Source organism: Paraburkholderia sp. BR10141, assembly GCF_056155635.1.
In genome coordinates this window covers 1-57671 of record NZ_JBMIQH010000003.1, presented here as the reverse complement: position 1 = coordinate 57671, position 57671 = coordinate 1, and the positions used below count along the sequence as shown (strand labels likewise).

48 protein-coding genes, 1 rRNA gene and 2 pseudogenes (1 of these 51 running past the window's edge) are annotated in these 57671 nt (G+C 61.7%); 22 read left to right on the top strand and 29 right to left on the bottom strand.

Annotated elements, in window-relative coordinates; translation table 11 throughout:
- The 7 genes and pseudogenes from ACOJB8_RS05020 to ACOJB8_RS04990 form a co-directional block, all read right to left on the bottom strand.
- Positions 1 to 472, bottom strand: the start of a protein-coding gene (locus ACOJB8_RS05020; protein ID WP_475011284.1) for an alpha/beta fold hydrolase. The gene continues 1103 nt to the left of window position 1, outside the view; only the first 472 of its 1575 coding nucleotides appear in the window; the start codon lies at positions 470 to 472; its stop codon lies beyond the left edge, outside the window.
- Entirely contained in the window at positions 469 to 1716 is a 1248-nt protein-coding gene (locus tag ACOJB8_RS05015; RefSeq protein WP_475011283.1) for a CaiB/BaiF CoA transferase family protein, read from the bottom strand. The genes ACOJB8_RS05020 and ACOJB8_RS05015 overlap by 4 nt, the downstream gene beginning before the upstream one ends.
- 4 nt (positions 1717 to 1720) lie before the next feature.
- Entirely contained in the window at positions 1721 to 4408 is a 2688-nt protein-coding gene (locus ACOJB8_RS05010; RefSeq protein WP_475011639.1) for a molybdopterin cofactor-binding domain-containing protein, read from the bottom strand.
- 75 nt (positions 4409 to 4483) lie between these two features.
- Positions 4484 to 4666: pseudogene (locus tag ACOJB8_RS05005) on the bottom strand (2Fe-2S iron-sulfur cluster-binding protein); the annotation flags it as partial.
- 7 nt (positions 4667 to 4673) lie between these two features.
- Complete coding sequence (locus ACOJB8_RS05000; RefSeq protein ID WP_475011282.1) at positions 4674 to 5540, bottom strand: FAD binding domain-containing protein; 867 nt, start codon at positions 5538 to 5540, stop codon at positions 4674 to 4676.
- A gap of 3 nt (positions 5541 to 5543) precedes the next feature.
- The gene (locus ACOJB8_RS04995) at positions 5544 to 6716 is read right to left on the bottom strand and encodes a thiolase family protein (protein WP_083245486.1); all 1173 of its coding nucleotides are present in this window, start codon (positions 6714 to 6716) and stop codon (positions 5544 to 5546) included.
- Positions 6713 to 7123, bottom strand: a complete 411-nt coding sequence (locus ACOJB8_RS04990; protein WP_176732962.1) for a Zn-ribbon domain-containing OB-fold protein — start codon at positions 7121 to 7123, stop codon at positions 6713 to 6715. The genes ACOJB8_RS04995 and ACOJB8_RS04990 overlap by 4 nt, the downstream gene beginning before the upstream one ends.
- Before the next feature lie 198 nt (positions 7124 to 7321).
- On the opposite strand from ACOJB8_RS04990, the gene ACOJB8_RS04985 reads away from it, so the two are divergent.
- The 5 genes from ACOJB8_RS04985 (at position 7322) to ACOJB8_RS04965 (ending at position 11321) form a co-directional block, all read left to right on the top strand.
- Complete coding sequence (locus tag ACOJB8_RS04985) at positions 7322 to 7999, top strand: TetR/AcrR family transcriptional regulator (protein ID WP_342949997.1); 678 nt, start codon at positions 7322 to 7324, stop codon at positions 7997 to 7999.
- Positions 8000 to 8084: 85 nt separating this feature from the next.
- Positions 8085 to 8990, top strand: a complete 906-nt coding sequence (locus ACOJB8_RS04980; protein ID WP_475011278.1) for a LysR family transcriptional regulator — start codon at positions 8085 to 8087, stop codon at positions 8988 to 8990.
- Positions 8991 to 9108: 118 nt separating this feature from the next.
- Positions 9109 to 9786 carry an HAD-IA family hydrolase gene (locus ACOJB8_RS04975; protein ID WP_406954088.1) on the top strand — a complete coding sequence of 226 codons (678 nt, stop codon included), beginning with the start codon at positions 9109 to 9111 and terminating at the stop codon, positions 9784 to 9786.
- A 4-nt stretch (positions 9787 to 9790) separates the two neighbouring features.
- Positions 9791 to 10927, top strand: coding sequence for a DSD1 family PLP-dependent enzyme (locus ACOJB8_RS04970; protein ID WP_475011276.1), 1137 nt, complete (start codon positions 9791 to 9793; stop codon positions 10925 to 10927).
- Entirely contained in the window at positions 10917 to 11321 is a 405-nt protein-coding gene (locus tag ACOJB8_RS04965) for a RidA family protein (protein ID WP_069267273.1), read from the top strand. Before ACOJB8_RS04970 ends, ACOJB8_RS04965 begins: the two co-directional genes overlap by 11 nt.
- Positions 11322 to 11344: 23 nt before the next feature.
- On the opposite strand, the gene ACOJB8_RS04960 is transcribed toward ACOJB8_RS04965, so the two are convergent.
- From ACOJB8_RS04960 to ACOJB8_RS04935, 6 genes are all read right to left on the bottom strand, one after another.
- Positions 11345 to 12901, bottom strand: a complete 1557-nt coding sequence (locus tag ACOJB8_RS04960; protein ID WP_475011275.1) for a methyl-accepting chemotaxis protein — start codon at positions 12899 to 12901, stop codon at positions 11345 to 11347.
- A gap of 96 nt (positions 12902 to 12997) precedes the next feature.
- Positions 12998 to 13615, bottom strand: coding sequence for an aldose epimerase family protein (locus tag ACOJB8_RS04955; RefSeq protein ID WP_475011274.1), 618 nt, complete (start codon positions 13613 to 13615; stop codon positions 12998 to 13000).
- 417 nt (positions 13616 to 14032) lie between these two features.
- Entirely contained in the window at positions 14033 to 15112 is a 1080-nt protein-coding gene (yjfF, locus tag ACOJB8_RS04950) for a galactofuranose ABC transporter, permease protein YjfF (protein WP_475011272.1), read from the bottom strand.
- Complete coding sequence (locus ACOJB8_RS04945; protein WP_368606101.1) at positions 15109 to 16149, bottom strand: ABC transporter permease; 1041 nt, start codon at positions 16147 to 16149, stop codon at positions 15109 to 15111. Before ACOJB8_RS04945 ends, yjfF begins: the two co-directional genes overlap by 4 nt.
- A complete protein-coding gene (locus ACOJB8_RS04940; protein WP_368606100.1) occupies positions 16146 to 17660 on the bottom strand; it encodes a sugar ABC transporter ATP-binding protein in 1515 nt (504 codons plus the stop codon). The genes ACOJB8_RS04945 and ACOJB8_RS04940 overlap by 4 nt, the downstream gene beginning before the upstream one ends.
- A 111-nt stretch (positions 17661 to 17771) precedes the next feature.
- A complete protein-coding gene (locus tag ACOJB8_RS04935) occupies positions 17772 to 18740 on the bottom strand; it encodes an ABC transporter substrate-binding protein (protein ID WP_342949989.1) in 969 nt (322 codons plus the stop codon).
- A gap of 675 nt (positions 18741 to 19415) precedes the next feature.
- Between ACOJB8_RS04935 and ACOJB8_RS04930 the strand changes: the two genes are divergently transcribed.
- From ACOJB8_RS04930 to xylB, 7 genes and pseudogenes are all read left to right on the top strand, one after another.
- Positions 19416 to 20687, top strand: coding sequence for an ABC transporter substrate-binding protein (locus tag ACOJB8_RS04930; RefSeq protein ID WP_475011270.1), 1272 nt, complete (start codon positions 19416 to 19418; stop codon positions 20685 to 20687).
- Between the two features lie 94 nt (positions 20688 to 20781).
- Positions 20782 to 21660, top strand: coding sequence for a carbohydrate ABC transporter permease (locus ACOJB8_RS04925; protein ID WP_069267281.1), 879 nt, complete (start codon positions 20782 to 20784; stop codon positions 21658 to 21660).
- Entirely contained in the window at positions 21648 to 22460 is an 813-nt protein-coding gene (locus ACOJB8_RS04920) for a carbohydrate ABC transporter permease (protein ID WP_069267282.1), read from the top strand. The genes ACOJB8_RS04925 and ACOJB8_RS04920 overlap by 13 nt, the downstream gene beginning before the upstream one ends.
- Before the next feature lie 10 nt (positions 22461 to 22470).
- A complete protein-coding gene (locus ACOJB8_RS04915) occupies positions 22471 to 23505 on the top strand; it encodes an NAD(P)-dependent alcohol dehydrogenase (RefSeq protein ID WP_069267283.1) in 1035 nt (344 codons plus the stop codon).
- Between the two features lie 3 nt (positions 23506 to 23508).
- Positions 23509 to 24680: pseudogene (locus ACOJB8_RS04910) on the top strand (ABC transporter ATP-binding protein).
- A gap of 54 nt (positions 24681 to 24734) precedes the next feature.
- Positions 24735 to 25625, top strand: a complete 891-nt coding sequence (locus ACOJB8_RS04905) for an AraC family transcriptional regulator (protein WP_342949984.1) — start codon at positions 24735 to 24737, stop codon at positions 25623 to 25625.
- Positions 25626 to 25673: 48 nt separating this feature from the next.
- Positions 25674 to 27134 carry a xylulokinase gene (xylB, locus tag ACOJB8_RS04900; RefSeq protein ID WP_342949983.1) on the top strand — a complete coding sequence of 487 codons (1461 nt, stop codon included), beginning with the start codon at positions 25674 to 25676 and terminating at the stop codon, positions 27132 to 27134.
- A gap of 110 nt (positions 27135 to 27244) precedes the next feature.
- On the opposite strand, the gene ACOJB8_RS04895 is transcribed toward xylB, so the two are convergent.
- From ACOJB8_RS04895 to ACOJB8_RS04875, 5 genes are all read right to left on the bottom strand, one after another.
- Positions 27245 to 28387 (bottom strand): porin, encoded by a 1143-nt coding sequence (locus ACOJB8_RS04895; protein ID WP_368729445.1) that lies wholly within the window; start codon positions 28385 to 28387, stop codon positions 27245 to 27247.
- 75 nt (positions 28388 to 28462) lie between these two features.
- Positions 28463 to 29665: an ADP-ribosylglycohydrolase family protein gene (locus tag ACOJB8_RS04890; RefSeq protein ID WP_342949981.1), complete on the bottom strand. Its 1203-nt coding sequence runs from the start codon at positions 29663 to 29665 to the stop codon at positions 28463 to 28465.
- Positions 29662 to 31020: a sugar MFS transporter gene (locus ACOJB8_RS04885; protein ID WP_342949980.1), complete on the bottom strand. Its 1359-nt coding sequence runs from the start codon at positions 31018 to 31020 to the stop codon at positions 29662 to 29664. The genes ACOJB8_RS04890 and ACOJB8_RS04885 overlap by 4 nt, the downstream gene beginning before the upstream one ends.
- A 90-nt stretch (positions 31021 to 31110) precedes the next feature.
- Positions 31111 to 32169 carry a LacI family DNA-binding transcriptional regulator gene (locus ACOJB8_RS04880; protein WP_475011262.1) on the bottom strand — a complete coding sequence of 353 codons (1059 nt, stop codon included), beginning with the start codon at positions 32167 to 32169 and terminating at the stop codon, positions 31111 to 31113.
- A 62-nt stretch (positions 32170 to 32231) separates the two neighbouring features.
- On the bottom strand, positions 32232 to 33281 hold the full coding sequence (locus ACOJB8_RS04875; protein ID WP_342949978.1) for a LysR family transcriptional regulator: 1050 nt from the start codon (positions 33279 to 33281) through the stop codon (positions 32232 to 32234).
- A gap of 5 nt (positions 33282 to 33286) precedes the next feature.
- Here ACOJB8_RS04875 and speB point away from each other — a divergent pair, with 5 nt between their 5' ends.
- The 3 genes from speB (at position 33287) to ACOJB8_RS04860 (ending at position 37199) form a co-directional block, all read left to right on the top strand.
- Positions 33287 to 34300 (top strand): agmatinase, encoded by a 1014-nt coding sequence (gene speB, locus ACOJB8_RS04870; protein ID WP_368606089.1) that lies wholly within the window; start codon positions 33287 to 33289, stop codon positions 34298 to 34300.
- A gap of 45 nt (positions 34301 to 34345) precedes the next feature.
- Positions 34346 to 35446 carry a polyamine ABC transporter substrate-binding protein gene (locus ACOJB8_RS04865; RefSeq protein WP_410860231.1) on the top strand — a complete coding sequence of 367 codons (1101 nt, stop codon included), beginning with the start codon at positions 34346 to 34348 and terminating at the stop codon, positions 35444 to 35446.
- 205 nt (positions 35447 to 35651) lie between these two features.
- A complete protein-coding gene (locus ACOJB8_RS04860; RefSeq protein ID WP_368729444.1) occupies positions 35652 to 37199 on the top strand; it encodes a DUF3138 family protein in 1548 nt (515 codons plus the stop codon).
- Positions 37200 to 37238: 39 nt separating this feature from the next.
- On the opposite strand, the gene ACOJB8_RS04855 is transcribed toward ACOJB8_RS04860, so the two are convergent.
- From ACOJB8_RS04855 to ACOJB8_RS04830, 6 genes are all read right to left on the bottom strand, one after another.
- Positions 37239 to 38006, bottom strand: coding sequence for an MBL fold metallo-hydrolase (locus ACOJB8_RS04855; protein ID WP_368729424.1), 768 nt, complete (start codon positions 38004 to 38006; stop codon positions 37239 to 37241).
- Between the two features lie 190 nt (positions 38007 to 38196).
- Positions 38197 to 38697 (bottom strand): aromatic-ring-hydroxylating dioxygenase subunit beta, encoded by a 501-nt coding sequence (locus ACOJB8_RS04850; RefSeq protein ID WP_342949974.1) that lies wholly within the window; start codon positions 38695 to 38697, stop codon positions 38197 to 38199.
- Positions 38694 to 40031, bottom strand: a complete 1338-nt coding sequence (locus ACOJB8_RS04845) for an aromatic ring-hydroxylating dioxygenase subunit alpha (RefSeq protein ID WP_368729443.1) — start codon at positions 40029 to 40031, stop codon at positions 38694 to 38696. The genes ACOJB8_RS04850 and ACOJB8_RS04845 overlap by 4 nt, the downstream gene beginning before the upstream one ends.
- A 17-nt stretch (positions 40032 to 40048) precedes the next feature.
- Entirely contained in the window at positions 40049 to 41032 is a 984-nt protein-coding gene (locus ACOJB8_RS04840; RefSeq protein ID WP_368729423.1) for a PDR/VanB family oxidoreductase, read from the bottom strand.
- On the bottom strand, positions 41029 to 41544 hold the full coding sequence (locus ACOJB8_RS04835; RefSeq protein WP_475011255.1) for an SRPBCC family protein: 516 nt from the start codon (positions 41542 to 41544) through the stop codon (positions 41029 to 41031). Before ACOJB8_RS04835 ends, ACOJB8_RS04840 begins: the two co-directional genes overlap by 4 nt.
- A gap of 8 nt (positions 41545 to 41552) precedes the next feature.
- The gene (locus ACOJB8_RS04830) at positions 41553 to 41756 is read right to left on the bottom strand and encodes a hypothetical protein (RefSeq protein WP_475011253.1); all 204 of its coding nucleotides are present in this window, start codon (positions 41754 to 41756) and stop codon (positions 41553 to 41555) included.
- A 25-nt stretch (positions 41757 to 41781) separates the two neighbouring features.
- Between ACOJB8_RS04830 and ACOJB8_RS04825 the strand changes: the two genes are divergently transcribed.
- Complete coding sequence (locus ACOJB8_RS04825) at positions 41782 to 42345, top strand: SDR family NAD(P)-dependent oxidoreductase (protein ID WP_475011251.1); 564 nt, start codon at positions 41782 to 41784, stop codon at positions 42343 to 42345.
- A 54-nt stretch (positions 42346 to 42399) separates the two neighbouring features.
- Complete coding sequence (locus ACOJB8_RS04820; RefSeq protein WP_475011249.1) at positions 42400 to 42723, top strand: cupin domain-containing protein; 324 nt, start codon at positions 42400 to 42402, stop codon at positions 42721 to 42723.
- Between the two features lie 234 nt (positions 42724 to 42957).
- Here ACOJB8_RS04820 and ACOJB8_RS04815 read toward each other — a convergent pair whose 3' ends face one another.
- Together ACOJB8_RS04815 and ACOJB8_RS04810 are read right to left on the bottom strand one after the other, a co-directional pair.
- Entirely contained in the window at positions 42958 to 44130 is a 1173-nt protein-coding gene (locus ACOJB8_RS04815) for a thiolase family protein (RefSeq protein WP_475011248.1), read from the bottom strand.
- 19 nt (positions 44131 to 44149) lie between these two features.
- Positions 44150 to 45850: an AMP-binding protein gene (locus ACOJB8_RS04810; RefSeq protein WP_475011633.1), complete on the bottom strand. Its 1701-nt coding sequence runs from the start codon at positions 45848 to 45850 to the stop codon at positions 44150 to 44152.
- Positions 45851 to 45992: 142 nt separating this feature from the next.
- Here ACOJB8_RS04810 and ACOJB8_RS04805 point away from each other — a divergent pair, with 142 nt between their 5' ends.
- The 3 genes from ACOJB8_RS04805 (at position 45993) to ACOJB8_RS04795 (ending at position 50481) form a co-directional block, all read left to right on the top strand.
- Complete coding sequence (locus tag ACOJB8_RS04805; protein WP_342949964.1) at positions 45993 to 46502, top strand: MarR family winged helix-turn-helix transcriptional regulator; 510 nt, start codon at positions 45993 to 45995, stop codon at positions 46500 to 46502.
- Positions 46503 to 46941: 439 nt separating this feature from the next.
- On the top strand, positions 46942 to 48240 hold the full coding sequence (locus ACOJB8_RS04800; protein WP_069267300.1) for a TAXI family TRAP transporter solute-binding subunit: 1299 nt from the start codon (positions 46942 to 46944) through the stop codon (positions 48238 to 48240).
- Positions 48241 to 48564: 324 nt separating this feature from the next.
- Positions 48565 to 50481: an AAA family ATPase gene (locus ACOJB8_RS04795; RefSeq protein WP_475011246.1), complete on the top strand. Its 1917-nt coding sequence runs from the start codon at positions 48565 to 48567 to the stop codon at positions 50479 to 50481.
- Between the two features lie 31 nt (positions 50482 to 50512).
- On the opposite strand, the gene ACOJB8_RS04790 is transcribed toward ACOJB8_RS04795, so the two are convergent.
- A complete protein-coding gene (locus ACOJB8_RS04790) occupies positions 50513 to 55354 on the bottom strand; it encodes an NAD-glutamate dehydrogenase (RefSeq protein WP_475011244.1) in 4842 nt (1613 codons plus the stop codon).
- 48 nt (positions 55355 to 55402) lie between these two features.
- Positions 55403 to 56017, bottom strand: a complete 615-nt coding sequence (locus ACOJB8_RS04785) for a LysR substrate-binding domain-containing protein (RefSeq protein WP_475011243.1) — start codon at positions 56015 to 56017, stop codon at positions 55403 to 55405.
- On the opposite strand from ACOJB8_RS04785, the gene ACOJB8_RS04780 reads away from it, so the two are divergent.
- Together ACOJB8_RS04780 and ACOJB8_RS04775 are read left to right on the top strand one after the other, a co-directional pair.
- Positions 55996 to 56700 (top strand): SDR family oxidoreductase, encoded by a 705-nt coding sequence (locus tag ACOJB8_RS04780; RefSeq protein WP_475011241.1) that lies wholly within the window; start codon positions 55996 to 55998, stop codon positions 56698 to 56700. The genes ACOJB8_RS04785 and ACOJB8_RS04780 overlap by 22 nt on opposite strands.
- Positions 56701 to 56710: 10 nt before the next feature.
- Positions 56711 to 57289, top strand: coding sequence for a pyridoxamine 5'-phosphate oxidase family protein (locus ACOJB8_RS04775; protein WP_069267305.1), 579 nt, complete (start codon positions 56711 to 56713; stop codon positions 57287 to 57289).
- Positions 57290 to 57379: 90 nt separating this feature from the next.
- Here the strand turns inward: ACOJB8_RS04775 and rrf are convergent.
- Positions 57380 to 57493 (bottom strand): 5S ribosomal RNA (gene rrf / locus ACOJB8_RS04770).
- Positions 57494 to 57671: the final 178 nt, after the last annotated feature.

Here is a 57671-nt window from a genome sequence, read left to right as displayed (position 1 = left end):
AGATGAGCACGGACATCAGCAGTGCAGGAGCAAACTGCTTCTCCAGTTCGTTGGCTTCGAACTGGCTGCGCACGTCGGCGACTGCGTAGTCGCTCGCTGCAACGATTGCGCAACCCATACCCGAAGCGAGCCCTTTGACGAAACACGCAACCGGCACCGCACTCGAACGGATTGCCTCATAGAGTGCGAGAATGGGCACCGCGCCCCGTTCCTTGATTGCAGGGCGTGGATCTTCCATTGGGGAAAGTGCCGGCGGTGGCGAAGAGGCCCGGCCTGCGCAGAAGTTCTCGCCTTCGCCGGACAACACGATTGCCACGGTGCTCTCGGGAGGGTCACTGATCACCTCTGTGAGCGCTCGAGTCATTGCGTCATCCAGCTCGTTCCTGCCGTCAGCACTGTTCAGGGCAATGTGCAAAACATGACCCTTCATCGTCAGCAAAAGATTTTCATGCATTCCGATCTCCACGTTCATCGCGATTTCACGCCGGGTGATGGCATGCCGGGTACAAACTGCCGAACAACCCCCTGGTTCTGAAGTGTCCTCAGTTCGTCAGTATCCAGCCCGACGTACTCTCCGAGCACGACGTTCGTATGCTCCCCCAGATGCGGTGGGTAACTCGCATCGACAGGCCCCGAGGTATCGAGCTTGATTGGATTGCCGGGCACGCGCACATGAGATCCGGCTCCGCTGCGAAGCTCGACGAGCATGTCTCTGTGCGCGACCTGGGAGGCGTTCAGTGCTTTATCCACCGTCTTGACCAGAGCGGCCGGAATCGAGGCCGAATTCAGCAGATCGAGCCAACTCTGCGCGGATTCGGACCGAAAGCGCGCCTCCAGTATTTCCCATAGCGCCGCCTTGTTTGCCAGGCGTTCGTCCGGATCCCTGAATCTCGGGTCGTGGACGAGGTGTGGCAAACCGACTACCTTGCACAGGTCCGCCCACATACGTTCGGTGTTGGCGGTCACAACCAGTGAAACGCCGTCGCCACATTCGAACGAGCGGTAAGTCGGTATCGAATCGTGGCCTCGTCCCTGGGGTTCCGGCACTTCACCCGATAGCAGGTAATAGGCGCCTTGATAACAAAGCATCGCGATTTGCGCATCGAGCATCGACACATCGACGAACCGTCCTTCGCCGGTAGTCTGGCGCTCGACCAGCGCAGCGAGTACGCCCATTACGCCGTACATGCCGGCCGCCAGATCGCCGATCGGAATGCCAGCGCGAACGGGCGCTCGCCCAGGCTCCCCGGTCAGACTCATGCCCCCTGACATCGCCTGCACGATCATGTCGTAAGCGGGAAGATCCCTGTCCGGGCCGGTCTGTCCGAAGCCGCTGATACTGCAATAGACGAGCCGCGGACTGCGCGCGCGAAGCGCCGCTTGACCGAGCCCGAGCCGCTCCATCACACCGGGCCGATTGTTTTCGACAAGGACATCTGAATGTGCCGCCAGCTCCCGAACGAGTTCGGCTCCCCGCTCCGTCTTGAGGTCAATGACCACGCTCTTCTTGTTGCGATTGACCGCAAGATAATAGGCGCTGTCGCCCTCTACGAAATGCGGTGGCACGCCGCGTGAAAGTTCGCCCGCCGGCGGCTCGACCTTGATGATCTCAGCGCCGAGGTCACCGAGAATTTGCGTTCCGAAAGGGCCCGACAGGAACTGCGTGAGATCCAGAACCCTCACGCCGCTCAGCGGACCCGTTTTTCCAGATTCCATAGCGTTATCCTGCAAGTTCTTCGTTCGAGGTGTGTTGGGGAGCGGCGTCGCTGTAGGCGCCTGCGGCATGCAGCCGATCAGAGATCATTTCAGGCAGCACGGGGGTTTCGTCAAATCGGATAGACCAACGGCTCAGCGCATCCTCGATGGCACTGACGATCGCCGCGGAGGCAGGAATCGTCCCGCCCTCCCCGGCGCCTTTGACGCCAAGCGGGTTGTTCGGCGAGGGGGAAACGAGATGCGCCATCGAGATGTGGGATGGCATGTCGAGAGCGGTCGGCAGCAGAAACTCCGCGAAATTCGTCGCAAGCGGCTGGGCATTCTCGTCGTAGGCATGCCGCTCGAGCAGCGTATTTCCGATCCCATGGGAAATCGCGCCAATCACCTGCCCTTCGACGAGCATTGGATTGATCACATTCCCGCAATCGTGCGCAACGCCATAACGCAAGGCCTTTACGTAGCCAGTCCCGAGATCCACCTCGACTTCCGCGAACGCCGTTCCGTTGGCGTAGACACTGGCTTTCGGGGAGAAATAATGCGTGACGGTCATGCCTGCATCCAGCCCGTCGGGAAGCGTGAACCCAGGTATCCCATAGGACATCTGAGCGATTTTCCCGAGCGGCAACGCCCTTTCCGGCTGACCTCGCGCGCATACGACGCCACGCGCGATCTCGATCTGATCCAGCGGAACTCGAAGGGCGTTCGCAGCCAGCGCCCTGATTTTTCCCGCGAGCTTGCCGCATGCAATGTGGACTGCATTTCCGGCGTTGACGGTGATCCGGCTCGCGAATGTCCCGACACCCATTGCAAGCTTGCCCGTATCGCCGACGACTACCGTGATGGCATCCATCTCGACACCGATCTGATCGGCTGCGATCTGGGCAAAGATGGTTTTCATGCCTTGCCCCTGCGCGCCGGCGCCACCGACGTCCAGGTGTATGCGTCCGTCGTTTTGCAACGTGACTTCCGCCCCTTCATAAGGACCTAGTCCACAGCCTTCCACATAATTGGCAAAGCCAATGCCGAGATATCGTTGCCGCGTGCGCGCGTCCTCCTGGCGGGCGCGAAACGCGTCCAGACCGGCAAGCTCCTCTGCCTTTTTCTGGGTCTCCGGATAGTTGCCGGAGTCATACACCATCTGCGAACCGTCGCGGAATATCAGGCCAGTTTTGTACGGTAGCTGTTCCGGCTGCACGAAATTGCGACGTCGAATTTCCAGACGAGTGAGGCCGAGCTGGTCGGCTGCGGCATCGAGCATCCGCTCCATCGCGAATACCGCTTTAGGCCGCCCCGCACCACGCACCGGCGTGGTGGGTACCATGTTCGTGCACGCGACTTTCAGCTTCACCTGGAATGCCGGGACGACGTACGGACCCAGCGACGAGGTCACCGCGATGATCGGCACGACTATGCCCCAAGGCACGTACGCACCGTTATCGTGGACCACGGAACCGCGCACGCCGAGGATTTTTCCGTCCTGGTCGAGCGCCATCTCGAGATCCCACAGTTGATCGCGCTCCTGGGTAATACTCAGGAAGTGCTCGCGACGATCTTCGGTCCATTTGACCGGCACACCCAGCCTGAGTGCAGCCGAGGCCACGACGAACTCTTCCGGATAGGCGATACCCTTCGGACCGAACGCCCCCCCAACGTCCGGCATGATGACCCGGATCTTCGCTTCGTCGTAGCCGAGCGCTTGCGCGAGGAGACGTCTTTCGAGATGCGGCGCCTGGCCTGAATTCCAGACGGTCAGATCACCGGTGCCGCCATCGAGCCGCGCGAGGGTTGCGCGGCACTCCATCGGGTGCGCAGTTGCGCGATGATGGAATATCTCGCGCTTGACCACGTGCGCTGCGCTTGCAAAGGCCGAGTCGACTTCGCCGAAAGCAAACGGCATGTCGAGCAGGAGGTTTGTCGGAACGTCGCTGTGAGCCCGTGGCGCATCCGGGTCGAATATCTTCCTGATGTCGCCGGCAACAGGCAGTACCTCGTAGTCGATCTGCACCAGGTTCGCGGCGTCTTCCGCGATGTACCGGCTTTCGGCAAGGACAACGGCAACCGCCTCGCCGACGTAGCACACCTCGTCCGCAGCCAGCGGCGACCACATGCGCGGCTCAGTGAGCATGTGCGTGGGCGCCAGGACAGGCAATGGCCGCCGCAGCGCTTCGTCCAGGTCGGCGAACGTCCAGACATGGTGGACGCCCGGTATGGCCTTTGCCGCTTGCGTATCGACGTGCCTGATGCGGGCGTGCGCGTGCGACGATCGCACGAAACAGCAATGCAATGTTCCGTGAAGGTGGATATCGTCGACGAATTGCCCCTCGCCTTTGAGCAGCGCTGGGTCTTCGGTGCGCTTGACGGGTTTGCCGACATATCGCGCGCCCACGGCCGACTCCGAAGGGGCATCGCTGCTCTTCGAGTGTGCGGTAACCAGACCGAAAACTGGATCGGGCTCGCCGCGCATTCTCGCTGCGGCGAGCAGCGCGGCTTCGACTATGGCCTGGTAGCCCGTGCAGCGGCAGATATTGCCGCTGATCGCATCACGAACTTGCGCCTCGGACGGGTCGGGGTGGGCCCGCAGAAACTCCGTGAGTGTGGTCAACATGCCCGGGGTGCAGTATCCGCACTGCAACGCATGGCGATCCTGAAACGCCTGCTGCAGGATGCCTAGCGAGCCGTCGGCATTCGCCAGCCCCTCTACGGTTGTGACCTTCCGCCCGTCGACCTGGCCACAGAGCTGAAGGCACGAGCGCATGGAACGTCCATCCACCAGCACCGTGCATGCCCCGCAAACACCATGCTCGCAGCCATAATGCGTGCCGGTCTTGCCAAGCTGGTGACGAAGAAAATCGCCGAGCGTCACTCTGGGGTCGATGTCGCAGGTCACAGCCTGTCCGTTCAGTTCGAAGGCAATCCTTGCCTGTTCCACGAATTCGATTCTCTGATCCATGATTCCCTCAGCTTGCGTTCAATGCGCGAGCGAACGCACGCCCAAGCGCACGCTCGGTTACGGTGCTCGCGAGGCGTTGCCGATAGGCGGCACTGGCACTCGTGTCGCCAAGGGCATCGATCGAGCTTGCTCTGCCGGCTGCTGCCTTTGCGAGACCGTCGCTGGGCTGCTGTCCCTGGAGGACGTCGTCGAGCTGCAGACGGCAAGGTTTGCTGCCCATGCCGCACAGGACCACGTCGGCACGGCCGATAGCGCGATTGGCGTCGACGGACACCATGGCCGCGGCCCCGACGATTGCGAAGTCCCCATGCCTGCGCGCGAATTCCTCGAACGCATAGCCGTGCGGCTCGTTCCAGATGCGCAGGCGAATTTGCGTCACCATTTCGTCCGGTTCGATCGAAGTCGTCATGAAGCCGCACGCGAACTCATGAAACGGGATGCGCCGCTCTCCGCGGGGTCCCACGGCGACGATGGTCGCATTGAAGATTTCGGCGAGTGCGGGCTGCTCCGAGGCCGGGTCGAGATTGCAAACGCTTCCGACAAAAGTGCCCCGATTTCGCGTCTGAATATGACCGACCAATCGATACGCCTCGACCATCAGCGGTGCGTATCGATGAATCAAGGGAGATTGTTCGACATCTCGCTGGCGAACCAGTGCGCCGATGCAGACCTCGCCGCCTTCCAACGCTATCCCGTCGAGGCCGGGTATCGCGTTCACGTCGATCAGATGGTCCACATACGCGTAACGCATGGCCAGCAGCGGCATCAGCGTCTGCCCGCCAGCGATGAGGCGTGCGTTGTCCAGCGTGGCAAGCAGCTCGACGGCACGCGCCACGCTTTCCGGGCGGTGCCAGGTAAAGGGTGCTGATTTCACTTCTCACCTTCCAAGAATGTGTATTGCGCAGGCACCGTGATCGAAGCCGTAGGTGCCTCCACCGGTGATGTGCGCCAGCCCGATTCGCGGACCGCGCGGCTTGTCTTTCGCGACCTGCCGTGCGCCGCAGCGGCCCTGCAACTGGCGGGTTATTTCGACGATCTGCGCGATTCCCGACGCGCCAAGCGGATGGCCCCTGCAGAGCAGACCGCCGGACGGGTTGAACGGAATCCGTCCGTTCAGCGACGTTTGACCTTCCCTGATCAAAGCCGCCCCTTCTCCGTGGCGGGCAAAACCCAGTGCTTCGTAGTACAGCAATTCGGCGATGGTGAAGGCGTCGTGACACTCGACGAGATCGATGTCGGAAGGGCCGATGCCGCAGGATTCGTAGGTCTCGTTCGCACAACGCATCGTGACCTCGGGAGTCGTCATATCCCTGCCTCCCTGCATGTAACGGCCCGACGTCAGATGCGACGCAAGAATCTTCACGGCGCCTTGCCGATTCGCAATGGGAAAGTCGGAGGCCGCAAGCACGACCGCCGATGCGCCATCGCCCAGCGGGCAGCACTGATGCAACGTCAGCGGCGAGGCCACCTGCCGACTAGCGAGCACCTCATCCACCGACATGGTGCTGCGGATCTGTGCATACGCGTTGAGCGCGCCATTCGCCCTGGCCTTGACCGCGATCTGCGCGAGATCGCGAGGCGACAAATCGAATTCGTGCATGTACCGCTGTGCGCGCATTGCGTACAGCGCCGGCATCGTCAAACCGTTCGCCGCCTCGACATCCTCATCGCCCAGATCAAGTGGGCCGCTGCCGAGACGGGTCAATTGCTCCGCTCCGACCACCACGGCACAATCCACCGCCCCCGCGGCAATCGCGAGCCAGGCGTGCCGGAATGCGCTCGCCGACGACGAGCAGGCATTTTCGAAATTCGCCGCTTCGATGCCGGTCAGCCCCGTCTCCCGTGCGATACGTTGAGCAGCCAATGGACCACCGGATACCGTTCCGCAATAAATAGCGCCGATGCGCGGTCGATCGATTCCAGCTTCATCAAGTGCCTCGATGACCGCAGGCGCGGCGAGCTGCGCAAGACTCACTTCCGGGAAACGCCCAAAGCGAACCATACCTGTGCCAGCGACGCTCACGCTCCTCAAACCGTTCGTCGCGCTCATGAACTTACCTGCCGGGGAACTTCGCCGGGTGCGGCAAAGAAGTAGATGAACTGGCTCGCTCGTTTGTTTGCTGCTTTCACTCGCAATTCGAGTTGTTGCCCCGTCTGGACAGCGCCAGCCTCCATTTCGATGCGCCCGAAGACCCTCAGACCCTCACTAAAGTCCACGTAGCCGACGGTATAGGGCGTGTCGACGCCCCTTGGTCCCATATGCACCACGCTGTGGCAGTAGAGGGTGCCGATTGTCGGCAGCGGCAACGCAACGAAGTCGCGGCCGCCGCAGTGCGGGCATACGGTGAGGACTGGATAGATGGGCGCTTCACAGCCGGAGCACCTCGCCCCGAGTAATGACCAGCCTTTCCCGCCTCTGATAACCGAGGCTGTGCTTAATCGTCTGAAACCGTTCACGCTGGCTCCCATTTCTGTTCGAGCTTCATGGTGTAGTGTGTATTACACTATAGTACTAAACGGCAGCGAGAAAGGTAGGGAAAACCCGGCATTACCGATGCGTCCGATTTCGAAGGACCGTCCGCAGTCTCGCTTGCTGGCGATTTTTGCCAACGGGGGGCAGAATGCCTTCCAGACCGATAGTTTTGGAGCTTGTGAGTGGAAATAGCGAAGGCAGGAAGGAAGAAGCCCATCTCGCGCGGAGAGACTTCCTCGACGAACGGCGTAGAGGGATATCAGCAGCGTGTTAGCAGGGAAAAGCGCGCGCTGATCCTGGAGGTTGCAATTGCAACGTTCCTGGAAAGCGGATACGACGCGGCCACGATGGATTCCATTGGCGATCGCGCGACAGTGTCATACGCGACCCTGTACAAACATTTTCCCAGCAAGGAAACGCTGTTCGTCGAAGCGGTGGACCATCTGATCCATCAGCTATTCTCGAGCTGGAAAGATCACGTCGTGCCCAACGACGTCGAACCGGGCCTGCGCGAAATTGGACGCGCATTCTGCGAGCTCGTTTCAGACGCGCGGTTGATTTCCGCGATGCGCCTGATTATTGGGCAAGCGCGAAACTTTCCCGCGGTGGGCGCCCGCTTTCAACTTGCGAAGCATTTATTCAGCGATATTACGGATGCCTGGTTGCAAAGGCGCGTTGACGAAGGCGAGCTGCGTGTTGCCGACGTGCAGCTCGCGCGCGCAGAATTCATTGGCATGCTGGGCGAGACCGTTTTTTATCCTCGCCTCATGCAAACAGACTACGCCCTGTCCGACGATCAGGTAGAACGCGTCGTCGAGAGCGCCGTTTGCACTTTCCTGGCGCGATATCGAGTCCAATGAATCGCATCGCGGCGATCCCCGCTGCGTCCCTCCCGGCGCGGGCCCACCGAACAACAATTGCAGCCGCAACCGCGATGAGACCAACATGAGCGATTCAAATGACATTCGCTTCCTGCTGACCATACAGGAAACCGGCAGCCTCGTTGCGGCAGCGAGAAAGCTTGGGCTGTCGCCGCCGGCGGTCACGCAGCGGTTGCAGCAGATCGAAAGAAAACTCGATATCCGCCTCGTCGACCGCAGCGCTCGCCGCTTACGGTTCACGGAAGAAGGAATGTTGCTGTGCCAACGCGGCGCACACCTGGTGACACAGTTCGACACGCTGCTCGAGGATTTGCGCGCACGCCGCGGTGGGCTCGTCGGCACCGTGAGAGTTCGCGCGCCACTGGGTTTCGGGCGGCGCTATCTCGCTTCCGTCGTGTCCCGCTTCCAGCAGGACAACCCCGACGTCGACATCGAGTTGACGCTCACCGATCAACCATTGACCGAGGCCGCCGACCGCTATGACATCGTGGTTCATATCGGCGATCTGCCTGCGTCGAATCTGATCGGCCATGCGATTGCGCCGAATGCACGCTTCGTGTGTGCATCCCCAGCGTTTCTGAAGCGCTTTCCGAACCCGGAAACCCCTGACGATCTGGCCGAACTGCCATGTATCGTGCTGCGAGAGAACAACGAAGACGCATCGCTCTGGCAGTTCCGCAAGGGCCGCGCGGCGCGCAGTATCCGCGTGTCGTCGAAGTTGAGCTGCAACGATGGCGAGGTGATTCGCCAATGGGCGTGTGAGGGCCGTGGCGTCATTCTCCGCTCGGAATGGGACGTTGCCGGCGATATCGCGAAGGGAAACCTCGTGCGGCTGCTCCCCGCATGGAAGGCGCCCGACGCCGATGTGATCGCACTCACCAACAATCGCGCCGGATTGCCCGCACGCACCCGGCAATTCATGCAGTATCTGCAGGCTCATTTTCGCCCACAGCCGCCGTGGCGGAGCTAGCCGACACCTCGAAAGACATTCAATCTTTCTGAATGATTGATTTCGTGCGACTGAATTCCCGGCGCCTGATCGAACTCTATACTTGATGCCATGAACGAACCGCATGGAGGCCTCGCTCATGAGCAGTCCATCTTCAACGACCGGCTATCCGAAGGCGGTCCTCTTCGATCTTCTCACCGCGCTGCTCGACTCGTGGACGCTCTGGAACCGCTCCGCAGGCTCGGAGCAGGCGGGGCGTGCGTGGCGCGCCGAGTACCTACGTCTAACCTACGGTTGCGGGCGCTACGTCGCCTACGAACAGCTGGTAAAGCAGTCCGCGGTGCACGTGGGCTTGCCCGAATCCTCCGCACTCGCGCTTGAGGCAGACTGGCTTCAACTGACACCGTGGAGCGGTGCCGTCGAGGCAGTGCAACAGCTTCAACCGCATTGCAAGATCGCCATCGTAACCAACTGCTCGATACGACTTGGCCGCCAGGCGGCAGGAATCTTTCCCGTCAAATGGGATGCCGTAATCACCGCCGAAGAAGCCGGCGCATACAAACCCGACCCGACGCCCTATCGCCTGGCGCTCGACGTGCTCGGCGTGACGCCTTCGGAGGCCGTCTTCGTCGCCGGCTCGAGCTACGACATGTTCGGCACCGCCTCGGTCGGCTTGCGGACTTATTGGCACAACAGGGTTGCCCTGCCCTTGGTAGAAGGTGCGCCGCCTCCCGAAATCGAGGCGCCGACACTGGAATCACTTGTGCCCTGGTGCAGCCGGTTCGACATTTCGGCGCACAACAAACTGCCCAACTGAAATCATGAAACTTGATCAACTCGATACCCCTGCAGCCCTGGTCGATATCCCGCGGATGAACAGGAATATTGCGCGCATGCAGTCGCGCCTGAACGCGCTCGGCGTGAAGTTTCGCCCGCACGTGAAAACGACCAAATGTAGGGAGGTGGTGCACGCGCAACTGGCGGCCGGCGCGAACGGCATCACGGTTTCGACGCTGAAGGAAGCGGAAGCGTTCTTTGCGGCTGGCGTGACCGATATTCTCTACGCGGTCAGTATCGTGCCGTCGAAGCTGCCAAGAGCGATGGCGCTCCGACAACGGGGCTGCGATCTGAAGCTGGTGGTGGACAACACGCGCGCAGCGGTAGAAGTCGCGAGGTATTGCGCCGGGCAGAAGGAAGCCTTCGAAGTCTGGATCGAGGTGGATACGGATGGGCATCGCTCAGGGATCGCGCCGGAGCAGGATGCGTTGCTGGAGGTCGGGCGTATCCTGCATGACAGCGGCGTCAAGCTCGGCGGCGTGATGACACACGCGGGCTCCAGCTACGAGCTTCACACGCCCGATGCGCTGTCTGCGCTCGCCGAACAGGAACGCGCAGGCTGTGTTCGCGCAGCGCAACGGCTGCGTGACGCGGGCCTCCCCTGTGACGCAGTGAGCGTCGGTTCGACACCCACCGCGTTGTCCGCCGAGAAACTGGATGGCGTATCCGAGGTGCGCGCGGGTGTTTACGTCTTTTTTGATCTCGTGATGCGCAACATCGGCGTATGCTCGACCGATGACATCGCTTTGAGCGTGCTCACGACGGTCATCGGCCATCAGCCGGAAAAAGAATGGGTGATCGTGGACGCAGGCTGGATGGCGATGAGCCGCGACCGCGGAACGTCGCGGCAGACGGAAGATTTCGGATATGGTCTGCCCTGTAGTCTCGATGGCACGCCTTTGACAGACTGGGTCTTAAGCGGTGCAAACCAGGAGCACGGGATTTTGTCGCCCGCTCATGAAACTCAGCAAACAACGAACCTGGCGACCCGCTTTCCGATCGGAACGAAGCTGCGTATCCTGCCCAATCATGCCTGCGCAACAGGCACGCAGTTCCCGGAGTATCACGCGCTATCCGCAGATGGCGAAACAACCGTATGGAGCCGCTTTCATGGCTGGTAACGAATCGGGCACGCGATTGCCGCGCACGGAAAACCCGGTGAACCTACGTCCCCCGGGCGGCCACTATAGTCACGTGGCGATTGCAAACGGACTGGTCTTCGTGTCGGGTCAGTTGCCGATCGACGCGCAGGGCCAAAAGCTGACCGACGCGTCGTTCGAGGCGCAGGCCGAGCAGGTGCTGGCGAATCTCAAGGTTGCGCTAGAAGGCGCAGGCAGCAGCATCGCGCAACTGGTCCAGGTTCGCGTCTATCTCGACGATATCGAGCATTGGCCGAGTTTCAATCAGATCTACGCGGATTGGGCGAGCGAGGCGCGGCCGGCACGCACAATCGTGCCGACGGGACCACTCCACTTCGGCTTCAAGATCGAGATCGAAGCGACAGCAGTGCTATAAGGTTGCTTGTGCTCGCGGCAGAGTCACGACGTACCCGATGCGATCTTGAATTCCGAAACGACATTGTCGAGCAGCGCGGCCTGCTCCTTGAGCGACTGGGCTGCGGCTGCAGCCTGCTCGACGAGTGCCGCATTTTGCTGAGTCGTTGTGTCCATTTGCACGACCGCGCCACTCACCTGCTCGATGTCGTGACTCTGTTCCTGCGTAGCCCGGTGCAACTCAGCCATCAACCCGCTTACCGCTGAGACTGACGACACGACCTCGGTCATGATCGTGCCTGCCCTTTGCGCGAGCAGCGAACCTTGGTCGATCTTCCCGACCGTCGCATCGATCAACTGCTTGATCTCTTTTGCCGCCTGCGCACTTCGTTGAGCGAGACTTCGGACCTCACTCGCAACGACCGCAAAACCGCGCCCGAGTTCTCCAGCCCGTGCCGCCTCGACGGCGGCATTCAGCGCCAGAATGTTGGTCTGGAAGGCGATGCTCTCTATCAGGCCCACGATTTCGGCGACCTTGCTGGAATGCACCGATATGCCTTGCATCGTCCGGACGACTTCGTGAACCACCTCGCCGCCCGCAGATGCCGTTTGTGAAGCCGCCAAGGCCTGTCGACTCACGGTATCGGCAGTCTCCGCGTTCTTCTTGACGGCCCGCGTCAGCTGCGCCATGTTCGCGGCTGCAAGCTCGAGCGACGCTGCCTGTTGCTCGGTTCGCCGCGAAAGATCCGCGCTGCCGGAGGCAATCTCCTGTGCGCCGACGTTGATGGTTTCCGTGCCGCCGCGAACGCTCCGGACAGTTCGCACCAGCGCGTCCTGCATCGTCCTGACGTCCGCCATGAGCATTCCCATCTCGTTCCGATATTCAGCGAGCACATCACCCTGAAGATTGCCTGAGGCAATGCGCGCGAGATGTGTCTTGATTTCAGCGATAGGGCTCACCACAATTCCAACGAGGATCCGCCGAGCGCCTATTCCCACGGCAAGTGCGACCGCCGCCGTTGCCGCAAGCATGGCGACCATCAAATGAAAGCGCGACTGCGCCTGCGCAAAACGTTGCCGTTGCAAGTCGACGACCGCGTTCTCGCGTTCCTTCATCGCGCTCTGATAAGACGCCACCGCATCCTGTGTCGCCTTCCCCTGGAGTTCCTTGAAGTGGCCGAAATCCATTTGGCCGAGCGCGTCAGCCGCGGGCAGGATTGCCTTGTCGAGGACCGACCGGCGGCGCTCTGCCAGCTGCTTCGCCGCATCGGAGTCCGCGCCCGATTGCAGTGAAAGATATTTCGAGAATTCTCGTTCGGAATCCTTTAGATCCTGTCGCGCGCCCGAGAGCAAGTCCGGCTCCGGGTCACCCAGACCATACAACGAAAGGTAGCTGTCGAGTGAAACGCGTGCGCGCTGAAGCAAGGCGTCACTGGTCTTCAGCGCGACCAGCGAACTGGTATCCACTTCATACATCGCTCGCAGCGCGTCGTTGTTCAGCTTCAGCGCCAGAATGCCCGCAGAGCTCGTCACAGCAAGGATGACGACAAACACCGAAATTACGCAGGTCAGCCCGCTTTTGATACTGAGCCCCTTGAGCATGTTTCCCCCCGATTCATGATGTGTCAAATCGACCTCTCCACACGGGCCGTGACGACCTTTTTATTAATATGAAAAGATTCCAACTGCAATAAACCACTACTCCGCCGAGTAGCGCGCGGTCCTCGTCAGAGACGCCAGACGTTCGACTGTGAAGCTGACCCGACGGCTGAGCGTTTGTCCCGCAGCAAGAACCGAAAGCCCGTGCAAGCCATCGCCGTCGAGGATGTAGCGGTGTTCCGATTGATCATTCATCACCTGGAACGAAAACGAATCGTCTTCCGGATATGCACAAAGGCGATAGCAGTCCGTGTTTCCCACGATCGCGAGAGAAAACTGTCGCGCCGGCCATTCGACCAGCGCCCTCCCTCCCCAGCCAGTGAACGCGTGGTCTACCGCCTTCGCCGGTAAAGGGTATGTCACCCCGAATTGCCACGCGAACGGAGCCGGAACGAGCCTGGGAGTCTTTCCGTTCTCTCGTGCAATCCAGATCCAGCCCGCCGGCGCGCTTATGCGGGTATCCGCGTCGCGCACCAGGGCCGGACTGACCTCGATTTCGCACGGTAGCGGCGTGTGTCCCGTATTCTCGAGTTCGACGGCGATTTCCAGTGTCGGCCCGTCAAGCTCATATGTCTGGACTGCCCTATAGCGCTCTGCGACTTCGGCTATCAAGCGGAGACATTTTTCTCCGGTCGAGTCGATTTTCCAGTCGCCCATAAGTGCAACATCGGCCAGCGGAACCCGCCGACTTGCGCCGATTGGCTGTGATCCTGACGACGTCGCCGCAGCCCGGATGTCCTGCGCCACGTTCTGAACCCAGATCGACGGTTGACACGATAGTCGACGGGGAGCAGTTCTATGCCCTCGCCGCTGCGCCTGTCGAAAGACGGGCGTCCACACGCCCCGGTCGTTCCACTCTAGTTGCGCAATCCCGCCGTGGCGCCCCGCCTCTACGTCGAGCCTCAGATAGGCATTCGAAAGCGTCGTCTGCCGATACGCCTTGTCGCCTGTGCCCTGCTCTGGCTCTCCAGGTTGCGCCGCCTTCCCGAAGCCTGGCTCTCGTAAATCCGTTTCCCGCAACTCGAGCATGTTCTCCCCTCTCGTTCGGCCAGACTGGATATCAACCTGAGACGTTCAGGTCGTCGTGACGAGATCACCGCGACCGCGCTTATCCCGCCCCCGCTGCCTACCGTGCGATGGCCCGGCCGAGGTCGACGCGAGATCTGTGCCGCCCTTGCGGCGTCGACCCGCGTGCCGCTCGATGATCCGCTGCAGCAGACAGAACACGCAGAGCAATGCGCCGATGACGATGCGCGTCCACCACGAACTCAACGTGCCGTCGAAGGTGATCAGCGTCTGGATGGTGCCGAGGATGCCGACGCCGAACAGCGAGCCGATTACGTAGCCGACCCCGCCGGTCAACAACGTTCCGCCGATCACCGTTGCAGCGATCGCATCGAGTTCCATCCCCTGTGCCTGCAGTCCGTACCCGGAAAGCACATACAGCGTAAAGATCACCCCGCCCAGCGCCGAGCAGAAGCCGCTCAACGCATACACTGCGATCTTCGTTCTTGCGACTGGCAAGCCCATAAGGAGCGCAGAGCGCTCATTGCCGCCAATTGCATAAACGTTGCGCCCGAAGCGCGTAAAGTGCGCGATGAAAATGGCGATCACGAGCGTCGCAATGCCAACCAGCGATCCGGCATTGAGGGAGCCGCCGCCGACCGGAATATTCAGAGACGCGACAGCATGGAACGTCGGCTCGTCGATCGTGATCGATTCCGTCGTGATCAGGAAGCATGCGCCGCGAGCCAGGAACATGCCCGCGAGCGTGATGATGAACGGCTGCAGGCGGAAGAAGTGAATCAGCGCTCCCATCGCCGCACCGTAGAGCGCGCCGAAAACCAGCACGATCGGCACGACGACCCAGATGGGCCAATGCAGCCACTGCGCGCCCACAGCGCACAGTATCGTGGTCAGGGCAACCACAGCGCCGACCGACAGGTCGATGCCTCCCGACAGGATCACGAACGTCATGCCAATCGCCACGACAAGCAGAAACGCGTTGTCAACGAACAGGCCCGTCAAAACCTGCATCGAAAAGAAGCCGGTGTACATGACAGAACCAAACCCGAACAGCGCGGCGAACAGCACGATCGTTGCGACGATGGGCAGGGTTCTCGGATCGGCCAGACGACCAGTCAGCTTTCTCATGATGGACTCGTTCCGGTGGATGCGCGTTCGCGCGCCGGGGAAAGAAGATGTTTCACCTGCCTGACAACCAGCGCACGCGCAACCTCCGACTGAATGACACTCACCGCGACCACGACAATCGCCTTGACAACGAGCGTTGCTTCCGGCGGCACACCGATCGAATAGGTCGTGTAGGTCAACGTCTGGATGATCAATGCGCCGAGCACCGTGCCGCCAAGACTGAAGCGGCCGCCAAGCAACGACGTCCCGCCGAGCGTCACGGCCAGAATCGCGTCGAGTTCGAGCAACAGACCCGCATTGTTTCCATCGGCACTCCGTACGTTCGAGCTGGCGATGATCCCGGCGAGCGCCGCCATCAACCCACAGATGACATACACGCCGAAGACGATCGCGCCGGAACGCAGCCCGACCAGCCGCGTTGCGACAGGATTGACGCCAATGGAGCGGACAAAGAGTCCGAGCGCGGTGCGGTTCACCAGAAGCGCGAGCGCGAGCGTCACGACGACCGCGATCCAGACCGAGCAGGGAACCATCGCCAGATATCCATCTCCCAGCCTGAGGTAGCCAGGTGCACCGATGGGAATAATCTGGCCGCCGGTCAGCAACTGTGCAACGCCCCGCCCTGCGACCATCAATATGAGTGTGGCGATGATCGGCTGCATCCCGACGAGCGCGACAAGCAGACCGTTCCACATCCCGGCCAACAGTCCGACGGCAATCGCCGCCCCAAGCGCCATGCCAACGCGCGACGGATCCGCCTCGAGGATGATCGCGGCGGCCGCGCCCGCAATGGCTACCGTTGCTCCGACCGAGATGTCGATGCCTCGCGTCGCGATGACGAGCGTCATGCCGAGGGAGACCATCACGAGCGGCGCAGCACGATTGAGGATGTCGATCGGCGCACCGAAAAGATGACCGTCGAGGACTGTCACAGAGAGAAAGCTTGCGCGATGCGCCACGTCCAGAAGAATCAGCAAGACGAGTGTGATGGCGGGCCAGACCAGTTGATGCCGCACCAGCGCGCGAACCGGTTTCATGACTCGCCTCCTGCGATGAGTTGATACACCTGATCCTCCGAGAGGCGATCGCCCGCGATCTCGGCGACCTTGCGACGGTCGCGCAGGACAGCAATCCTGTGACTGACGCGAACCACCTCGCTCATTTCAGAAGAGATAAAGAGAATTGCGAGGCCTTTCGCGCAAAGCGAACGCACACGGTCCATGATCTCGAACTTCGCGGCGACGTCGATACCGCGCGTTGGCTCATCCATAATCAAGAGTTTCGGCTCGGTCGCGAGCCAGCGGGCGAGCAGCACCTTTTGCTGGTTTCCCCCCGAGAGCAGGCCGATGGGCTGCTCTGCGTCGCGTGCCTTGATCCCGAGTTGCGCGATGTATTCATCGGCCATTTTTCTTTGGCGGGCGTAACTCAGCATGCGCCACCATCCACGTCGTGCCTGCAACGCCAGAACGATGTTTTCCCGGATCGACAATGCCGCTACGATTCCTTCTTTTTTTCGATCCTCGGGACAATAGGCAATGCCATGTCGCACAGCGTCACGCGGCGAAGTGAGCTTCGCGCGATGTCCGTCGATCAGCATCGTCCCAGTGTCCGGGCGTTCCGCGCCGAACACCAGCCGCGCTGTTTCGGTGCGGCCAGAACCGAGCAGTCCAGCAAGGCCGACGATCTGGCCTGGACACACGTCGAGATCGACGGGACTCATCAATCCACGCCGACCCACACCCTGCATGGAAAGAAAGGGGGTTGCCGCTGCATCCGGGTGTGGTCCGTCCGATGCGCCAGCCTTCATTGCCTCATTCATGCCTTCGCGGCCAGTCATCTTTGCGACCAGCACGTCGACGGGCAAGTCCTTTGCCAGGTACTCGCCTTCTCGTGCGCCATTACGCATGACGGTGATGCGATCCGACACGGCATAGGTCTGCTCAAGAAAGTGCGTCACGAACAGAATCGCCATTCCCGATTCCTTCAAGCGGCGCAGCACAGCGAAAAGCCGCGCGACTTCGCCGTCATCGAGACTTGACGTCGGCTCGTCGAGAATGAGCACGCTCGCGTCGACGGAGACGGCGCGCGCGATTGCCACCATCTGCTGGACCGCGATCGGGTAGGAATCCAGCGAGCGCGTGACGTCAATGTAAAGATCCAGAGCGGCCAGCGCGTCCCGCGCCTGCAGGTTGATCGCTTTCCAGTCGATTGCTCCGCGCTTCTTGGGGTGCCGGCCGGCGAAGATGTTCTCCGCCACTGAAAGGTTCGGGCAAAGGTTCACTTCCTGATAGAGCGTCTGGATGCCGGCGGCTTCGGCGTCCAGCGGCGCGGTGAAGCGAACCGGCTTCCCAGCGAGGCAGATTTCGCCGCGATCATGTGCGAATACGCCCGTGAGTACGTTGATGAGCGTTGATTTGCCCGCGCCGTTCTGGCCCATCAACGTGTGAATCTCACCGGGAAACAGCCGAAAATCGACCTGCTGCAACGCCTTGACGCCCGGGAACGTCTTGTCGATGCCGGTCATTTCGAGTATGGGTAAAGGCTTCATGATGTTCGCGAGATCCGCGGACGGCCTCGGCAGTGGTGTCGGGGACGAGCCGGCGCGCTCAGGAGTGACGCTCCCGAGCGCGCCCGTCAGCGGCTAGATATGACGTGCAGATCAGTACTTTCGGCTCGGCATGACTTGCGCTGCGACATTCATCGGGAAGATGCCTTCGTCGGTGACGATGCGCCGCGCAACCTGCTTGCCGGCCACGATGTCCTTCACCGCGGCCATCAACTGAGGACCGAGCAACGGGCTGCATTCGACGTCCACGTTGATCTTCCCGTCCACCATGGCCTGGAAGCCACCCTTCGTCGCGTCGAAGGAAACGACCGTGACATCCTTGCCCGGTTTGATGCCTGCTTCTTCCATGGCCTGGATTGCTCCGAGCGCCATATCGTCGTTATGGGCATAGACCACGTTGATCTTTTTGCCGTACGTCTTCGCAAACGCTTCCATCACCTGCTTGCCGCCCGCAAGCGTGAAGTCACCGCTTTGCGACGCGATCACCTTGAACTTCGGATCGCTCTTGATCACTTCCATCAGGCCCGCATGACGATCGTTGGCTGGCGCGGAACCGACCGTCCCTTGCAGTTCTGCGATGTTGATGGGACCCGGCTCGTTCTTGTAACGCTCCTCGAGCCAGTGGCCTGCGCGCCGCCCCTCTTCCATGAAGTCGGAGCCGATCATCGTCACGTACAGCGAGGGATCCTTTACGTCGATCGCGCGATCGGTGAGGACGACCGGAATCTTTGCACGCTTCGCCTCTTCGAGCACCGGCTCCCAGCCGGATTCGACGACAGGCGAAAACGCGATAACGTCGACCTTCTGCGCGATGAACGAGCGGATCGCCCTGATCTGGTTTTCCTGCTTCTGCTGGGCGTCCGAGAACTTCAGGTTGACGCCGGCATCCTTGGCTGCCGCTTTCACCGACACGGTGTTTGCCGTGCGCCATGCACTTTCGGCGCCAACCTGGGAGAACCCAAGCGTAATCGGCTTGCCCTGTGCGAATGCGCTTGTCCCGGCAGCAATCGCGAACGCCGCCCCCACCATCGTACGTAGTGCGATCTTTCTGACCAGCTTCATTATTCTGTCTCCGATGTACGAGTTTCTAATTACTATTTTTCGCCACAGCCTGATGCTGTTCGAATCACCGATCGAATGGATGCTTTAGCCAAAACGCAAGTATTCCGCTCCCCTGTCTCGCTAGATTTGAATTTCCGGGCAATGCCGGGTAAGGCAAGAACGTCGTCGACTCGGCCCCTTGCCTCGAGACAGCGCTCGATCAATGGGTTCGGCACAGTCTATGGAGAAGCCCGATAACCTTCCAATGAAAAATTCGCCTTCTCCGATACACGTTTTGGCATTGGTGTAAATACCTATCTGTGCCTTCGCGAATTGTCTTGCCAACCTGATCTCCAGCGGATCTTGTCCTCGCGACTATAATAATTACATAGGGATACTTATGATCAGAATCGGAGTGATCTGTCGCGTGACAAAGCGAAAGGCTGTGCGCGCGACGATCCCCGAACCACCCATCGAACCGAAATCGCGCCCTGCCAGAGCGCATAACCACGCTCTCGGTCCGACACAAAATTTTGCGCTGCACACAAAAACTGAGCAAAAAGTACAGAACCGCTGCCCAGTTTTGGCGTGGCTGGCGCGCCAGGCCGGTGCTAACTTACGCTCGCTATCTACCGGCACGCAAACTCCACCGGCCGATAACAAACCACTCGAACTAAAACCTTCCAGGAGACGGCAGTGAAAAGGTTCCACTATTCCGCACTGTGTGCGTTGCTGGGCGCGACCCTGCCTGTCGTGTCGGTCGCGCAGTCGTGCAATGTTCCTGTCATCAAGGTGCTCGCGCAGAAAAGTCTCGGCCTTACCGTGATGGAAAAATCCTTGCCGGACTACGAGAAAAAGACCGGAACGAAGATCGAGATCAGCTATTTTGGAGAGAACGACCGCCGTGCAAAATCGCGGCTCGACGCGTCGACCGGCGCCGGATCATACCAGGTCTACTACGTGGATGAGGCGAATGTCTCCGAGTTCGCGACGGCGGGCTGGATCGTGCCCCTGCTGAAGTACTACCCCAAGGAAGCCGACTACAACGACTTCCTGCCCGGACGTCGCGCTGTCGCGAGCTATAAGGGCGTCGCGTATTTCGCGCCGCTCATCGGCGGTTCCGACTTCCTGTTTTATCGCCGGGATATTCTCGAAAAAGCGCATATGCCGGTGCCGCGCACGCTCGACGAACTGGTTGCCGACATCAAGAAACTCAACGCGCCGCCGAACCTGTACGGCTGGGTTGCGCGAGGCCAGCGCGGCTCCGGCATGAACGTCTGGCGCTGGGCGCCGTTCATGCTCGCCGAAGGCGGCACATGGACCGACAAGCAGCAGCAACCCGCATTCAATTCACCCTCTGCCGTCAAGGCCACGCAGCTTTACACAGACCTCTTCAAGTATGCGCCGCCGGGCTCCACCACCTATGACTGGAGCAACGCACTCGAAGCATTCCGCTCTGGCAAGGTGGCGTTCATGATCGAGTCGACGCCGTTCGCCGACTGGATGGAAGACCCCACCAAGTCGAGTATCGCCGACAAGGTCGGCTACGCGAGACCGCCCTCACCGCTGCCGTCCGCCGCTTACGGGCATGGTCTGGCCATTTCTGCAGTCGGCGCAAAGGACGAATGCGCCCGCCAGGCAGCCGGCAAGTTCATTGCGTGGGCAACGAGCAAGGAGCAGGAACAGGCGCGCCTGCGCGACAACGTGTTCAGCGACTACAACCGCACGAGCACAGTCGAAAGCGACTATTTCCAGAAGCATGTCAAACCGCAGATTCTCGCCGGGTTGAAGGATACGACGCCGGTGTCGAAGGTTACGTTCTGGCCGAGCCCCCAATGGCCGGATATCGGTGACAACCTTGGCGTGGCGCTCGAGGAGATCTTTACGGGCACCCAGAAGGACATTCAGGGCGCGCTCAACGATTCGACCCAGTACGCGGAAGATGCCATGGAGCATGCGCGCAAGTGAGGGGCACCGCGGGGACGCGCGCGAGGCGCGCGAATCCCTTCTGTGCAACGGAGCGGCGGCATGCGCTCCCGCGTATTCGAAGCTGGAGAGCTGAATGTTCAATCGCGGTAAGACTAGCCTTCCGTTCGTATTTCTGGTGCCGCCTCTCGTTGCGATGGCGGTCCTGGGATTCGTGCCTACCATCGCGGCGATCAACCTCGCGCTCCGCAATCGCGTGTTGCGCTACCCGGACAGCGAGTTCGTCTGGATGCGCAATTTCGTGCGCCTTGCTGCCGATCGGCGCTTCATCAACTCCATCGAGGTCTCGGCCATCTGGGAGGTCGTGACGGTGCTAGGCGCGGTCGCGCTCGGAATCGTCGTTGCCATTTATCTGTTCGAGCATGTGCACGGCCGGTTGCGCAATGCCATCAGTGTGCTGTTGATCATCCCTGTGCTGTTGCCACGTGTTTCTGCGGCGTTTATCTGGAAGTTCATGTACTCGCCGCTCAATGGCATTCTCAGCTGGTTGATCGGCCTCTTTGGCATCACGAACACGGCCTTTCTCTCGGACCCGGCGCTTGCGCTCTATGCGGTCGCGCTGGTCGATATCTGGCAATGGGGACTGTTCTTTTCCGTGGTGGTGCTGAAGCTGCTCGAGACGCTGCCGCCCGAGCCGCTCGAAGCCGCACGGCTCGACTATGCGAGCACATGGCAGGTTTATGCATACATCGCGCTGCCAATGCTGAAGGCGCCGATCATGAGTCTCGTGTTCATCAAGATGGTGGAATCGCTGCGCTCGTTCGACCTGATCTACGTGATGACCAAAGGCGGCCCGGGCGTATCCACCGAAACGCTGGACATGTATGCGTACTCCCAGGGAATCGGCCTCGCAGGAAAGGTGTCATACGCGTCGAGCATGGCGGTCCTGATGATGGTCGCCACGACCTTGATTTTCACGCTTATCTGGAAGCGGGTGAACAAATGGGAAGACTGATCTCCCGCAGTACGATTCTGCTGCTCGGTGTAGCGCTCGCCGTCGCGGCGGTGTTCCCCGTCCTCTGGGCAGTGCTCAATTCACTGAAGAACCTGCTCGATATCGTCACACCCACGCCGCGTTTCATCTTCACGCCCACTCTGGACAATTACCGGCAGGTGATTTCGAGCCCGGAGGTGCTGATCGCACTGGAGAACAGTTCGGTCATCGTGGGCACCGCGGTCATCCTGGGCACAGTGCTTGGCGTGCCTGCAGCCTACGTGATCGCTCGTTTTCACGTTCCGGCAAAACGCGACATCCAGTTCTTCCTGCTGTCGCTGCGTTTCCTGCCGCCGGTCGCGGTAGCGATTCCGCTCATCGCGATCTGGGTGGACCTCGGGCTGTATGACACGCGGTTCTCGATGATCGTCACCTATCTGCTAACGACCTTGTCCACCATCACATGGCTCTCGATACCCGTGTTCCAGCGCATGCCGCGCGAGATCGAGGAAGCCGCCACGCTCGACGGTTATGGACCTTACGCCGTGTTCTGGCGCATTGCCTTGCCGACCTGTGGCAACACACTGCTGGGCGGCATCATCTTCAGCTTCGTGCTGGTCTGGAACGAACTGATGATGGGACTTGCGCTGACGTCCTCGCGCAGCGCCACCCTGCCGGTCGTCGCATCCGCGTTTACGTCGCTCGGTCAGGAGGTGCCGTGGGGCGTGATCAACGCGTCGACAGTTCTACTCGCACTGCCGCCAATCATCTTCGTGGGCGTGCTGATTCGCCTCCTGAACTCAATGGTCAAAGGAAAATAAGGAGAATGTTGTGAAGGCACTTGTACTGGAAGAAGCTAGACGCCTGAGCCTGCGGGACATCGATTTGCCGCTTGCGATCGGGCCACGGGATGTCAAGGTTCGCATTCATACCGTTGGCGTGTGCGGAAGTGACGTGCACTACTTCACGCACGGCCGCATTGGGCCGTTCAAGGTCGAACAGCCGATGGTGCTCGGTCATGAGGCGTCGGGCACGATCGTCGAGGTGGGGGCCGAAGTCGGTCACCTGAAAGTTGGCGACCGCGTTTGCATGGAACCCGGCGTGCCGCAGTTCGATTCACGTGCCACCATGCGCGGACTGTACAACCTGGACCCCGCCGTGAGGTTCTGGGCCACTCCCCCGGTGCATGGCTGCCTGACTCCCTACGTGGTGCACCCAGCCGCGTTCACTTTCCGACTTCCGGACAACGTCTCGTTCGCGCAAGGCGCCATCGTCGAGCCCTTGTCGATCGGCCTGCAAGCAGCCACGAAGGCCGCGATGAAGCCCGGCGACGTGGCCGTCGTAATTGGTGCAGGCACCATCGGCGCGATGACGGCGCTCGCGGCGCTCGCGGGCGGCGCGTCGCGCGTGATCCTCGCCGACGTCGTGAAAGAGAAATTGCGCCATTTCGCGGGCAATCCGGCGGTGACTACTGTGAATGCCGCAGTGGAATCGCTCCAGGACGTGGTGCGCCAGGTGACCGAAGACTGGGGCGCCGATGTCGTGTTCGAAGCCTCGGGCAATGCGAAGGTCTTCGAGACGCTGCTGGACCTCGTGTGTCCGGGCGGCTGCGCGGTGCTGGTTGGCATGCCGCCAGGCCCGGTCGCGCTCGACGTGGTAGCGATGCAGGCAAAGGAGATCCGGCTCGAATCCGTGTTCCGCTACGCGAACATTTTTCCGCGGGCGCTGGCCCTCATCAGTTCGGGAATGATCGACGTGAACCCGTTCATCTCCCGCAAGTTCGCATTTTCAGACGGCATCAAAGCGTTCGAGGAAGCCGCTGCTGGCCGGCCCGAGGACGTGAAGATCCAGATCGAGATGGATTGAATCATGGCGACTATCGTCTGCGAAGGGCTCATGAAGCAGTACGACGCCGGGCAACCGGTACTGCATCCACTCGACCTGCACATCGACGAAGGCGAGTTCGTCGTTCTGCTGGGGCCGTCGGGATGCGGCAAGTCGACGATGCTGCGCATGATCGCCGGGCTGGAGGAGATATCGGGAGGCAATCTCTCGATCGGCGGCACTGTCGTGAACGACGTACCCGCACGCGAGCGCAATGTCGCGATGGTCTTCCAGAACTACGCGCTCTATCCGCACATGAGCGTGTACGAGAACATCGCATTTGGCCTGCGGCGCCTCAAAACGCCCAAGGCCGAGATCGACCGCCGCGTGCGCGAGGTGGCCGCCATGCTCAATCTCGATGCGCTGCTAGAGCGCAAGCCGCGCGCCATGTCGGGCGGCCAGCAGCAGCGCGCCGCCATCGCCCGGGCGATGATCAAGACGCCCGCGGTCTTCCTGTTCGACGAGCCATTGTCGAACCTCGACGCCAGGTTGCGCGCCCGTTGCGCACCGACATCAAACGCTTGCATCAGCGCCTGAAAACGACCACGGTCTACGTGACGCACGACCAGCTCGAGGCGATGACGCTAGCCGACCGCGTCATTCTGATGCGCGGCGGACGCATCGAGCAGGAAGGCACGCCGACCGAGCTATACCGCTATCCGCGCACGATTTTTGGTGCGGGCTTTATCGGCACGCCTGCGATGAATTTTCTCGATGCCTCGGTGCAACGCACTGGCGAAAGAGTCATCGCGTCGTCTGCCGTCGGTCACTGGGAACTACACGCAAACCGCTTTCAGCGCTTGCAGGACGGACAGGCGATCAAGCTGGCGGTTCGCCCAAATTTCGTATGGATTCCAGATGATGCGAGAGCGGATGATGCACTCATGCTCAGCGGTACGGTGGAGCTGGTTGAAGTGTTGGGCGCAGAAGCGCTCATTACCGTTGACTGCTCAGGCGAGCGTATCACCGCGCTTGTACCGGCGAATGCCGTGCCTCCCACCGGGGATCACGTCAGACTCGCGTTGCGCGAACACGATCTGCATGTTTTCGACGTCGCGACGGGGGCTAACGTGTCGCTTGGGCTGGCAGAAGAGGCAGCTGCGGCGCCCCTACCCGACCCGCGCCTGCACGCGGCGCCCGGCGTGGGAGTACATTAGCGTGCGAGCGCGCGTGTTGGCCGCGAAGCCAGGATTCCCGTGGAGACGAGAGCAATGAATCCGGATCTCGAATTGGTCCATACCCGTCAGGACGAGTCCTTTCGGGCCTGGGTGCACGACTATCCGCATATGGTTGCGAAATGGCACTTCCACCCGGAGTACGAAGTGCATGTCATTCGTGCTTCATCGGGCAAGTTTTTCGTGGGCGACCACATCGGGGACTTCCATCCTGGCAACATCGTGCTGACGGGCCCGAATCTGCCTCATAACTGGGTGACAGACAGCGGCGGCGCGAGCGTGCCCTCCCGCGACCTCGTGCTGCAGTTCTCGCGCGATGCAGTCGAAAAGATGGTCGCGGCATTCGCTGAACTCAGCCCCGCGATCGCGCTAATCGATCAGGCGTCGCGAGGTATCCAGTTTCCGGACGCACTCGGCCTCGCGATTGCCCCTGTGATGCAGGAGGTTTCAGGTGCGCACGGTGCGCGCCGCGTGATGCTGCTGATGTCGATCCTCGACCAGTTGATCGCCTGCACCAGCAGGAAACTGCTCGCCGGTCCGGCATACAACGTCAGTGCGCAGCCCTATATGTCGTCGACCATCAACCAGGTGCTGTCCTACATCCAGCAGAATCTCGTCGGCAATCTGCGTGAAGTCGACGTTGCGGAAATGTCGAGCATGAGCGTCAGCACCTTTACGCGCTTCTTCAAGCGGCATACGGGCTGCACGTTTGTGCAGTATCAGAACCGGCTGCGCCTCAACGAAGCCTGCGAACTGCTCATGTGCTCGGATCTCGGCGTGACCGATATCTGTTACCGCGTCGGATTCAATAACGTATCGAACTTCAACCGGCAGTTTCTCGCGCAAAAAGGGATTCCGCCGTCGAAATTTCGCGCGTTGCACCGGCTCAACGACGCCCCCTCACACGCTCACAAGGCAGCGGCCTGAGACCACGCCAAGGCGGCGCAGCCGCCCGCTCACCGTCGGGAATACACTTTGAGTTATCTGGGAATCGACCTCGGCACGTCCGAGGTAAAGGTTGTGCTCACCGATGCCGAATCGAACGTCATCGCCAGCAGCCGGGCCCGACTGCGCGTCGATAACCCTCACCCCCTGTGGTCGGAGCAAAGCCCCCAGGACTGGTGGAACGCTACGCTCGACGCCGTCGCGGCGCTACGCAGTGAGCAGCCTCGCGCGTTCAGGGCGCTGCGTGGGATCGGCCTTTCCGGCCAGATGCACGGCGCGACGCTACTCGATCGCAGTGGCAACGTCCTGCGTCCGGCGATTCTGTGGAATGACACGCGCGCCTACGCGGAGTGCGTCGAACTCGAGGCGCTCGTGCCCGACTCGCGCAACATCACCGGGAATCAGGCCATGCCGGGCTTCACGGCGCCCAAGCTGCTCTGGCTTTCGAAGTACGAGCCAGCCGTTTTTCGTGCAGTGCAGAAAGTACTGCTTCCGAAGGATTACATTGCGTGGCGTCTGACGGGTGAGCTTACATCCGACATGTCCGACGCCTCGGGGACGCTATGGCTCGACGTTGCAAAACGCGACTGGTCCGACCGCATGCTCAACGCGACCGGGTTGTCGAGGGAGCACATGCCCCGGCTGGTTGAGGGCAGCGAGCCTGCGGCCCCGTTACGGGGAGACCTTCAGCGCGAGTGGGGCCTCGATGGCAGCGTGACGGTTTGTGGCGGCGCCGGTGACAACGCCGCGAGCGCAGTTGGCATCGGCGTTGCCCGGCCGGGCGATGCGTTTCTGTCTCTGGGGACGTCGGGCGTGCTCTTCGCCGCGACCGCGAGCTATGCACCGAACCCGGCGCAGGCAGTCCATGCTTTCTGCCATTGCGTGCCGCGGCATTGGCATCAGATGAGTGTCATCCTCAGCGCAGCGGCAAGCCTGCACTGGCTGTCCGGCTTGCTCAAGAGCAGCGTTGCCGAGCTGATCGAAATCGCCCCCTCGGGACAAAGCGCCATCGCGCCGATTTTCCTTCCCTATTTGAACGGGGAGCGGACGCCGCACAACGATGCCGCAGCAAAAGGTGTCTTCTACGGGATGACTTCGGCGCATGGCCCCCAGCATCTCGCATACAGCGTGATGGAAGGCGTCGCGTTCGCGATGGCGGATGGATATGCGGCGCTGCGGGAAGCGGGAACGACGCTCACCGCGGCCGCATTGATCGGCGGCGGTTCTCGCAGCGCATACTGGGGAAAACTCTGTGCTTCCGCGCTTGGCTTCGAACTCAATCGAAACGAAGGGGGCGAACTCGGAGCGGCACTTGGAGCGAGTCGCCTCGCTCGTCTCGCGTGCACACGGGAAGAACTCGCGGCAGTGGTCAAAGCGCCCGCTGTCCTTGAACGATACGAGCCTGAGACAGCACTTCGGAGCGTGCTGAGAGACCGGTTCGAACGGTATAGCCGGCTCTATCAGGCGTTGAAATCCGAGTTTCGTACCTGAACGGCTCTGGACCGAAGGGCGTTGCAGCAGGAGCCCGAATCGGTCTGGGCGCACGGCATCGCCCCACGCCCACACCCAACTGAACTACGGCAAACCACCGGCTAGCGCACTCAGAATTTGTGCCGCAGTCCCACGTGCACGAGCATCTGACTAGCCGTACTCGACTGCCCCGCACTGCCGAGTATCAACGCCCCGCCCATTCCGCCCATGTCATCAGCCACGCCGCTCACGTGCTGCCACACGCCCTGGACATACACGTCGGTGCGCTTTGATAGCAGGTAGTCGCCCATCACCCCAATCTCGTTCCAGTTCGGGCGGACGGTTCCGTTGCTCGCGGCGTAGTCGCCATGTGTAAAGGTGTACATCGCCATCACGGAGAACTGCGGAGTCACCTGGTATGACCCGTTGATTTCGTAGTTGCTGAATCTCAAGCGCGTGCCGTTCAGTGTCGCGCGAACGAGGTTGTTCCTTACGGGCTGGCCGATGTCCGTATAGGTATAAACGAAGGCGACTGCCGCAGGTCCGAAAGCGTACTTGATTCCCGCGCCAGCTATCTTCTGGGAATCTGCGACGAACGGCGCGGTGTCGGGCGTGACGGCACCGTTCGTGCTGGTGCCGAGGCCGTTGACGTTCGAGTACGCGCCGGCGATTACCAGAGGACCGCGCGTGTACTGAACCCCCACGCTGTATTCACGGTCTTGCGCGAAACCCGTTGCGTTGCTGAACGCGTATGTCGCCCCGACACTTAGGCCCAGATAGTTCGCGCTGGTGTACTTGATCGCGTTGTTGATGCGAAACGAGCCGTCCGTATTGTCGTTATCGAACGGATGCGAGAAGGCATAACCGCCCCACGACGAGTTTGCCGTCATTGGCGCCACATAATCATTGATCATGTCGAGTTGGCGACCCAGCGTCAGCGTCCCGAGCGTGCTCGAAGCCAATCCGAAATACGCTTGACGTCCGAACTCCCGTCCGCCCTGCGATAGCGTGCCGTTATTGATGTTGAAGCCGTTTTCGAGCCTGAATATCGTCGTGAGGCCACCTCCCAGGTCTTCAATTCCCTTTAGCCCCCAACGACTTCCCTGCGCGCTTCCACTGACCATTTGCCAGCCAGCATGGCCACCCGCATTGCTCGTGTAACTGGGGCCATCGTCGACGATCCCATAGAGCGTAACGCTTGACTGTGCATGCGCGATGCCAGTCAATGCAAACATTGCGATTGCAATCGCAGAAAATGGGATAGTGTCTCTCATTATATAACTCGTAGTACTAATCAATTTGAAAACGGAGATCGATACGAATACCGACCACCCGGGCATAAGTTCTGACTATTCCGTGCCGAACGCTTCAGGACTCCCTGTCCTCCGTGCGAGGTCCGCGCGCACCTTGAACTTCTTTTCAGCGAACGCACGGTCCGCCTCGTGAACAGCCTTCACCGTTTGACCGAAGCAATCGGCCGCGAACAGCAGATCCAGCCGGTTCACCTCGTCAAGTTGCCGGCAAATGCGCTCCTCGATCACGGTGCTGCCATGCATTGCCCCCAGCACCGCTCCGATCATCACGCCAATCGAATCGGTGTCGCGTCCCGAATTGATGCCGTCCTCGATCGCCTGATGGAAGTCGCCGTAGTTCGTCATGATGAAGCCGAGCGCCAGCGGCAATTCTTCGATCGAAAGACGCCGCGAGGGCCGATAGGCGTCGGACGCAATACCGGCTTTTCTCGCGGTATGCTCGACATCGTCACCAATCGGCGAGAAGCGTCCGATGATCCGGTGAAATTCCGTGACCACCGTCTCGTAGTCTTTGCCGCGCAGTCGCACTGCGGCATCGGCGATCGCGTCAATCGCTGCACGCGTGCCGTCCTTTGCGACGCCGAGCGCTGCCTCGACAACCGCTTCGATCGCGACGCCAGGCACGAACGCCGCGGCTACCGCACTGGCGAGCACACCGGCTGCTTCGAGCCCATAGCTCTCCTGATGCCCGCTGGCAAATGCGATCGCTTCGTCATAGGCGCCCTTGGGATCGCCGGCGTTGATCGCGCCGATCGGCGCGATGTACATGGCCGCACCGCAGTTGACCATGTTCCCGATTCCTCCTTGACGCGGATCGCAGGAAGCAAGCTGATGCCGCAAATAGATCCATTTCTCCGGATAAAACAACCGTTCGATCAGCACCGTCTCGCGCTGCAGTTCGGGTATCCATCGCGGAACCCAGGCGATCTGGCGCACCATTGCATCGGCCATATCCCACGCGTCGAGGTGCCGACCGACCTCGTTGTACACACTCATCAGCGATAGCGCCATGAAGGTGTCGTCGGTGACAATGCCGCCTCCACGTATGCGTCCCTTACGGCCGGCTTCGTCATCTTTCGCGCGGTGCCATTCGGTATTGATCGAAGTGACTCGCCCGAAGCGCTCACGGATTTGCGACGCCGAAAGCTTCTCGACCGTGGCGCCGAGCGCGTCGCCGTACGCGATCCCGTACAGAAGTCCACGGATACGGTCCTGCAGTGACCGGTGGGCAATGCTCATACGTTTTCCTTGTCCTTGTTTTCGCCGCTGCCGTGTCGGGTCCGTTGCGTTTGGGACCTGCTCGTTACGCTCGATTCCCGCCTGCCCACCATATGGCCATGGAAGCCGTAGTACATGATGTACAGGTAGCACGACACGGTTAGCAGCATGTACACAAACTGAAAGTCATACACTCGCTTCAGGTGTGCAAAGAGTTGGGGCATCACGGCTCCCCCCACAATTCCCATAATCAGTAATGCCGATCCGGTTTCGGTAAACCGGCCCAGTCCTTTGATCGCGAGCGGAAAAATCGCCGGCCACATCATCGCGTGCGCGAAACCCAGTGCAGCGATGAACGCAATCGACGTATAGCCGTCAGAGAGATATGCGCAAACGCTGAGCAGCACGCCAATGAGTGCGGAGACGACGAGATAGCGCTGCTGCGAGATAAAGCGCGGCACGAGAACGAGCCCGACCAGGTAGCCAACGAGCATCGCGGACATCGTGTAAGAGGTGAAGTGTTTGGTTGCGTCGAGCGGCAGATTCAGGCTCTGCCCGTATAGGCCGATGGCGTCACCGGCCAGCACTTCAGCGCCTATGTACGTGAAGATGCAAAGCACTCCCAACCAAAGATGAGGAAATGAAAAGATGCTGCGCGCGGAATGACTACTGCGCTCAGCGACATTGACTTCCGATGGCTTGATGTCGGGGAGAGACGAAAATGCGATGAAAATGGCGAGCGCCGCGAGAATGGCCGCGAGCGTGAGATACGGTCCGTGCAGTCTGGCGGCAAATGCGTTGAGCAGAGCGTCGGCATGTGCTGCTGTCGGCGCCGCTTTGACCCGGCTGACGAATTCGCCCACGCTACCCATAACCAATGCGCCGAATACGTAGGGGGCAAGGATACCCGCGGTCTTGTTGCAGATTCCCATGGTAGCCACACGCCGCGCCGCGCTGTCGATCGGCCCCAGAATGCTGACGTACGGGTTGTAGGCGGTCTGCATCAAGGACAGGCCGGTTCCGATCACCAAAAGGCTTGCAAGTACGCCGGGGTAGCTGTGCGCACCAACGAACCAGCTGAAGGACAGCGCACCGATCGACATGACGCCCAGGCCTGCCGCCATCCCTCTTTTCATCCCGATTCGCTTCAGCGCAGCGGCATACGGCAATGCGAACAGGAAGTATGGAACATAGAAGACGACGGTAATCAGGAGCGCCTGAACGTCATCAAGCCTGAAGGCCAATTTGACGAAGACGGTTAACGGCCCGTTTAGCCAACTGAAGGCCCCGGTCACGAAGTACAGCATGCCGATGGTCAGCATCGGCCGGAGATATGTTCTGCCGGGCGGTTGGACGATTGGTTGAACGGTCAACATGGTTCCTGTCTCCTCCAATAAGTTTTGGCTTTGTCATGAGTATGGGAACGTTCCCATTCTGCAGAAAAAATATATCGATGTCGTCGCGACTTAGCGCCTCTCCCCTGATGCCACGGAGTCGCGCATCAATTTGCGACGCAGATCGGCGATCGATCCACGTTCAGTTAACGTGCATGGCAGATAAATCCGCGAGCCTTGGGCTGCCTCGACATCGCGTTTGAGGAGTTGCGCGACGGCCTCGGCGCCGATCTGACGAGCGGGCTTTTCTATCGTTGTGAGTCCTGGCCACGCGAATGCGCCCGCTTGAATGCCGTCGAAGCCAAGAATCGACACATCTTGTGGACAATGCAAACCCGTCTCTCGAACGGCGCCCATCGCCCCGAGCGCCATGAGGTCGTTTGCGGCGAACACACATAGATGTCCGCCCTCATGCCGCTCCAGCAAACGTCGCATAGCGAGTGCGCCGCCTTCCGTCGTGTAGTCGGCGTCTTCCACGGGCAGGGTGACGGGATCGATGTCATGCTTGATGCAATGTTCGTGTACCGCGCGCAAAAACCGCGCACGGGCAGGGCGGGTGCGCTGTCCGACGATGAGGGCGGGCCGAAGATGGCCTTGGGAGCGCAGGTAATCCATGCCCAGAGCCACGCCTTGTGCAATGTCCGAGCCAATCGAAGCACTGTCGGGAAACCGCTCCGCGCTCGATCCAATCATGATGCAAGGCAATCCAAAGCGCTCGAGATCGCCGAGTTCGTCGGCGACTGGATTAATGATCGCGCCATCGACACGCGCCTGCATCATGGTGCTCAAATGCATCCTTTCCTTTTCCGCGCTCCAGTTGGACGAAAAAATCAGGATGGAAACCCCTGCATCCGCGGCCCGATCCTGTGCACCCCGCGCAACCTCGCCCCAAAACGGATTCGCGATGTCCGGCAAGACAAGCCCCAGCATGCCGCTGCGGCCCGAACGCATGCTGACCGCCAGTTCATTACGTGTGTAGCCCAGCGCTTTCGCAGCCAGCAGCACCTGCTCTCTCGCCGAAGCGGAAATGTTAGGCGCGTCCGACAGCACCCGTGCCGCAGTACTTTTGGAGACCCCTGCACGCTTCGCTACGTCGATGACGGTCGGCCTGCGTCCGTTGAGGGACTCCATGGCTGGTCTCCTGTTCGCTTATCGATTTTGATTTGGGAACGATACCACAGATTTTCCGATGGTCAAGATGAACGCGGAAAACGTGCATCGATCTGTTGATCTCGCGCGCCGCGGTGCTTATCGACGCAGGCACCGCATGCCGATGCAATCCATCGGAAGGCGGGCTCGACCGCCGTCGAGCGCGCGGGCAGCTTCGATTTCATGAGCCACAGAGGCGGCATTGCAACCCCTGGCACCTGTGGCAGTCGGCATACGCGCTGTTGCGCCAGCGCTTCGCTCGCGAACAGCTGCGAGACCATGGCAATGCCGGCCTCCCGCTGCGCAGCCGCCACGAGCAAATGCGGATCGGCACTCGTCATGACGCGCCGGGTTTGCAGACCGCTGCGCCGCAGGTCGGGCAACCAGGGTGCCCATTCCTGTGATTGTTCGTGCACGAGCAGCGGTGCACGCGCCAGCACCTCGGGAAACGGCGCGTGATACAGCCGGCTCGCAGTCTCGGGTCCGCAGATCGCCACTTTTTCTTGCTCCATCAGCAGCAGGCATTCGACATCCGGCGACTTGATCGGCTTGGCCGATATCACGAGATCGATGTCGACGCGGTCGATCTCGGTGACCTCCATATCGGTCACCAGCCAGATCTCGACGTTCGGCATCGCGGCCGTCAGTTCGTCCATGCGCGGAATCAGCCAGCCCGAGGCAAATTCCGGCGGGCAATAGAGCAGCACCGAATCGGGGTTGCCATACGGCTCGATCCTCTCGCGGCCGTCGCTCAGCAGCGCGAGCGCGCCGGCCACTGTCTGCGCAAACAGCTTGCCGGCCGCGGTCAACACGACGCCCCGGCCCACACGCAAAAAGAGAGATTGCCCGGTCCATTCCTCGAGTTGGAGGATCTGATGGCTAATCGCGGACTGGGTCAGCGACAGCTCCTGAGCCGCACGTGTGAACGAGCCCAGTCGGGCCGCCGAATCGAAGGCCAGCAATGCCTGGAGAGGTGGAAGTCTTCGCATCGAGGTATGAACGAAATCGATCGTTCCAGAAAAATCCTTCGCTTTTATATCAATTGTGTCCGGCGAATCATAGCGTTTATGGAATTCCGTCTGAAAAGACGACAAGTCGTATGAATCGATTTACTGGCACCTTACATACCGAGATCATGACCTCCGCCTTGCAAAAAGACCCATTCGCCACCGACTCCGCGCAAGCAACCAATCGTTCCCCGCAGCAGCAAGACCCCGCTTCGCCGACCTACGCCGGACCGCTGTCATTCTTGCGTCGCCCCTATAGCCGTGATCTCATCGGCGTCGACGTTGCCATTTCCGGTGTGCCGCTCGACCTTGCAACCACCTACCGCCCCGGCGCGCGCCTCGGCCCCGCTGCCGTGCGTGCGGCCTCGGTACAACTGGCGGAGTTGGGCATTTATCCATGGGGCCTTGCGCCGCTCGACGCACTGAACGTGATCGACTATGGCGACTGCTGGTTCGATGCGCATCGGCCGTGGACGATCCGCGATGCCATTGCGGCCCACGCCCGCACTATCCTCGCCTCAGGGGCCAAGATGCTGACGCTGGGCGGCGACCACTACATCACATACCCTCTGTTGATCGCACACGTCGAACGTTTCGGCCGCCCCCTCGGGCTGATTCATTTCGACGCGCATTGCGATACATGGCCCGACGAGCACGCGGATTCGCTCAATCACGGCACGATGTTCTACAAGGCGATCCGCGAAGGCCTGATCGATCCGGCGCGGTCGGTTCAGGTCGGCATCCGGACCTGGAACAGCGACTTCATGGGTGTACGCGTACTCGATGCCCCCTGGGTGCATCGTCACGGCACAGCAGCTGTGGTCGACCGGATTTTCGAGGTGGTAGGCGATGCCCCCGTGTATCTGACCTTCGATATCGACTGTCTCGATCCTGCCTTCGCCCCGGGCACCGGCACGCCCGTCGCGGGCGGACTCTCCTCGGCGCAGGCACTGGAGATCGTGCGCGAGCTGGACGGGATTCAGCTTGTCGGCGCCGACGTCGTGGAAGTGGCGCCGTCCTACGATCAGAGCGATGTCACCGCGCTCGCGGCCGCGCATCTCGCGGCCGACATTCTGTTCCTCATGCGCAAGCAACCCCACCCCTGAACGCGCCAACTCACTATAACGACCATAGACCCTATCGGAGACATCATGCCAGCACCGAATTTACGGATAGCGCTCGCCTTGCTCACCTGTTGTGCATTCGCGACGACAGCGCTCGCAGACGAGAACATGCTCAACGTCTATAACTGGGACGATTTTATCGCTAAGGATACCGTACCAAACTTCGAGAAGGAGACCGGCATCCACGTCCGCTACGACGTGTTCGATAGCGACGATACGTTGCAGGCGAAGCTGCTTACCGGTTCGTCTGGCTACGACATCGTCGTGCCTTCGTCGAGCTACCTCGGCGCGCAAGCGGCCGCGGGGATCTACCTGAAGCTGGACAAGTCCAGGCTGCCGAACCTTGCCAACCTGGATCCGCAACTGTTGAAGCTGACCGACGCGGCCGACCCGGGTCATCAATACGGCGTGCCCTGGGCATGGGGCACGACCGGTCTCGCGTACAACGTCAGCCAGGCGCGCAAGGCACTCGGGCCCTCCGTCGCGCTCGACAACTGGGACGTCCTGTTCAAGCCGGAATACCTGAGCAAGTTGAAGAGCTGCGGCGTCTCGCTGCTCGACTCGCCGACCGACATGTTTTCCATCGCCCTGCACTATCTCGGCAAGGATCCGAACAGTCACAATCCGGCTGATTATCAGGCCGCCTATGAATTGCTGAAGAGCATTCGCCCTTATGTGACGCAATTCGCCCTTTATTCATGGATCAATGACCTCGCCGGCGGGGACATCTGCTTCGGGGTGAGTTGGTCGGGCGACGTCAAGATGGCTGCGAGCCGCGTGCGCGAGGCACACAAAGATATCGTGCTGGCGTACGTCATACCGAAGAGCGGTGCGCCGGTCTCGTTCCAGATGATGGCGATCCCGAAGGACGCGCCTCATCCGGAAGCGGCGCTCAAGTGGATCAACTACATCGAGCGGCCTGAAGTTCACGCAGCGATAACCAACACGATTTACTACCCCAACGCCGACAGCGCCGCTTCGAAGTTCGTCAAACCCGAGCTGCTCGACGACCCAATGGTTTATCCAAAGCCCGAGGTCCTTGCAACGCTGTTCATGCAACAGCCGCTGCCCGCGGCAATCAAGCGTCTGGAAACGCGTCTTTGGTCGCAGCTGAAGGACGGCCGCTAAGGTCGCGCCTGTCACACGGCGGCAGCACGGCGCCATAACAGCACTTCAGCCCCCCGACGACACCGTCGCGAACTGACTGATGGCTTGCCGCTTCGCCGGCAAGCCTTGGCGGGCGGCTGCACCACTCCCCCCGACGCCAACCGATTTGGGCCCGGATAGGGACTCGCTTTGCCCTTTAAAAGGCCACACAGTAAGGAGACTTCCTATGCGATGGAAACTGATCTGCCTGTTCGTGAGCGGCACCGTCCCGTGTCTCGCGACAGCCGATCCGATCTCCGCGCGGATCGAAGGACTGCAGCAAGAACTCAAGGCGCTGCAGAAGGAAGTGGAGTCGCTGAAGGCCGAACTCGCCGCAAAACCGCCCGCTGCAAACGCGCCACAAATCGTCGATGCGTCGGCATCCGGCTACGGAAACGCGCCTGCAAGGCTGACCAACGACGACGTCGCCGACATGAAGCAGCAGCTCGCGAGCCAGCAGCTGAAAGTCGACTCGCTCTCCGATGCCGCCACCTCGGGACCGCTCGCCGGACTTTCGGTGACCGGATATATCGATCCCGCGTACGTCTATAACCGGGCCGCCAGGACCTCGTCGTTTCTCTTCGCGAATCACGAGTCATCCTATACGTACTTCAACGGCACGATCGGCGACGTCTACCTCAACATCAAGAAGACGTTCGGTGTCGGCCCCATGGCGCCATCGGCCGAATTCTCGCTGATGCCCAATCGGGGCAATGGCATTTCGCTGCTGGCAAACGAGCATGGCAACATTGGCAACAACATTCTCAACACGGCATTCGTCACCGTGCCGGTGTCGGGCACGACGACCTTCCTTGCCGGACTGATGAGCGCGTTCGGCGGATATGAATATCAGCTGTCCACGCAAACGCTGACTCTGACCCATAACCTGCTCTATGACTTCTCGGACCCGGCAGCCTACGTCGGCGTCGGCCTCAATTACACGCCCCAAGCCAGCAACTGGTCCTGGAAGTTCATGCTCGGCAATGAACAGGCCCGGACCTACGGCGCCGTCACGCAGACAGGACAGAATGCGCTTGGCGACCCTGTCACGACAAGCAACCGCGTGCCGAGCTTCGCCGCGCGAGCGGACTATACGTGGTCCACGGCGCTCGACACCGGTGGCTCGTTCACCATCGGCCGGCAGACGTTGCCGAGCGCCCACGATCCGGTGACAGGCCGCACCGTTTATGGAGCGGGCGGCCAGGCATCGAGTTCGGGCGGATACTTCATATTCGGCGAGCTCGACGCCACTTACACGCTTGCCGATGCGCAGTTCAATGCCGAGGCCGACTATGGCACGCAGCAACGCGCCGCGTTCAATGGCGGCAATGCACAGTGGTATGGCTTGTCATTGCTGGCACACCGCAAGTTCTCGATGCCGGTCGTTGGTCGCATGGGCGCCACCGCGCGCTACGACTTCCTCGTCAATAGCCAGAACGGTGGTGGGGGTGGGGGCATATTCCTGAACGGCAACGGCATGGACCCTTACAACGGCTTTGGCATTGGCGCGGACTGCCTGGCAAACTCGAAGGCAAACGGCGGCCTCGGATTCGAATGCAAGGGGGCGGTTCGTCAGGACGTTGCGCTGAATCTGCTCTTCTATCCGACGCAGCAGATTACGGTGAAGGTCGAGTATCGGCACGATTGGGCAAACAACCGGGTCTTCCTCCGCAATGATGGATCGTATGCCAAGGCGAATGACTTGTTCGCCATGCAGTTCATTTACGCCTTCTGAGCGGCATCGAAGCGAGCGCCGGCATGCGGCGCCCCCCGCTCACGCACCGATGCGCTTGAGATACGTACCAACGAGTTCGAGGAGCCGCTCCCTGCTGAAGCTCGCGTCATGGCCGCCGTGGACGACCTTGACTGGCAAACGCGCGAGACGCTGCATGGTCTTCACGTAATCCGGCACCGACGAGTGATGAAGGTCGTCGATCAACGGGCCATCATAGATCGCATCCCCCGAAAATAGCGTTTGTGTACGCGCTTCCCAAAGGCCGATGCTGCCCGGTGAATGCCCCGGCAGATGCAGCACCTCGAAATGCCGGTCGCCGGTATCGATGATGTCGCCGTCGACGAGTTCGCGTGTCACATGAGCTGGCTTGATGTGCCAGCTCGCGAGTTCATATCCCGCGTGCGGCAACGCATCCACCACGGAGCCCTCGTAAGGGAAATCGGCAAATGCACTCTTGAAGTACTCGGGATTGAAGCGGTCGTCCGCGAGCGTATATGACCATTGCGGATTACGCAGCCCCGGCGCCTCGAGCCGATGGACCATGCATTCGTCGAACTCGTGAAGATTGCCCACGTGATCGAGATGCGCGTGCGTCGCGATCACTGCCGTGCGTTTGCCAAACAGGTGCTTGCCGGCCTCCTTGAGGCTCGAAAAGCCCATTCCAGAATCGATAATCAGATCGCGATCACGGCCACGCACGTACCAGATGTTGCACCGGAACAAGGGAATCACATGTGGCTCCCAGAACAGATAGACGTCGTCGTCTAACTGCTTGCACTCGAACCATTTCGCAGCGATTTTTAGCATCACGGTCGATCGAAATTAATCTGGATTACATAATTCTCGCACGAGGCAACGGGTGACACAATATCGATTCCGCCATGATTTAACTGGCTGAAGAAGGAATACGTATCGTATTTGAACTGACCGACTCTTGCGCTTACCGCGACAGAAGCAGACTGGGTATTCAGCGGCGCGCCGCGCGCCGCCGGTAGCTCTACATAAAAAGCTGGACCGAGGGCAATGCGGCGTCGCAGTTCAGCAGGTTGACCCGTTTCTGCCGCACCTTCAGCATGCCGTCGCGCAGCACAAGGGTGTGCTCGGCCGTACAGGCATAAACCTGCTGTTCCTCGCCGCGAGTCTCCACGTAGATGTAGCGGGTGCGCGTGAGGTACGTACCGCTCTCGTGGTCCTGCGCCACCACTTCCGGACACTGCAGCACGTGCAGGCAACGGCTTTCCGGCTGCAGGGAGAAAGCACGCGGGCTGCGCATGCGCTCGATGCGCAGTTGAAGCAGCAGGCGGTCTTCGTACATCAGCGACGCGTGGTTAATGCCATCCTGCTGGCCCGGCACGAGCGGAATCCAGTAGCGGCCGTCGTCCGCGAAGAGCGCGAGCCAATCGTCGAAGCGTTTGTCGTCGATCAGCCGTGCTTCTTCATAGACGAAGGCGATCAGGTCATCCCGCGCGGGCGGCGTCGTGAGTTGGGGCTGGCTCATTTTGTTTTATCTCCTGACTGGATTTCCGGTGACATGTATCGGGCCCATGCGCGGAACTGATTGCGCATGGAGATTTCGCTGGTGCCGTTGGCGGTGGTGTCCTCCTGCCCGACTTCGGAGGCATCGAAGTTGCGGTGCAGGCTCACCCACTCATTGCCGCCCGCACGCAACCCTTCCTGCATCGCGCGGTAGGCGTGCAGGTCGTCGTGGCCGACTACGGACATCGGCGAGTTGATCAGTCGCGTGTACATCAGCGTACGGCGCAACAGGTCCTCCGGCGCACCCTTGGGGCGGAAAGTCCACGATTCCACGATCGTCTTGCCGGGCGCCACCGGCCGCACTACGCGGATCGCCTGAATGGCGCCCTTGATGGTCAGGCTCGGATAGAAGACGGTGTTGTGCCGCACCGTTGCGAGGATCTCCGCGGCACGTGTCACACCATAGACCTCGGCCATGCGCTCCTCGTATTCGGGCATGCGGACATAATTGGCATGCAATGACACCGTGCCGACTCCCGTGTAACTGTGCCCGTTGGCGAACACCCTCACGCCCATCTCGTCGGAGAACGCATAGCCCGATGTGAAGGGCACCAGCTGTTCGATCGCCATCGGCAGGGGCTCGTCTTGCGGCTTGCCGGCCCACAGCTGTCTTGCCGTGCCCGCAGACGACTCGTGCGCCACCATGGGGTGCATGGTGTCGTTCAGGTTCTCGATGAACATCTTCCAGTTGCAGTCGTGGGTGTAGCGCAGTACGCCCCCCGCGACTTCAAGCTCGCCCTCCGGCGCGCGATCGGCCATGTTGTCGATGGACGTCAGCGCCTCGCCAAAGTACGCGTGAAACTCCGGACCGTCGTCAGCCAGGCGGGCAAACACAAAACCGCGATAGCTCGCCACGTGCCGCAACGCCCCCATGCCCTGGCTCGCGGGGCAGGCATCCAGGCTGGTGCCCTCGTAGCCTCGCCGCAGCGGTATCGACAGCAGCGCGCCATCCGTCTTGTACGTCCACGCGTGATACGGGCAACGGAAGAAGCGACCGACATTCCCGCTGGCCTGCGAAACTAGCCGGGCGCCCTTGTGTGCGCACCGGTTGCGCAGGACTTTCACCGTGCCATCGGGCTGCCGCACCATGATGACGGGCTGCCCCGCGATGTCCGCCGTGATGAAGTCGCCGGCTTGCGGCACCTGGCTGTCGTGACCGACGTACACCCACGCCCGTGACCAGAGCCGCTCCATTTCCAGCGCGAAGACCTCCTCATCGAGATAGACGTCCCGATGGACCTGCTCGTCCTGCACCAGTCGGCGCAGGGCTTCCGGATTGTCCCGGTATTGACCCATGATGTTCTCGCTCCCCTTCATGCATCGAGCACCAGCCGCCCGCAGCCGGCGCGCGACACGCAGATTTGCATCACATTGCCTGCCTGCCGTTCCGACTCACTGAGGCAATAGTCGCGGTGATCGAGTGCCCCTTCCAGCACCGTCGTCCGGCACAGCCCGCATTCACCGCGCTTGCAGTCGTAAAGCGGGTCGAGGCCCGCCTCCAGCATGGCGTCAAGAATCGATTCCCCGGCCGCCACCTTGAGCGTGCGACCCGACTGGCGCAGCTCGACTTCAAAGCCGGTGTCGGACGCCGCGGCAGGCGGCGCGGCAAACCGCTCGAAATGAATGTCCTCACGAGCCCACCCGCGCGCGTACGCCTGGGCCAGCACCGCGTCGATCATCCCCGCCGGGCCACAGACGTAGAGGGGCTGGCCGGGACGCAAGCCTTGCAACAGTGCCGCGATATCCAGCACCGGCAGTACGCCCTCGTCGGCGTAAAGCGATAGGTGCGCGCCGGCGATGCCGCGCAGTTCCTGCGCAAATGCTAGCTGGCGGGTGTCGCGGGCGCTGTAGTGCACGCGGTAGCGCCGCCCGGCGCCCGCCAACGCGGCCGCCATCGACACAATGGGCGTGACCCCGATGCCACCGGCAATCAGCACGGCGTCTTCGGCATCCACGTCGAGCACAAAGGCGTTGCGCGGCTGGCTGGTCAGCAACCGGCTGCCAGGCTTCAGCATGGTGTGCATCCAGCGAGAGCCGCCCAGACCATTGTCTTCGCGCCGCACGGCGATGCGGTAGACCTCAGGCGCCAGCGTGGCGCCCACCGTGCCGTTGATCAACGAGTAATGCCGCCAGTCCGCGGTGCCGCCAGGCGCGACCCGCACGCGCAGATGGGCGCCCGCGGTGTACCCCGGCAGCGCCCTGCCCGCCGGATCCCGCAGACGGAACTCGGTGATGGTGCCGGTCAGCGGAATCACTTCGTCGACCACCAGTTCGATCGTTGCGTCGGAGCCAGTCATGCCGATGCTCCTTTCGCATCCGCCGTCATCAGCGTCGCCCACGCGCGGAACTGGTTGCGCATCAGCAGTTCGTTAGTGCCGCTCACCTCCGGCTCCAGCTGTTCGCCGTCGCGGTACTCACGATGCAGGCTGATCCATGGATTGCCCTGGGCGGCTAGCGATCTCTGGACGCCCTCGAAAATATGGATGTCGTCATGTGCCACCACCGACATCGGCGAGAACGTCAGCCGGTTGTAGGTCAGCGTGCGCTCCAGTAGCACCTGCGGCGCTCCTTTGGGTGCCAGCGCCCAGACCTCGACCAGCGTACGGTCCACGCCCAGCGGCTTGATCACACGCAGCGTCTGCGGCGATCCCTTGAGCGCGAGTGACGGAAAACTCCGGGCCGTCCGGCGCGCCGTCATGCCGGAGATGAAGACCAGCTTGCCGCTGGCCTCGATGGTGGTGGCCTGCGAGAAGTGGCCGTTGGGTTTCGCAATGGCTCGAGGGCGTGGGAATGCCGGACATGGCGGCACCCTTGTGGTCAGTGGGCATCGCGCTCATCCGTGTACCAGCTCGGCTGCTGCGGATAGTGCGGATCGACCACCACTGTTTCGGGCTGATCGCCAGTACGCACCGCGGCTTCCAGCATGCCAGCTTCCAGATGGGCGGGATCGACGACATCGGTTTCGGCGCCTGGCGCATGCGCGAGGCGGGTTACCGGGACAGCTTCGGCCCGGGACGACATGCGCTGGCGTCGAACCTGTTCCAGTATGTGCGGGATTCGCACACTGGCGGCGCTCGCTCAGGCAGAGCAGGCCGACATCCTCGTCAACAACGCCGGCGCGGTGCGCAACACCCTGCTCGAAGACGTAGACGATGCCGAGTTCGACCTGATGATGACGCTGCACGTGCGCTGCGCAATGAAGCTGGCGCAGGCCTGCCTGCCGCACATGAAGGCACAGCGCTTCGGCCGCATCGTCAATGTGGCGTCGCGCGCGATCGTGGGCCTGGCCGGACGCACCGCCTATGGCGCGAGCAAGGCCGCGCTGGCCGCGATGACCCGCACCTGGGCGCTGGAATCCGGGCCGTCCGGCATCACGGTCAATACGGTGTCGCCCGGGCCCATCGTCACCGGCATGCTGATTCGCGATATCCCGGAGCATGGCGAACGCGCGCGCGCCCTGGCCGCTTCACTGCCGCTCCAGCGCCTCGGCCGCCCGGACGACGTAGCACGCGCGGTGCTCTTCTTTGCCGATCCCGCAAATGGCTGGATCACGGGGCAGAACCTCTTCGTCTGTGGCGGGGGGAGCCTGGCCGCTTCTCTGGCGCTCTGAGGCCTCTTAACCTCACTTCATCCAAACCACCAGAAACAAACCGGAGACAACATCGTGAACCCGTCGAGTTTCACCTCGTCCATTCCCCCGATAGAAGAAGTACTCCTAAATAGCGAAGACATGCCGTGGCGCCCCAAATCCCTGCCGGGCCTCTACGAGAAAATGCTGTGGCGCGACGACGCCACCGGCGCTTCCATCGCGCTGATCCGGTTCGAGAAGGGCGTGTCGATTCCCGTGCCGCACTCGCATGCATCGAACCAGTTCATGTTCTGCCTGCAGGGTCGCTACGAATACACGGCCACGAATGTGGTGCTGATGCCGGGTAGCTTCTACTGGAATCCGTGCGAACGGCCGCCACATGTAAAGGCAGCAAACTGACGAAGGCTGGCTCCAGTGTGTGGTGCAGGCGCGTCACCGATAGCACGACGGCCGCGCCGTTGTCGGCCACGTAGTCGATGTGCCCGTGCAGGCAACGCGGGCAATAGCGTTGCGGCGGATAGAACTGGTGGCCGCACTGCGCGCAGCACGGCAGTGCGAGGCCGCCCGGCGGCGTGGACTCCGCCATGCTGTGCCAGGCAAGCGAGCGGCACTGCGCAAAGGAAGCGTCGTGGCTCATGGCGTGACCCCTTCGATGATCGCGGCGCCGGTGGCGAGGCAGCGGTCGTACACGGCCATGCCGTAGCCGCTGGCGAGCCCGATGCGGGCAGCGCGTACCTGATTGGCGCCGGCCTGCGCAGTGACCTGCCGCAAGACTTCCACCAGCCCCAGATAGCCGCCGGCCGCACCGGCCTGTCCGCAGCCGAGCTGGCCGCCGCTTGTGTTGTGCGGAAAGTCGCCGCGGAAACTCAGATCGTGTGACTGAATGAGAGCGGCAGCGGCGCCGGGCGGGCAAAAGCCGAGCCCTTCCAGTTGCAGAAACACTACCGCGGGGTAGTCGTCGTAAGTCGCCAGCACATCGATGTCCCCGCAGCCGACGCCGGCCTCGCGATAGAGGCGGCTGCACTCCTGGGCCCAGCCGCCTCGCAAGATGGCTTCATCGTCGGCGTAGGCGTTGTGGCGCTCGACCATCGACCGGATACGGGCGTACGGCAGGCCGAGATGGAGGGCCCGCCGCCGCTGCATCACCAGAAAGCCCTCCGCACCCGCACACGGCATCACGACATCCAGCTTGTGGAGCGGCTCGGCGATTGGCCGGGCGTCGAGGTACGCCTCGAGCGAAATGGGATCGCGCAACAGCGCGTGCGCGACGGCACTGGCATTGGCGCGCTGCGAGACGCAAAGGCGGCCGAAGTCGGCTCGCGTGGCGCCGGTGGCATCCATATAGCGCCGGGTCAGGTGCGCGAACGGCATGTTCGGACCCGCCGCTCCGTAGGGATACACCGCGTCGATGGCCGCCCAGGAGAAGCGACTGGCCAGCCCGGCAAAACCATCGCGCGGGTTGGCATCGGCGCCTATGCAGGCCACGACTTCCGCATCGCCAGCCTCCACCGCCCGTGCCGCGCGGCGCAGCGCGATCACACCGCTGGCGCCGCCGAAAGGTACGGATTCCAGCCAACGCAACGACAGCCCGAGCGACCGCGACAGGCTGGCCACAGGGTCGGGTGCCAGCGTGAAGCTGGAGACGGCGAGGCCGTCAATACTGTCTTTCGACAAGCCGGCGCCAGCCAACAGTTCACGCAGGCATTGCGCGACATACCAGTCCGCTGGCTCGGTGCTGTAGCGTGCGTAGCCTGTCGTGACGGGTACCGCCAGCACGGCTTGCGCGTCTTCGGGTTGGATTGCCATGGGAGACTCCGGCGGCCGCTCAGGCGTTGCCCGCCGGATGCGCGGCGGAGCGTTTCTTCAGGGCGCGCAGGTCGAATGCGGCGCCCTCGCTAGCCAGGCGGCGCATGATTTCGCGCAGCACCCCACGCTGCAGCTTCTGGGAAGCAGTCAGCGGAAGCGCGGACACGAACGCGATGTAGCCCGGGAGCTTGTAGTAAGCGAGCCGCTGCGCCGCAGCCTCGAATATTTGCAGCGCCACCTCGTGCGAAGGCGCGTGGCCGGCGGCAAGCTCGACGCACGCCATGACCTCCTCACCCCGCGTCTCGTCTTCGACGGGTCCAACGCCGACGTTGCGCACAACGGGCAACTGATTGAGCACGGCCTCGACTTCGAGCGAGGCGATGTTCTCGCCGCTGCGCCGGATGATGCTCTTCTTGCGGTCGACGAAGTGCAGGGCGCCGTCGCTACCCGCGCGCACGATGTCCCCGGTATGGAAGTAATCGCCAGCCCATGCGGCTTCGGTCAACTCTGGCTGGTTGGCGTAGCCCGAGAAGAAACCCGCCCGGGGGTCCGGACCGGCGGCGCGCACCCACAGTTCGCCCGAGCTACCGGGCGGCACGTCAACACCTGCGTCGTCGACGATCCGGTATTCCATGTGCCCCGACGGTCGGCCGAAGCAACGGCTGCCGGCATGGCGCGGCTCGACGTTGGCCGCCACCGCCGCTCCCGCGCCGACTTCGGTCATCGACCACGACTCCACCAGCGGAAAGCCGAAGCGCGCCTCGAACGCCGCCTGGTGTTTCGGATGCACGCCAGCGCCGAAGCCGAACTTCACTGCGTGCGCGCGGTCGCCGGGCTGGGGCGGGAACTGCAGCAGGATGGCCGGCATCACGCCGAGGTAATGCACGATGGTGGCGCCGCTCTGAGCGACGGTCTGCGCCCAGGTGCCGGGGTGGAAACGGTCAAGCTGAATGATGCAACCACCGCTCAGGATCATCGCCATCGACGAGCAGGCCAGCGCGTTCATATGCACCAGCGGCAACGGGGTGATCAGGCGTTCGGCACCGGGCTCGATCGTGCACAGGCCGCCGAGCGACAGGTACCAGCGGCCGAACGCCAGCATGTAGGCATTCGAGAGCATGCAGCCCTTCGGCAAACCCGTGCTGCCCGAGGTATAGACCAACGCACACTCGTCCGTGCTGGCTGCGAACGTGCCGGGCAGCACCGGCACCCGGGGCGCGTCGTCGCCGAGGCAGCAAACCGGCGGCAATGCCCTGTCGGTGCCGGCCAGTGCGACGTGCAGTGCGGGTTCCAGTGCCGCCCTTCGTCCTTCCAGCGTGACCACCATCACGGCCGCGCTGTCGCGCAGCACATGCGCCATCTCCGCAGCGCTGTGCTCTGCGTTGAGCGGCACGATCGACACGCCGATGCCGTTGAGCGCCAGCCAGCACAGGAAGAACTCGGCGCGGTTGTCGAGCATCACGGCGACGCGATGGCCGCGCGTCAGGCCAGCTTCGCGGAAATCGGCCTCCAGCGCCTGCACGCGAAGGGCTGCTTCGCCGTATTCCCAGTCCACCGCTTGCCTCCCGTACCCCGCCGTTGCTTGCGCGGGAATGTGGAGAAAAGGATGCGCCGGATAGCGGTCCGATGTTGCGTCAAAGGCCGCTCGAACCGAGCCGCCAGAGATTGCGGCGCTATCGCCCGGTTGCCCAGGAAACCCGCACGAGGAATCAAAAGCCATGTCGTGTCTCGCCCATTTCATTGTCTTTCTGATGTCGGCCGGTTGTTGTCCCCGGTCAGACCATGAGCGAATACTAGTCATCGAGTATCTTGATGTCAAGCAATCAATTGCGAAGTTATTTGGAGCCAAGTAAAATTCGCGTATGACTACCCTTGACTATGTGGACCAATTTCTCGCCGAATGGCGTACGGCGCGCCCCGACCTGGATCTGCAACACGCCGACATGCTGATCAGAGTGATCCGTCTGGGCGGCGTGCTGGAGCGAGAGCTGATCAAGCTTTCCCAGGCGCACGGCATCACCTCGGGCCAGTTCCAGGTGCTGGCGGCGCTGCGTCGGCGCTACCCCAAAACGGCATCCCCGTCGGACCTGAGCCGCATCGCCATCCTTACGACCGGCACGATGACCGTGCTGCTGGACCGGCTGGAAGACAAGGGCCTGGTGCGCCGTCTGCCCGATCCGAATGACCGCCGGCGGCTCGAAGTGGAACTGACGGAAGAAGGCCTGGCGTGCATCGATCGTGCACTGGACGAGCGGGTCGGCCGGCTGAACGCGCTGACGGCGATGCTCGATCCGGAAGAGTCCGTCGCTGCAGGCCATGCACTGCGTCATTTGTTGAACGCGATCGACGCTTCAGGCGACGGCGGCGACTGATCGGCAAAGGGGATGCCAGCTCAGGCGCCGCGCGGGAAATTTCAGCGCGAATCGATCCGGTCAGCCTTTGGCGTCGCGCCTTGGCTCGGTGGGTCGATGTGACGGAGCCAAGTAAACGCCATGAAGGTATGTCAAGTAAAAAGGCGAATCCATCGCTTCCAATATTAATTTGCACTACGACCTATATCTTTGATCCGCGATTACCGATCATCAGACAGGAAGGGTACACCGGCGAGCCTGCCAGAGACCGCTGCGTCCTCGATGCGAAGGCAGATTCCCTCGCCGTGGCATACTCACCCCGAGCGGCAACGGCAATAAGCTCAGCATAACGATCAGAGCGAGCCACGACGCACCGCGATCCTTGCTGCGTTGCATCCTGGAGGCGTACATAACGATGCCCCGACACAATCCGGCACTGCATCGCAGCCAGACAGCACCCATGACCAGGGCGAGGCGGCGCTTCCTGATCGTCGGCGTAATCATTTTGTTGGCTGCGTTTGGCTGGGTGGTGGCGATCGTGGCCGCACCCGCGTTCCAACGCACCATCGTCATGACCAGCGGCGCTGACAACGGCATCTATCGTGGCTTTGCGGATCGCTATGCGCCCATCCTGAAGCGTGCGGGCATCAAGCTCGATATCCGCAGTTCTTCCGGCGCGGTGGAGAATTATGAGCGGTTGAGAGACCCGAACAGCGCCTATGAAGTCGGTTTCATCCAGTCGGGTACCACCAACCCGAAGGAGACCGACGGTCTGCAGACGATCGCTGCCGTGTCGTACGAACCGATCTGGGTGTTCTATCGCGGCGACACGACGGTCGACCGGCTGTCGCAGCTTCGTGGCAAGAAGATTTCGACGGGCGTGCCCGGCAGTGGCCTGCTCAATGTCGCGCAGGTATTGCTCGGCTACAGCGGCATCACGAGCCAGAACTCCACCCTGCTGCAAATGGATGCGCCGGCAGCGTATCAAGGGCTCGAAAGCGGTCAGATCGACGCGGCTTTCTTCATCGGCCGGCCCGACGCCGAGATGCAGAAGATCCTGCTGAACAGCGATCTCAAACTGATGAGTTTCGCCCAGGCAGACGCGCTGGTTCAGAAGTTCCCATCTCTTTCGAAGATCGTCTTGCCACGCGCGTCGACGAGTGTCGCCGATGATCTGCCGCGCACCGACGTCACGCTGCTCGCGGCAACGGCGCTGCTGGTCTCGAAAGACACGCTGCATCCGGCGCTCGTCTATCTGCTGCTCGACGCGGCTCACTCCGTTCACGGTGGCGAAGATTACTTCACGCCGCTCGGCACCTTCCCTAACCTGAAGACGGAAGAATTCCCGCTCTCCGACGAAAGCGTCCGCTACTTCAAATCCGGCCAGCCGTTCCTGTACCGCTATCTGCCGTTCTGGCTCGCGAGCGTGATCGAACGACGGCTGTTGATCCTCGTGCCGTTCGCGGCGCTCCTGATTGGCTTGCTTCAGGCATTGCCGCGGTTGCTCGAAGCACGGATGAAAAAACGGCTCGTCGTCTGGTACCGCGAAATCAAGGCACTCGAAGACGAAGTGTGGAGCAACAGCGAGCCGAGCCCCTCTCAGATCGCGCAATGGAGTGAAGAAATCGAAAACATCGACGCAAACGCGAGCCGGATACGCATTCCGTACCGCTATTTTCAGGACGTCTACGCGCTCAAGCAGGCGATCGGTGTTGTGCGGGACCGGATAGCCCACGTTGCGCAGCGAGCGAACGAATAGCGACGCTCGCCCCATTTATCTTTATTCTGATCGCGGTCCGACCCGCTTGGCAAAGCACGCCAAACAGGGGGCACATCGCCGTTCGCGCCCCTAAGAAACCACGCAGCCAGGCTAAACCACCGGATTAAAAGGTATTTATCCGTCAATCCCCTTTTTCGCGGGCCGCCTAACGCAGGCATAATCCTATTGGAGCAGCGCGATTAAAAGGGTCGTTTTCGTATTCCTGACTATCCATGGACTACGCAAGGCGAGACGTTCGAGCGCCTCCAGTCCCACGATAGATTATCTGGCGTCGTCACGGCGGCGCCAGGCAGGAAAGGATTCATGAAACCGGCAAGGAATTCGCGGTGGTCACGCTTTGGCCGATACGCGGCGTTGGGTGTATGCGCGGCGGCGCTCGCGGCGGCGTCTGGCTTTTTCTACTGGCGCCATCAAGCGAATCTTGCGCAGTCCCAGCCGGCTGCGCTTACGGGTGTCGCCAGCGAGATGCGGCATGACGCATCGCCATGGACGAAGCGCGAGAAGGATGCCTCGGAATTGCTGCGCGATATTCGCGACCGCGATGTCGCCGCAATTGGCGTGAGCCGCGAAGCAATTCTCGTCTCGACGATCAAGGGCGAAAAGTATTATGTGGCCGATCACAATGGCGCGTTCGCGAACGCCCTGCTGCTCGGCGATCTGAAACCGGGCGCGGCGCCGCCCTGGCAACTCGTCTGGCTGCCGCACGCCGATGTGCGCATCGGCGCCGAGCGCTGGACAGAAGCCCTCGACCGTGTGCGCGACGCGTTCAGTCTGCTACTCCCCGTGCTGATGCTAGGCGGCCTGCTGTGGTTCATGCGCCGCGAAATGGGCGGCGGCGCGCAATTGCTCGGCGAATCGCCGACTTTGCGCTTCGACGACGTGATCGGCGCAGGCGAAGCGAAAGCCGCGCTCGCCGACGTGCGCGCGTGGCTCACCGAGCCCGCGCAGTTCACGGGCATGGGCGTGCGCGCGCCATGCGGCGTGCTCATGACAGGCGGCCCGGGCGTCGGCAAGACGCGTCTCGCGCAGGCGCTTGCAGGCGAATGCGGCGCGAATTTCATCGCCATCACGGGCAGCTATTTCAGCGCGAAGTATTACGGTGTGGGCATTCAGAAGGTCAAGCGCCTGTTCGAGCTCGCGCGCAAGAACGCGCCGACGGTCATCTTCATCGACGAGGCGGACGGCCTGGGCAAGCGCACCGATACGGGCGGCGGCCCGGTCGAAGCGGAAAGCAACCGCATCATCAACCAGCTGCTCGCGGAGATGGACGGGTTCGCGTCGAACGAAGGCGTGATCATCGTCGCGGCGACCAATCACCCGGACAATCTCGACGAAGCGCTGCGCCGCCCTGGCCGCTTCGACCGCACGGTGCAGGTGCGTTTGCCCGACCTCGAGGATCGCGCAGAAATTCTGCGCTTCTACGCCGGCAATCTGAAGTCGAAAGCCAACGATCTCGATTTCAACCAGCTCGCGCGGCTGACCACGGGCCTTTCCCCGGCCACGCTCTCGATGATCGTGAATCAAGCGGGTCTCGTCGCGCGCAAGGCCGGCAAGCGGCAAGTGGCCGCGGTGCATTTTCTCGAGGCCATCAAGATTGCACGCATTGGCGACGTCAACGGCGCGGAGCGCGCGCTTTCGGACGACGAACGCACACGCATTGCGATCCATGAAGCAGGACATGGACTCGTCGCCGCCCTCCTCGGCACCGGCGTGCTCGAAGAAGTGACGATTTTGCCGCGTGGCGGCGCGTTGGGCGTGGCGCTGATCACGAAAATGCAGGACAAGTACCTGTATCGCGAAACGGAAATGCGTAACGAAATCCAGGTGCTGCTGGGCGGGCGCAACGCGGAACTGCTCATGTTCGGCGAAGCGTCGAGCGGCGCGGCGCAGGATTTGCAGGAGGCCTCGCGCATCAGCCTCGACATGGTGTCGAAGCACGGCTTCAATGCGGATGGCAATCTGTTCAGCCTCGCGGCGCTGCCGCAGCAGGTCGCGGGCTTGCAGTTGAAGAGCGCGATCGAGCACGCGAACGCACTGCTGCACGAACTCAACGACGCGTGCTTCGCGTTGCTGCGTGCGAACGAGCCGGTGCTGCGCGCGATCGCCGATCAGTTGCTCGAGGCGGAGACGGTGCCCGGCGAGACGGTCTATCGTCTGATTCGCGAGCATGCGGCGGCCGTGGCGAGCACGCAGGCGGTGACCGAAGCGGCCGCCGCGTAAGCCGCTTGCACCGCCGTCATCGTTCGAGTCTTCAAGTCCTTTCGAGCGCCGCCATCGCCCTCACGATCACGAGCAGCACAGAAAGACTCACGCCGCTCGAAGCACGCAGTTCCGTAAGCAACTGCCCATAACGCTCGAGCGCCGCCTCGTGCTGAGCGCACCATGCGTCGACGAGCGTTTGTGCGTCCGCGGTTTCGGAGCCTTGTGCAAGCACGCTCGTGGTGAGCGCGCGCTTGAGGTGCGCCACCTCGGCGAGCGCAGCCGCGCGCGCCATGGTGTCCCAATGCGTCGGCGTAGGCAGCGTCGCCGCACGCTCGCCAATCCAGCTGTAATTGAGCCGCGTACCCAAAGCGAAGTACGCCGCCGCAACGCGCTCAAGAGGACGGTCGCACGCCGCCGCTACATCCGCGATGTCCAGCAATGCTACCGAAATATCTCCACTCGCCACGCGCAGCGCGAGCGCATTTTCGACGCCCGCCTTCACGAGTTCTCCCTGGCGTGCCGAAAGCGCTTCGAGATCCGGGTCGGGCAGCAGCGTCGGCAATTGCGGCGCGAGGCGCTGAGCGGCGTCGCGGCAGCGTGCCAGCAGCGTGCTCACACCATCGTTGTCCACCGAGCCTGCCTGCAGATGCCGCAGGAACCATAGCGCCGCGCGTTCGAGCAGCCGTGCGATGTCGACGAACATGCGCGCCTGCACGTCGTCGGGCACGCGGTTGTCGAGCGCGTCGATGGCGCGCCAGATATCGTTCAGACCAAATACGTCGCGCGCCATGATGCACGCGCGCACGATTTCGCCGGGCTGCGCGTCGGTTTCCTCCATCAAACGGTGCACGAATGCGCAGCCCACGCGGTTCACGAGCGCGTTCGTCAAATGCGTCGCCAGAATTTCACGCCGCAGCGGATGCCGATGCATGGGTTCGCTAAAGCGCTGCTGCAGTGGCTGCGGGAAGTAGTCGATCAGCAAGTCCGCGACGAGCGGGTCTTCCGGCACCGATGAATCGAGCAGCGCGTCGTAGAGCCACATCTTGCTGTAGGCGAGCAGCACGGCGCGCTCCGGCGACGTGAGCCCGAGTTTCGCGGCCTGGCGTTCGGCGATTTCATCGTCGGTCGGCAGGAATTCGATATGGCGATTCAGACGTCCTGCGCGTTCGAGCCAGCGCATGAGGCGCGATTCGGCATCGAGCAGCTCCACGGCGTAGCGGCCCGCGATCGAAAGCGCCTGAGTCTGGTAGTAGTTGTCGCTCAGCACCAGCAGTCCGACTTCGTCGGTCATCTCCGCGAGCAACGCGTTGCGCTGTTTCGTCGTCATCTCGCCGTCGGCCACCACGAGTCCGAGCAGGATCTTGATGTTGACTTCGTGGTCCGAACAATCTACACCTGCCGAGTTATCGATCGCATCCGTGTTGATGTGGCCGCCATGCTGCGCGAATTCGATGCGCCCGAGCTGCGTGACGCCGAGATTGCCGCCCTCGCCCACGACCTTGCAGCGCAGTTCCGAGCCGTTCACGCGCACCGCGTCGTTGGCTTTGTCGCCGACTTGTGCGTTGGTCTCGCGCGCGGATTTCACATAAGTGCCAATGCCGCCGTTATAGAGCAGGTCGACCTTCGCCAGCAGGATCGCGCGAATCAACTCGGTTGGCGAAAGCGCCGCCGCCTCGATGCCGAGTGCCGTGCGCACCGCCGCCGAAAGCGGGATCGTCTTCATGGTGCGTGCGAACACGCCGCCGCCCGCCGATATCGTAGCCGGGTCGTAGTCGGCCCAGCTCGAGCGTTCGAGCGCGAAGAGCCGCGCGCGCTCGGCAAGGCTCACGGCCGGATCGGGATTCGGGTCGAGGAAAATATGGCGGTGATCGAAAGCTGCGACGAGCTTGATATGCGGCGAGAGCAGCATCCCGTTGCCGAATACGTCGCCCGACATGTCGCCAACGCCGACCACGGTGAAATCGGTGGCCTGCGTATCCACGCCCATTTCGCGGAAATGCCGCTTGACCGACTCCCACGCGCCGCGTGCCGTGATCGCCATCTTTTTGTGGTCGTAGCCCACGGACCCGCCCGAGGCAAATGCATCGTCGAGCCAGAATCCGTATTCGGCGGATATCGCGTTCGCGTAGTCGGAGAACGTGGCGGTGCCCTTGTCGGCGGCCACGACGAGGTAGGGGTCGTCGGGATCGTGGCGCACGACATCGGGCGGCGACACGATCGCGTTGTTCACGAGATTGTCGGTGAGATCGAGCAGGCCGCGCAGGAAGGTCTGATAGCACGCCACGCCCTCGCGCATCCATGCTTCGCGGTCGCTCGCCGGCGGCGGGTTCTTCACGACAAAGCCGCCCTTCGATCCCACCGGCACGATCACGACGTTCTTCACCATCTGGGCTTTCATGAGGCCCAGCACTTCGGTGCGGAAGTCTTCGCGGCGATCCGACCAGCGCAGGCCGCCACGAGCGACACGCCCGCCGCGCAAGTGCACACCCTCCACGCGCGGCGAATAAACCCAGATCTCGAACATGGGCTTGGGTTCCGGCAGGCCAGGCACTTTCGAAGGGTCGAATTTGAACGAGAGCGAGGGCCGCTCTGCGCCATTGGCTTCGCGGCGGAAATAGTTGGTGCGCACCGTCGCATTGATCACGCCGAGGAACTGCCGCAGGATGCGGTCTTCGTCGAGATTGGGCACCTGGTCGAGCGCGCTATCAATGGCCTTGAGCATGAGTGCCGTGCGCTCTTCCCGTGCCTGTGAATCGCGCGGATCGAACCGGAGTACGAACAGTTCGACGAACTGCCGGGCGATCGCCGGATTGCCGGTTAGCGCACGCTCGATATAGGCGTCGCTGAATGTCGAACCCACCTGGCGAAGGTACTTCGCATAGGCACGCAGGATCGTCACTTCGCGCGCGCTCAGATAGGCGCGCAGCACGAGCCGGTTGAAATCGTCATTTTCGATGCGTGCGTTCCAGACGCTTTCGAATGCGTCTTCGAACAGGCCCTTAACGCGCTCGATGTCAAATTCGGCGTCGTCCGCGAGTTCGAGGCCGAAATCGTGGACCCAAGCAGGCGCGCAAGAAGGCGCCTCGATCACATAGGGCCGCTCTTCATCCACACGCACGCCGAGGTGTTCCAGCATCGGCAGGCTGCGCGAGAGCGCGATCGCTTCGCCCGTGCAATAAACCTTGAAGCGGAACGTACGTGGGCCCGCCTCGATAGGCCGGTACAGATTCATCGCGATGCGCTGCGTTCCCTGCACGCGCTCGATCAGCTCGATATCGCGTACCGCCGTGCGCGCCGGATAATCGTCGCGATAGCCCGGCGGGAACGAATCGGCGTAGCGATGCAAGAGACTCGTGCCCTGCTCTTCGCCGAATGCGTCGAGCAACGCATCGGCCAGATCGTCCTGCCAGCGGCGCGTGACCTGCACGAGCCGCGCTTCGAGTTCGTGCGTGTCGACTTCGGGCATCGAGCCGGGTTCGGCGTGCACGACGAAATGAATCCGTGCGATTGCCGACTCCGAAAGCAGCGGCGTGAACTCCACGGAAACGCCGTTGAAGGCGTCCACGAGCAGGTTTGCAATCCGCCGCCGCAGATCGGTGTTGTACTTGTCGCGCGAGACGTATACGAGGCAGGAAACGAAGCGGTTGAAGCGGTCGCGCCGCACGAATAGCCGCGTGCGCTGGTGTTCCTGCAAGCGCAGCACACCGAGCGCGATGTCGAAAAGCTCGTCTTCGCTCGCCTGCAGCAGTTCATCCCGCGGATAGGTTTCCAGCACCGTCACCAGCGATTTGCCGAGATGGCCTTTCGGCAGAAAGCCCGCGCGCTGCACGATATTCGCGCATTTGCGCCGCACGATCGGGATTTCGGCGGTGGAGACCATATAGGCGGTCGAGGTGTAGAGGCCGACGAAGCGGCGCTCGCCGCACACCTTGCCATCCGCGCCGACTAGCTTCACCCCAACGTAGTCCAGATAGCCTGGCCGGTGTACGGTGGCACGCGAGTTCGCTTTCGTCAGGAAAATGGGCCATGCGCCGCTGATGATGTCGACGGCCGCGGGCGGCAACGGCGTGATGTCCGGCGTGCCCGGCGCGCGCAGCGATTCGCGCAGAATGCCGAGGCCCGAGCCTTCCACGCCACGCAGGGCGTAGCCGCCGTCATGCGCGACCAGCGCATAATCGCGCTGGCCGAGGAAAGTGAAATGGTCGGCCACCATCCATTCGAGAAACGCGCGCGCTTCGATGTCCTCTGCGCTCGTTTCGCGCGCTTTCATCGTCTTGATGGTGGTGCGCGCGGCCTCGAGCAGGTTCGGCCAATCTTCTACCGACGCCCGCACGTCGCCAAGCACCTTGGCGATGTCGCTGCGCAATTCGTCGAGCTTTGCTGCATCGCCGCAGCGGTCTACTTCGAAATGGATGAACGAGGCGAGTTGTGATTGCCCGTCGCCGGCGCTAGCACCGCCTTCGTCTACACGCTCGATCGTCCCGTCCTTGCCGCGCCAGATCCGGAATACGGGGTGCAGCGCGGAATGCAGCGCGAGCCCCAGACGGTTGACGGCCATGGAAACCGAATCGACGAGAAATGGCATGTCGTCGTTCACGATTTCGATGACCGTATGGTCCGAATGCCAACCGTGCTGTTCGAGGATCGGGTTGTAGACCTGCATGCGCTCGCTGCCCGGTACATAGCGCTGCGCGGTTCGCCAGTGCGCCATGGCGGCGCCGTAGAGGTCGGCGATGCTGCGGCTGCGCAGATCCTCCGCGTCGGCGAAATCGTAGTAGTGCCGCAGGAAAGGCTCGACGGTCTGGAACGTCGGCTCGGGCAAGCGCGCCCGCGCAAATTCCATGACGTCGGAGAGCAGATGGGCGACGAATTCTTCGTTCCTCGCTAGCATGACGAACTCCTTGGCGGATAGTCATCGACTGCATCGGCGGTTCAGTCATTATGCACCGGCAAGGTGATCGAACGATGAATGCGTGCGCACGCGCTGCCTCACGGCGAGGCGCTGCACTGCAATGCGGATGGTGGCGCAGAACTTGCTGACTGCGAATGCCCGGTTCAACGCGCTTATATCGCGCTCGACGAGATGTTCGCTCGTGTGTGCAATGCCCTGCCCCGCAATGGCGGCATCGATGGCGAGCGACGATTGACTGAAGTGCGGCCCTTTCAGCTCGCCCACATCATATGTGCAACCGAGGGCGTTGAAAAATTCCGGCCACAGATCATGAGAGTCGTGGAGCAGCACATAGTTTTGCAGGTCCGAGATCGTGCGCACCGGGCGATCGGGCTTGAGCAGTTGCGGGCTGGCTACGCCGAATACCTGCAGCGGAAATAGCGGGTCGCTGACGAGGCCTTTCGCGAACGGCGGCTTGCCGAGCCGCACCGCGATATCCACGCCATCGGACCTGAAGAATTTTATTGTCAGACTATAAGAAACATCATTCGACAATCCAATCATAACGCCATACAGTTTCTGGACGATTTCCCATACGGCGCAGTTCTGACGCGCTGAATCCAATTCAAGGAGAGAGCACGATGGCAGTAGAAAAAGTCGCACTCGTCACGGCGGCCGGCAAGGGTATGGGCGCGGCGATCGCGCGCGAACTGGCAGCCAGCGGCTACCGTCTGGCCTTGATGTCACCCTCCGGCAGTGCGGCCGAACTGGCGAGAGAGCTTGGCGGATTCGGCTTTACCGGCTCGGTGACCGAGCCGGACTGTATCGACCGGTTCGTCCGCGAAACGCTCGAAAAATATGGCCGCATCGACGCTGTGGTGAACAACACGGGGCATCCGCCGAAGGGGGATCTGCTTTCTGTTACAGACGAACAGTGGCACCTCGGGCTCGATCTCATCCTGCTCAACGTCGCTCGCGTGTTGCGTCGCGTGACCCCTGCGTTTCTCGAGCAACGCGGCGGCGCGGTGGTGAATATCTCGAGCTTCGCCGCCGATGCGCCCGAGCAGGCCATGCCCGTTTCTTCCGCGCTGCGCGCCGCGTTGAGTTCGTTCACGCGCCTTTATGCCGACCGCTACGCGAAGGACAATATTCGAATCAACTCCGTGCTGCCGGGGTTTATCGACAGCTGGCCCGAAACGCCCGAGATTGTTGCCCGCATTCCGGTTGGCCGATTCGGGAAGACACAGGAGATCGCACAAACGGTCGCGTTCCTGTTGTCGGATGCCGCGGGGTACATCACGGGGCAAACCATCCGTGTCGACGGCGGCATCGTGCGTGCTCTGTAGCGCGGCAGATATGGATCAGATCGTCGACGAGGTCTGGGCACGCCTGAACGCGGGCGCAAACGCGGGCAATGAGCGCTCGCCCTTCACGATGCTGCAGGTCGCGACGATTGCGCTGGACGGTGCGCCTGCCGTGCGGACGGTCGTGTTGCGCCGTGTCTCTCGCGAGCGGCGCTCAGTCATGTTTCATACCGACGTGCGGTCTACAAAGGTGTCTGAATTGCGGCGCGACCGGCGCGTATCGCTCGTCGGCTGCGATCTCGACGGCGGCATCCAGATAAGGCTGCACGGCGTTGCGAGAATCGTCGAGACGCCCTCGGATACGAGAGCTGTCTGGGACTCGAGCAGACCTCGGACGTTGATCGTCTATCGCACGCCGCTTGCGCCCGCGACACCGGTTGCGTCTCCCGCCGAAGCGCATGCAACGACGCTCGCCGAGGATCCCAACTCATCGGCGGGATTCGAAAACTTCTGTCTGATTGATGTGACCGTATCGAGCATTGACTACCTCGATCTGAATCCCGCAGGGCATAGGCGCGCCAGTCTGGTGTTTGAAGAAGGGGAATGGCGCGGAACCTGGCTGGCGCCTTGAATTGACGAGCTGCGATTTTAATGCGCCCAAACGCCAGAACCCCGGTTCTCTTTCGGAGACACCGGGGTTCTGGACGTTACAGCATAAGGAGCCTGACGATTACCTACTTTCACACGGGCAATCCGCACTATCATCGGCGTGGAGCTGTTTCACGGTCCTGTTCGGGATGGGAAGGGGTGGGACCAGCTCGCTATGGTCATCAGGCATGACGGGTTGCTGCGTCGCGCTTTGTGTTCGCGCCACAGCCAATCGGGAAGAAGCGTAAAGAGGGTGCTGCTGAATTGGGGTTGCGTTGTTTCAGGCACAACACACATAGTGCGGGTTCTGCGTAAATGCTGAAGCATTAACGTAGACCGACACGTGATCTCAACCGTGCGTCTTT

Coding starts and splice junctions, on each gene's coding strand:
- ACOJB8_RS05015 (WP_475011283.1), bottom strand. CDS start 1,716: ATGGAATCTGGAAAAACGGGTCCGCTGAGCGGCGTGAGGGTTCTGGAT.
- ACOJB8_RS04995 (WP_083245486.1), bottom strand. CDS start 6,716: ATGAGCGCGACGAACGGTTTGAGGAGCGTGAGCGTCGCTGGCACAGGT.
- ACOJB8_RS04980 (WP_475011278.1), top strand. CDS start 8,085: ATGAGCGATTCAAATGACATTCGCTTCCTGCTGACCATACAGGAAACC.
- ACOJB8_RS04975 (WP_406954088.1), top strand. CDS start 9,109: ATGAGCAGTCCATCTTCAACGACCGGCTATCCGAAGGCGGTCCTCTTC.
- ACOJB8_RS04970 (WP_475011276.1), top strand. CDS start 9,791: ATGAAACTTGATCAACTCGATACCCCTGCAGCCCTGGTCGATATCCCG.
- ACOJB8_RS04965 (WP_069267273.1), top strand. CDS start 10,917: ATGGCTGGTAACGAATCGGGCACGCGATTGCCGCGCACGGAAAACCCG.
- ACOJB8_RS04960 (WP_475011275.1), bottom strand. CDS start 12,901: ATGCTCAAGGGGCTCAGTATCAAAAGCGGGCTGACCTGCGTAATTTCG.
- ACOJB8_RS04955 (WP_475011274.1), bottom strand. CDS start 13,615: ATGGGCGACTGGAAAATCGACTCGACCGGAGAAAAATGTCTCCGCTTG.
- yjfF (WP_475011272.1), bottom strand. CDS start 15,112: ATGAGAAAGCTGACTGGTCGTCTGGCCGATCCGAGAACCCTGCCCATC.
- ACOJB8_RS04945 (WP_368606101.1), bottom strand. CDS start 16,149: ATGAAACCGGTTCGCGCGCTGGTGCGGCATCAACTGGTCTGGCCCGCC.
- ACOJB8_RS04940 (WP_368606100.1), bottom strand. CDS start 17,660: ATGAAGCCTTTACCCATACTCGAAATGACCGGCATCGACAAGACGTTC.
- ACOJB8_RS04935 (WP_342949989.1), bottom strand. CDS start 18,740: ATGAAGCTGGTCAGAAAGATCGCACTACGTACGATGGTGGGGGCGGCG.
- ACOJB8_RS04925 (WP_069267281.1), top strand. CDS start 20,782: ATGTTCAATCGCGGTAAGACTAGCCTTCCGTTCGTATTTCTGGTGCCG.
- ACOJB8_RS04920 (WP_069267282.1), top strand. CDS start 21,648: ATGGGAAGACTGATCTCCCGCAGTACGATTCTGCTGCTCGGTGTAGCG.
- ACOJB8_RS04905 (WP_342949984.1), top strand. CDS start 24,735: ATGAATCCGGATCTCGAATTGGTCCATACCCGTCAGGACGAGTCCTTT.
- ACOJB8_RS04895 (WP_368729445.1), bottom strand. CDS start 28,387: ATGAGAGACACTATCCCATTTTCTGCGATTGCAATCGCAATGTTTGCA.
- ACOJB8_RS04890 (WP_342949981.1), bottom strand. CDS start 29,665: ATGAGCATTGCCCACCGGTCACTGCAGGACCGTATCCGTGGACTTCTG.
- ACOJB8_RS04885 (WP_342949980.1), bottom strand. CDS start 31,020: ATGTTGACCGTTCAACCAATCGTCCAACCGCCCGGCAGAACATATCTC.
- ACOJB8_RS04880 (WP_475011262.1), bottom strand. CDS start 32,169: ATGGAGTCCCTCAACGGACGCAGGCCGACCGTCATCGACGTAGCGAAG.
- speB (WP_368606089.1), top strand. CDS start 33,287: ATGAATCGATTTACTGGCACCTTACATACCGAGATCATGACCTCCGCC.
- ACOJB8_RS04865 (WP_410860231.1), top strand. CDS start 34,346: ATGCCAGCACCGAATTTACGGATAGCGCTCGCCTTGCTCACCTGTTGT.
- ACOJB8_RS04860 (WP_368729444.1), top strand. CDS start 35,652: ATGCGATGGAAACTGATCTGCCTGTTCGTGAGCGGCACCGTCCCGTGT.
- ACOJB8_RS04855 (WP_368729424.1), bottom strand. CDS start 38,006: ATGCTAAAAATCGCTGCGAAATGGTTCGAGTGCAAGCAGTTAGACGAC.
- ACOJB8_RS04850 (WP_342949974.1), bottom strand. CDS start 38,697: ATGAGCCAGCCCCAACTCACGACGCCGCCCGCGCGGGATGACCTGATC.
- ACOJB8_RS04845 (WP_368729443.1), bottom strand. CDS start 40,031: ATGGGTCAATACCGGGACAATCCGGAAGCCCTGCGCCGACTGGTGCAG.
- ACOJB8_RS04840 (WP_368729423.1), bottom strand. CDS start 41,032: ATGACTGGCTCCGACGCAACGATCGAACTGGTGGTCGACGAAGTGATT.
- ACOJB8_RS04830 (WP_475011253.1), bottom strand. CDS start 41,756: ATGTCGTCCCGGGCCGAAGCTGTCCCGGTAACCCGCCTCGCGCATGCG.
- ACOJB8_RS04825 (WP_475011251.1), top strand. CDS start 41,782: ATGTGCGGGATTCGCACACTGGCGGCGCTCGCTCAGGCAGAGCAGGCC.
- ACOJB8_RS04815 (WP_475011248.1), bottom strand. CDS start 44,130: ATGGCAATCCAACCCGAAGACGCGCAAGCCGTGCTGGCGGTACCCGTC.
- ACOJB8_RS04810 (WP_475011633.1), bottom strand. CDS start 45,850: ATGGCTTTTGATTCCTCGTGCGGGTTTCCTGGGCAACCGGGCGATAGC.
- ACOJB8_RS04805 (WP_342949964.1), top strand. CDS start 45,993: ATGACTACCCTTGACTATGTGGACCAATTTCTCGCCGAATGGCGTACG.
- ACOJB8_RS04800 (WP_069267300.1), top strand. CDS start 46,942: ATGACCAGGGCGAGGCGGCGCTTCCTGATCGTCGGCGTAATCATTTTG.
- ACOJB8_RS04795 (WP_475011246.1), top strand. CDS start 48,565: ATGAAACCGGCAAGGAATTCGCGGTGGTCACGCTTTGGCCGATACGCG.
- ACOJB8_RS04790 (WP_475011244.1), bottom strand. CDS start 55,354: ATGCTAGCGAGGAACGAAGAATTCGTCGCCCATCTGCTCTCCGACGTC.
- ACOJB8_RS04780 (WP_475011241.1), top strand. CDS start 55,996: ATGGCAGTAGAAAAAGTCGCACTCGTCACGGCGGCCGGCAAGGGTATG.
- ACOJB8_RS04775 (WP_069267305.1), top strand. CDS start 56,711: ATGGATCAGATCGTCGACGAGGTCTGGGCACGCCTGAACGCGGGCGCA.